Consider the following 55,881-nt stretch of genomic DNA (forward strand, 5'->3'; position numbering starts at 1 on the left):
CCGCTCGTGCGGCCGAGCGATTGCGCGCGCTTGTACGATTCGGCCGCGAGCCGCAGGTACAGATCGCCGAGGTTCTCGTACGCGAGCGAGTAGCCCGGGTTCGATTGCGTCGCGGTGACGAGCGCGGTGCGCGCTTCGTCGTAGCGGCCGTGCTTCGCGTAGAGCGCCGCGAGGTTGTTGTACGGCTCGGGCAGTTCGGGGTACGCCTGCGTGATCGCGACGAATTGCTGAATCGCGTCGTCGTCGCGGTTCAGGCGGGCCAGCACGGTGCCGCGCTTGAACTGCGCCTGCACGTCGTGCGGGTTCGACGCGATGCGTGCGTCGAGCTGCGCGAGCGCCTGCTTCCACTGCTTGCCGGCGATCGACGCGTCGATTTCGGGGGTGCCGTCGGCGACGGCCGGGGCCTTTTGCGCATGCGCCGCGGGAGCCGCGAAAAGCGTCAGCGCGACGCCCATGACGGTGGTCGCAACGAGGGTCGCAGCGCTCGGCGCGCGGCCGCGATGAGGTTTCATAGGCGTAAATCGGAATGTTATACTCCGAGCCATTCTAACAAAACGTCTGCGCGTTCCGGCGAGCGTCAGACAGTCTTTCTTAGCCTCTCGTGGCCGTCACCGCTGTGCTTGCAGCCTGACCGCCCCATGTGATATCGAGGACGCGCGGCCTGGCGCCGCGGCAGATGGTCCGTCCGTTTCGCATGCTGGGCGAGCTTCGCCAGGGCGGTTTCCTTCGGCTCACGGTTCATCTCTATGGAATCACTGCGCATCTACAACACGCTCGCGCGTGACAAGCAAGTTTTCGTGCCGCGCCAGTCCGGCGAAGTGCGGATGTACGTATGCGGGATCACCGTCTACGACTATTGTCACGTGGGCCACGCGCGCATGCTGGTCGTGTTCGACCTCGTCCAGCGCTGGTTGCGTGCGATCGGCTATCGGGTCACGTATGTGCGCAACATCACCGACATCGACGACAAGATCATCCGCCGCGCGGTCGAGAACGGCGAGACGATCAAGTCGCTGACCGACCGCTTCATCGGTGCGATGCACGAGGATGAAGCCGCGCTCGGCATCCAGCGGCCCGACATCGAGCCGCGCGCGACGCAGTTCATCCCGCAGATGCTCGGCATGATCGAGACGCTCGAGACGAACGGCTACGCGTACCAGGCGACCGACGGCGACGTCAATTACTCGGTGCGCAAGTTCACGAACTACGGGAAGCTGTCGGGCAAGTCGCTCGACGATCTGCGCGCGGGCGAGCGCGTCGCCGCGAACGACGCGAAGGAAGATCCGCTCGACTTCGTGCTGTGGAAGCGCGCGAAGCCGGAAGATCCGGAAGGCGCGTCGTGGGCGTCGAAGTACGGGATGGGTCGCCCGGGCTGGCACATCGAGTGCTCGGCGATGGGTTGCACGCTGCTCGGCAATCATTTCGACATCCACGGCGGCGGGCAGGATCTGCAATTCCCGCACCACGAGAACGAGATCGCGCAGAGCGAAGGCGCGACCGGCGAGACGTTCGTCAATTACTGGATGCACAACGGCTTCGTGCAGGTCGACAACGAGAAGATGTCGAAATCGCTCGGCAACTTCTTCACGATCCGCGAAGTGCTCGAGCGTTACGATGCGGAAGTCATGCGCTTCTTCATCGTGCGCACGCACTACCGTTCGCCGCTCAATTACAGCGACGTGCACCTCGACGATGCGCGCGCATCGCTCACGCGTCTGTACACCGCGCTGAAGGACGTCGACGCCGATACGCTCGCGCTCGACTGGAACGAGCCGCACGCGCAGCGTTTCGCGGCCGCGATGAACGACGATTTCAACACGCCGGTCGCGGTGGCGACGCTGTTCGAGCTGGCGGGTGAAGTCAACCGCACGCGCGATGCGTCGCTCGCGCGGCAACTGAAACAGTTGGCGGGCTTGCTCGGCCTGCTGGGCCGCGAACCGCGCGCGTTCCTGCAGCAGGCGTCGGGTGCCGCGCAGGCGGGCGGGCTCGCTGCCGACGAGATCGAAGCGAAGATCGCCGCGCGCGTCGCGGCGAAGCAAGCGAAGGACTATGCCGAAGCGGACCGGATCCGGGCGGAATTGCTCGAAGCCGGCATCGCACTTGAAGACAAACCGGGCGGATCGACCGAATGGCGTCGCGTATGAGCGCGGCGCGTTCCACTGACCGATCCGTCAGGTAGGAGGCAAGATGGCAACGGCCAGAAAAGCGCCGGTCAGGCGCGCGACCCCGGTCGCCGCGCGTCCGGCAGCCAAGCGCGTACCGGCGACGAAGGCGGACGCGACGCGCGCCGTGCCGAACGGCGCGCTGAACGGTCATGCGCAGCCCGCGGCCGCGCCGCCGGCCGCCGACACGGCCCGCAAGACACGTGCGTCCGAAGCGGACGGCGAGGAGGTCGTCGTGCGTCCTGCCTATTGGGACAAGGCGTGCGCGGACCTCGTCAAGCGCGACCGGATCCTGAAGAAGCTGATTCCGAAGTTCGGCCCCGCGCATCTCGTGAAGCGTGGCGACCCGTTCGTCACGCTCGCGCGCTCGGTCGTCGGCCAGCAGATTTCGGTGCCGTCCGCCCAGTCGCTGTGGGCGCGCATCGAGGACGCCTGTCCGAAACTCGCGCCGCAACCGGTGATCCGGCTCGGCGCGGACAAGCTGATCGCGTGCGGGTTGTCGAAGCGCAAGACGGAATACATCCTCGATCTCGCGCAGCATTTCGTGTCGGGGGCGCTGCACGTCGACAAATGGACGTCGATGGACGACGAGGACGTGATCGCGGAACTCACGCAGATCCGCGGCATCAGCCGCTGGACGGCCGAGATGTTCCTGATCTTCAACCTGTCGCGGCCGGACGTGCTGCCGCTCGACGACCCGGGCCTGATCCGTGCGATCAGCGTCAATTACTTCAGCGGGGAACCCGTCACGCGCAGCGAGGCGCGCGAGGTGGCAGCCAACTGGGAGCCGTGGCGCACCGTCGCGACCTGGTACATGTGGCGCAGCCTCGATGCGCCCGACGCCGACGCCTGAGCGTCGGCTATCGGGTTTTAAACATCAATAGTTGAGAGCCGGTTTTGAGCGTCGCCCGCGCGGGTAGAATACGCGCTGCCGCAAGACCCAAGGATTCGAACACATGAAGACCACGTTTCTGGATTTCGAACAGCCGATCGCCGAACTCGAGGCCAAGATCGAAGAGCTGCGATTCGTGCAGGACGACTCGGCTGTCGATATTTCGGAAGAAATCGAGCGGCTGTCGAAGAAAAGCCAGCAACTGACGAAAGACCTCTATGCGAACCTGTCGCCGTGGCAGGTTTCGCAGATCGCGCGGCACCCGCAGCGTCCGTACACGCTCGATTACGTTGCGGAGCTGTTTACCGATTTTCACGAGCTGCATGGCGACCGCGCGTTCGCGGACGATCTGTCGATCGTTGGCGGTCTCGCACGCTTCGGCGGCCATCCGTGCATGGTGATCGGTCACCAGAAGGGCCGCGACACGAAGGAGCGCGCCGCGCGCAACTTCGGGATGCCGCGCCCGGAAGGCTATCGCAAGGCCGAACGCCTGATGCGTCTGGCCGAGAAGTTCGGGCTGCCGATCTTCACGTTCGTCGACACGCCGGGCGCGTACCCGGGCATCGGCGCGGAAGAGCGCGGCCAGTCGGAGGCGATCGGCCGCAACCTGTACGTGATGGCCGAGCTGAAGACGCCGATCATCACGACGGTGATCGGCGAGGGCGGCTCGGGCGGCGCGCTCGCGATCGCGGTGGCCGACACCGTGATGATGCTGCAGTTCTCGACCTACTCGGTCATCTCGCCGGAAGGCTGCGCGTCGATCCTGTGGAAGAGCGCCGCGAAGGCGCCGGAAGCGGCGGAAGCGCTGGGTCTGACCGCGCACCGCCTGAAGGCGCTCGGCCTGATCGACAAGATCATCAACGAGCCGCTCGGCGGCGCGCATCGCGATCCGAAGGGCATGGCCGCGCTGCTGCGCCGTGCGCTGGCCGATTCGCTGCGCCAGTTCCAAGGCATGAGCATCGATGCGCTGCGCGAGCGCCGCTTCGAGCGCCTGATGGCCTACGGCAAGTTCAAGGAAACCACGCCCGGCGCATGACCGGCTGCGTATTCCATTCGCGCGCCGCTGCGCGCGCGTCCCGCTCGTGATCCCGCCCACCGAATTCTCCGCCGACCGTGTCGTACTCGACGCGGTCGGCGTTGCGCTTTCCGGCCTGCCGCCGGATGCGCGCATCGCGATTGCCTACAGCGGCGGCCTCGATTCGACGGTGCTGCTCGATGCGGCCGTGCGTGTCGCGGGTGCATCGCGCTGCGTCGCGCTGCACGTGCATCACGGCCTGAGCGCGAACGCCGATGCATGGGTCGCGCATGCCGAAGCGGAGGCGGCACGGCTCGGTGTCGCATTCGAATCGATGCGCGTCGACGTGCCGCGCGACAGCGGGCTCGGTATCGAGGCGACGGCGCGCGAGCGTCGCTACGCGGCGCTCGACGAGATGGGCGAGCGCCACGGCGTGGCGGCGCTGTGGCTCGCGCAACACGCGGACGACCAGGCCGAGACGGTGCTGCTGCAACTGTTGCGCGGGGCGGGAATCGCGGGGCTTGCCGCGATGGCGCCGCGATATCGCCCCGACGGCACGCGCATCGAGCGTGTGCGTCCATTGCTGCGACTGTTGCGCGCACAACTCGAGCGCTATGCGGAGCAGCACGCGCTCGCGTGGATCGACGACGAATCGAACGGCGATACGCGCTATGCGCGCAATGCGCTGCGCATCGACGTACTGCCGGCGCTGGCCGTGCATTTCCCGGGCTTTCGCGACGCGCTCGGTCGCGCCGCCCAGCATGCGGCGGCCGCTCAGCGGCTGCTCGACGATCTGGCCGAGCTGGATTTCGCCGTCGCCGCGCGCGATGACGGTCGGGCGCTGTCGCGCGATGCGCTGGTCGCGTTCGACGACACGCGAGGTGCGAACCTGCTGCGCTTCTGGATGCGTCGGCTCGGTTTGCCGGGCGCGTCGGCTGCCCGGCTTGCCAACATGATGCGGCAACTGCGCGCGGCACACGACGCGCATGCGCTGCGCGTCGATCACGCGGGGCAGTGCCTGCGGCTCTATCGCGACGTCGTCTACTGGGAAGCGGGCGACAGCAGCGAACCGGCCGACGATGGCGCGGGGACGTCGCAACCGGAGGCGGCGCTCGCATGGGACGGACAGGAAGTGTGGCGCCTGCCGGGATGGCGCGGCACGTTCGTGTTCGCGCCGGCCGACGCAGGCAGTGCCGACGCGGTGCCGGAAGGATTGCTGCGCAGCGCGCGATTGGCGGCGCGCGCCCGGGCCGGCGGCGAACGGATGCGTACGTCGCCGGGCGGGCCGGGCCGGACGCTGAAGAACCTGTTCCAGGAGCGCGGCGTGCCGGCGTGGCAGCGCGACGTGCCGCTGCTGTTCGCGGGCGACCGACTGATCTACGTGCCGCGGCTGGGCATCAATCGCGACATCGACGTGCCTGAGGACGCGGCGCCCGGCGCCCCCGCATGGCGCCGGATCGAATGGCGCCCTGACCTGTTGATCGCCTAGCGGCGGCGGGCTACCGGCGGCGCGATGGCGTGCCCTTTTTCACCATTCGGTAAACAGCACCGGAACGGCCGCCGACACGGCGCGCGGCTTGTCAAGCGGGCTTCTATCGGGTACGCTCGGTCGTTTGCTCGGCTCGATTTTTGAGCGTTTTGTGCAGGTTTTCCGCGTGACGTACCCGGTTTGCGCGGCCTGATCGGCCTTCCGGGCAAAATCCGTCACGCTTGCGTGTTGCGTCCCAGCCGTCCCCCTCGTCGTCCGTCCACAGCCACAAGCCGCGTGACCGAACGGCTCCGCGGCCTGCCCAGCGCGCCCGTGCGGTTTCTCCTCCAGTTCAGAACGACAATGGCACTCATCGTACACAAATACGGCGGCACTTCGATGGGCTCGGTCGAGCGCATCAAGAACGTCGCGAAACGCGTCGCAAAATGGCATCAAGCCGGGCACCAGATGGTGGTCGTGCCTTCGGCGATGTCCGGCGAAACCAACCGTCTGCTCGGTCTTGCGAAAGAGATTTCGAGCCAGCCGAGCCCGCGTGAGCTCGACATGATCGCGTCGACCGGCGAGCAGGTCAGCGTCGGCCTGCTGTCGATCGCGCTGCAGGAAATCGGCGTCGAGGCCGTGAGCTATGCCGGCTGGCAAGTGCCGATCAAGACCGACAGCGCATTTACGAAAGCACGCATTCACTCGATCGACGACGAGCGCGTGAAGGACGATCTGAACGCCGGCAAGGTCGTGATCATCACGGGTTTCCAGGGCGTCGACCCGGACGGTCACATCACGACGCTGGGCCGTGGCGGCTCGGATACGTCGGCGGTGGCGGTGGCGGCTGCGCTGGGTGCCGAAGAGTGCCTGATCTATACCGACGTCGACGGCGTCTACACGACCGATCCGCGTGTCGTCGAAGAGGCGCGCCGCCTCGATCGCGTCACGTTCGAGGAGATGCTGGAAATGGCGAGCCTCGGCTCGAAGGTCCTGCAGATCCGCTCGGTCGAATTCGCCGGCAAATACCAGGTGAAGACGCGTGTGCTGTCGAGCCTGACCGATCCGCTGATTGCGCTCGACGAAGAAATGCGCTCGGGCACCCTGATTACTTTTGAAGAAGACGAGACCATGGAAAAGGCAGTCATTTCCGGCATCGCGTTCCAGCGCGACGAAGCACGCATTGCGGTGATGGGCGTGCCCGACAAGCCGGGTATCGCATATCAGATCCTCGGCCCGGTGGCCGATGCGAACGTCGACGTCGACATGATCATTCAGAACCAGAGCGTCGAAGGCAAGACCGACTTCACGTTCACGGTCGGCCGCGGCGACTACCAGAAGGCGATGGACATCCTCACCAACCAGGTGCAGGGCCATGTGAGCGCCGAGCGCGTGCAGGGCGACCCGAAGGTGTCGAAGGTGTCGGTCGTCGGCGTCGGCATGCGTTCGCACGTGGGCGTCGCGAGCAAGATGTTCCGCACGCTGTCGGAAGAGGGCATCAACATCCAGATGATCTCGACGTCCGAAATCAAGATTTCGGTGCTGATCGACGAGAAATATATGGAGCTGGCCGTCCGCGCGCTGCACAAGGTATTCGAACTCGACCAGGCATCGTGAATTTTTCGTGATGCATTGAAGAAAATGCATCATGGAAATTGACGTACGGTTCGAAACCCTTTATTATCTCGTTCTCGTCGCACTGCCTCCCTGGTGCGAGCGAAAGTTTGGGAGACGTGGCCGAGAGGTCGAAGGCACTCCCCTGCTAAGGGAGCATCTGGGCCAAAACCTGGATCGAGGGTTCGAATCCCTCCGTCTCCGCCAAAAGCGGTGACAAAGCCCCGCAAGTTCTCGGACTTGCGGGGCTTTTTCTTTTTCAGCTTGAGGCTCGCCGAATTTCGCGAACCCGCCTCGACGCAGCGGACAGGTTGCCGCCGTCGATCGGCGCCTGCTAGTCCGGCACACGGATGTTGAACGGCTTGCCGGGTATCCAGGCCCACGTGGCAAGAACCTTCGCCCCTGCCGGCCCGGCAGTCGTCACGTGGACGACACCAGCCGGCATCCGATAACTCTCGCCCGCGTGAACGACCCGCGTGGGTTGACCGTCGACCTGCACCGTGACCTCGCCAGACAGCACGTATGCAACCTCGGGCCCAGTCGCCTTGTGCCGCGGCTTCGAGGCGTTCGGGGGAAACTCGGCAATGCCCATGCCCATCTCGTGATCCGATCCCGGGACGGGAACGCGTTGCAAGACGACGGTGTCCTTGGCCGCGGGTGCCCGATCGGCGGCTTCGGCGAGCCGAGTGCTCGCCAGGGTCAACAAGATGAGAGGAAGGCAGCGATAGATTTTCATGGGACAGTCTCTGGCTAGCATTCGCCGTTGGCGCGTGACGGGAGAATCCGGTATGCGGAGGTCGCTCACCGATCGACCGCGTGCTCGCCGGCAAGGACGATCCCGACCGCTGGCCGGGGAACGAAGGAACGCAGCGAACGTACCGAAGCCACCGGTCGAGCCGGCTTTGCTGCGATCTGCACGGCGAGCGAGGAACTATGCCCACCGTCCGGCCCGTCGACAATCGAGAACATCTTGTCCAAGCTGAAAGAAAATCTTTCAGGAGAATGGAGCAGGTGACGCGTAGGGATATGACGTGGGAATCGTCCGCGAACGACTTTGTCCGGCTAACCCGGGTCTATCGGCATGCAATGGTCGACGGCTCCCTCACCGCGCGATCACTATCGTGCGATGACCCTGCGCGTAGGGAATTGCGCGAGATATCGGCGTTAGCGGGGCGGGCCACGTGAAACCGGCAGGCGAGGGCAACGCTTTGCCTGGCTTGCGCTACGCGAAATAGATTGAAATAAAAATGAAAGTATCCATGTAAGACGGAGAAGGCGAAGCGACCGCTGCGCCGCGGAACGTCAGTCATGTCGTTCCAACCCTTTGAAATGATCGGTTGACGTCAAAAATGCGGCGCCGCGTCGATATGCGTCGCGTAGTGCATCGAGCAATACGGAAAATTACTCATAAAAATCAGAGAACTACGCCGGCACCAAAAAATAACGCTCTGCTGCGCTGCAGAAAATAATCAATCGTCTTATGCTGGTTAACCCGATCGCGTTTGAGTGACATCAAGTTTTCCAGTGATGCCGCTTTACATTTAGCCAACATTGGCGATTCACGAAATCTACCTGTCGATTTGATTTCGTTCCTTTCGTCGCGCCTGTCCCCGATGCAACGCGCGACCTCCTCAAGGCCTTGTTGACATGCATGATTTTCCCTTCCTGAGCCTGGCCATCTGGGTTCCGATACTGTTCGGCGCGGGATTGCTGCGCGCCGGTTCCGACCGGCATTCACACCGGATACGACTGATCGCGCTGGTCGGCGCGATTGCCGGGCTTGCGGCCGTCGTCCCGCTGATTGCCGGCTTCGACGCGCATTCGGCGACGATGCAGTTCGTCGAAAGACGCGACTGGCTGGCGGCGTTCAATGCCGGATGGCGGGTCGGCATCGACGGGGCATCGCTGTGGCTCGTCGTGCTGACTGCGTTCACGACGCTCGTGGTGGTGGTGGCGTCGTGGGAGTCGGTCACGGTGCGCGTCGCGCAGTACTACGCGTCGTTCCTGATCCTGTCGGGGCTGATGGTCGGCGTGTTCGTCGCGCAGGACGGGCTCCTGTTCTTCATCTTCTTCGAGGCGACGCTGATCCCGCTGTATCTGCTGATCGGCACGTGGGGGCGCGAGCGCCGCGTGTATGCGGCCGTGAAGTTCTTCTTCATCTCGTTCGCCGGCTCGCTGTTGCTGCTGATGGCGATGCTGTACCTGTATGCGCAGTCGCATACGTTCGACATGGCCGTGTGGCGCACGCTGCAGCTCGGCTTCGCGCCGCAGTTGCTGGTGTTCCTCGGTTTCTTCGCCGCGTTCGCGGTCAAGGTGCCGATGTGGCCGGTCCACACGTGGCTGAGCGACGTGTACACGGACGGTCCGACCGGCGCCGCGCTGATGCTCGCGATGCTCAAGCTCGGCGGTTACGGATTCCTGCGCTTCGCGCTGCCGATCACGCCCGACGCGAGCCACTTCTTCGCGCCGGCCGTGATCGCGCTGTCGCTGTTCGCGATCGTCTACGCGAGCCTGATCGCACTCGCGCAGACCGATCTCGGCAAGCTGCTCGCGTATTCGACGGTCGCGCACATGGGGATCGTCACGCTCGGGCTGTTCCTGTTCAACCGGATCGGCGTCGAAGGCGCGATCGTGCAGCTCGTGTCGTACGGCTTCGTGGCGGGCGCGATGCTGTTGTGCGTGAACGTGCTCGTGGATCGCACCCGGCAGCGTGAGATCGCGGCGTACGGCGGCGTGGCGGGCGTGATGCCGCGTTTCGCGACCTTCACGCTGCTGTTCGCGATGGCCAACGTCGGCCTGCCGGGCACGTCGGGGTTCGTCGGCGAGTTCATGGTGATCATGGGCGCGATCCGCTTCAACTTCTGGATCGGCGCGATCGCGGCGCTCACGCTGATCCTCAGCGCGTCGTACACGCTATGGATGCTCAAGCGCGTGGTTTTCGGCAAGGTATCGAGCCAGCGGATCGCGAAGCTCGCCGACTTGAATCGTCGCGAGATCGTGATGTTCGCGTCGCTCGCACTGATCGTGCTGGCAGTCGGCATCGATCCGAAGCCCTTCACCGATGCGATCGATCCGACCGTCGGCAAGCTGATCCAGGAAGCGAGCCGTTCGAAAGTGCCGGCAGGGGACGGCCCCGCGCAGGCGCTGCCGTCGTACATGGCATCGACGCACGACTGATCGCGGCGCACCGAGCCGCGCCGCTCGAGCGGGCCGCATCGCGCGGCGAGCATCGTTGCGCACGCATCGATCGAGGCCCGGCACGGGGGCGTGCCGGGCTCGCTCCCGGCTGCGTGAAATTGCCCCGCGACAATGTGACTCACGGCAGATTTTGCAATGATGATTTGCCGCATGCACCGGTTTTTCATCGCACCCGCGCGACGTATGATTCGGCCAATTTCGTGAATCGAATGCGCATCGGGCATACGCAAACGGATTCAATGACCCTCGGGCGGTGTGATGAAAAGAAGCGTTTCAAGGGGCTGGACGGCGCTGATGTCAAGCGGCGCGGCGTTGAGCCTGTCAGGTTGTAATTTAGATGTACTAAATCCGAAAGGAAGCGTCGGCGCCGCCGAAAAGGCGCTGATCGCCACCTCGACGTGGGCGATGCTGATCGTCGTGGTGCCGGTGATCCTGCTCACGCTGTGGTTCGCGTGGCGTTATCGCGCGTCCAATCGCAGTGCCACCTACGCGCCGAACTGGTCGCACTCGACCGCGATCGAGGTCGTGATCTGGACGGTGCCGACGCTGATCATCCTGTTCCTCGGCGTGCTCACGTGGAAGACCACGCACGAGCTCGATCCGTACAAGCCGCTCGAATCGGCGGTGAAGCCGATCGACGTCGAGGTGGTCGCGCTCGACTGGAAGTGGCTGTTCATCTATCCGGAACTCGGCATCGCGTCGGTGAACCAGCTCGCGATTCCGGTCGGCACGCCGGTGAACTTCCGCATCACGTCGGATTCGGTGATGAATTCGTTCTTCATCCCGCAGCTCGGCGGCCAGGTCTACGCGATGGCCGGCATGCAGACGCGCCTTCACCTGATCGCCGACGAGCCCGGCAACTACGCGGGCACGTCCGCCAACTTCAGCGGCCGCGGTTTTTCCGACATGAAGTTCCGCACGCTCGCCGAGCCGCGCGAGCAGTTCGATGCGTGGGTGCAGAAGGTGAAGGCGTCGCCGGACCGGCTCGACGCGACGATGTACGGCGGCGTCGCGCAGCCGAGCGAGAAGGCGCCGGTGCGCTATTTCTCGTCGGTCGACCCGCGGCTCTTCCACAACATCATCGCGAAATACAACGATGGCCACGTCCTCGACCTGAAGGACGCCGCCTGCGGCACGAAGGGGTAACGCATGTTCGGCAAACTCACACTTTCGGCGATCCCGTTCGATCAGCCCATCATCATGGGGGCCGGCGCCTTCATGGGGCTGGTCGTGCTGGGCATTCTCGCTGCGCTGACGATCACCGGCCGATGGAAATGGCTGTGGACGGAATGGCTGACCACGGTCGACCACAAGAGACTCGGCGTGATGTACATCATCGTCGCGCTGATCATGCTGCTGCGCGGCTTCGCCGACGCGATCATGATGCGCATGCAGCTCGCGCTCGCGTACAACGCGCCCGGCTACCTGCCGCCGCACCACTATGATCAGATCTTCACGGCACACGGCGTGATCATGATCTTCTTCATGGCGATGGTGTTCATGGTCGGCCTGATGAACCTGGTCGTGCCGCTGCAGATCGGTGCACGCGACGTCGCGTTCCCGTTCATCAACTCGCTGTCGTTCTGGATGACGGCGGTCAGCGCGATCCTGATCAACGTGTCGCTCGTGATCGGCGAGTTCGCGCAGACGGGCTGGCTCGCGTACCCGCCGCTGTCGGAGCTGCAGTTCAGTCCGGGGGTAGGGGTCGACTATTACCTGTGGGCGCTGCAGATCTCCGGCGTCGGCACGCTGCTGACCGGCGTGAATTTCTTCGTGACGATCATCAAGATGCGCGCGCCCGGCATGACGCTGATGAAGATGCCGGTGTTCACGTGGACGGCCCTCTGCACGAACGTGCTGATCATGGCGTCGTTCCCGATCCTGACCGCGACGCTCGCGCTGCTCGGCCTCGATCGTTACCTCGGCATGCACTTCTTCACGAACGACGCCGGCGGCAACGCGATGCTGTATCTGAACCTGATCTGGGCATGGGGTCATCCGGAGGTATACATCCTGATCCTGCCGGCGTTCGGGATCTTCTCGGAAGTCATCGCGACGTTCGCGAAGAAGCCGCTGTTCGGCTACAAGACGATGGTGTACGCGACCTGCGCGATCATGGTGCTGTCGTTCCTCGTGTGGCTGCATCACTTCTTCACGATGGGCTCGGGCGCGAACGTGAATGCGTTCTTCGGGATCATGACGATGATCATCGCGATTCCGACCGGCGTGAAGGTGTTCAACTGGCTGTTCACGATGTACCGCGGCCGGATCGAATTCACGACGCCCGTGCTGTGGACGATCGGCTTCATGGTCACGTTCACGCTCGGCGGCATGACCGGCGTGATGATGGCGATTCCCGGCGCGGACTTCGTGCTGCACAACAGCCTGTTCCTGATCGCGCACTTCCACAACGTGATCATCGGCGGTGTGTTGTTCGGCTATCTCGCGGGCTTCAACTACTGGTTCCCGAAGGCGTTCGGCTTCAAGCTGAACGAGAAGCTCGGCAAGGCCGCGTTCTGGTTCTGGCAGGTCGGCTTCTACGTCGCGTTCGTGCCGCTCTACGTACTCGGCTTCATGGGCATGACGCGCCGCCTGAACCACTACGACAATCCGGCGTGGCATCCGTGGCTGCTGGTTGCCGCGTTCGGCGCCGTGCTGATCGCGATCGGCATCGCGTGCCAGCTGCTGCAACTGGTGGTCAGCATCCGCAACCGCCATCTGCCCGAGTACCGCGACACGACGGGCGACCCGTGGGGCGGTCGTACGCTGGAGTGGGCGACCTCGTCGCCGCCGGCCGACTACAACTTCGCGGTGATCCCGCAGGTGCGCACGCTCGACGCGTATGCCGACATGAAGGCGCGCGGCGAAGGCCGGCCGAACCCGGCGGCGATTCGCGACATCCACATGCCGTCGAATACCTGTGCGGGCCTCGTGATCGCGATCTTCAGCCTGGTGCTCGGCTTCGCGCTGGTATGGCACATCTGGTGGATGGCGATCGGCGGGCTCGTCGGGATCGTCGCGACGCTCGTGATCTACAGCTCGCGCGATAACGACGGCTATTACATCCCTGCGTCGACGGTGCGCAAGACCGAAGACAAGCAGCCGACGAAGCGCCCGGCTGCGCGCGTCGACGACGTGGAACTGGAGGCCAACTGATGTTGCAGAAAACCTTGAGCGCAACCCTGCTCGAGCACGACGACCATCCGCCGTCGCATTCGGTGTTCGGTTTCTGGCTGTACCTGATGACCGACTGCGTGATCTTCGCGGCGCTGTTCGCGACGTTCGCGGTGCTCGGCCACCAGTACGCGGGCGGGCAGACCGCGAAAGAGCTGTTCGACATTCCGGGTGTGGCGGTCGAAACCGCCGCGCTGCTGCTGTCGAGCATCACGTACGGTTTCGCGATGCTGGCGGCGTACAAGCAGCGGCGCGGTGCGCTGCTCGCGTGGCTCGCGGTGACGTTCGTGCTCGGCGCGGCGTTTCTCGCGATGGAACTGCGCGAGTTCTCGCACCTGATCGCGGAGGGCGCCGGCCCGCAGCGCAGCGCGTTCCTATCGGCGTTCTTCACGCTGGTCGGCACGCACGGGCTGCACGTGACGGCCGGCCTCTTGTGGATGATCGTGCTGGCCGCGCAGATCGTATCGCGCGGCGGCGACCTGACCGATCGCGACCTGCGACGCCTGACGTGCCTGAGCCTGTTCTGGCACTTCCTCGACATCGTGTGGATCTGCGTGTTTTCCTTTGTCTATCTCGCGAGCGTGATCTAAATGGCCCATTCGCATTCGTCTCAACTCGAAGAAGGGCACGGCAGTGTCGGCGGCTACGTCGCCGGTTTCATCCTGTCGGTGCTGCTCACGGCCGCGTCGTTCGGCCTCGTGATGGGCGGCGTGCTGTCGCCGCATGCGTCGCTGGTCGGGCTGGCCGTGCTCGCGTTCGTGCAGATCGTCGTGCACCTCGTGTACTTCCTGCACATGAACGGCTCGTCGGGCCAGCGCTGGAATGTGATGGCGTTCAGCTATACGGTGCTGACCGCGGCGATCCTGATCGTCGGCACGCTTTGGGTGATGCACAACGTCAGCATGAACATGATGTCGCGTTGAGCGGCAGCGTGGCGCGGCGGATCCATATCCGTGCGGATTCGCGAAACAAAGGCGGCACGTACGTGCCGCCTTTTTGTTTTTCCGGCTGTTGCGTTGCGCCGGACGGTGCAGTCAGTGCCGCGCGCCCGCGTCGGCCGTCAGCGCATGCGTGCAGTCGGCGCGGTACTCGGCGGCGAGCCGATGCTTCGCGCCGTCGAGATCGTCGGGGTAGTACGGGCTCGCATGGGCGGGATCGTAGCCGACCTGTTCGAGCTCGGTCAGCTCACGCACGAGGTCCGCACGCGTGACGCCGCGACCCGTGTGCACGAACGGGTACGCGTTGCATTCCTGCGGAGTGAGGTGCGGCCCCGCGAACGCGGCGGTGCTGGCGCATGCGAGCAGCATGCAGGCGACGGTGGTCGACAGTTTCATCCGATGGCTCCTGGTTTCGCGGCCCGATGCCGCATGAGGTCAGCGTAGGCGGATCCGGTCGCAGGGCGGCCGACGCACGGATGAAACATGTTTCATGCGCGCGCGGTGCGATGCAGGATGAAGCTATTTTCATCTGACGTCGCACGGCGACCGCAGCGCTTACGATAGTGGCGGGGCGCATCGTGCGCGCCCGTCTTGAAATTGATGGCGAGGGCAACCATGCGAGTACTGACGGTCGAGGACGATGCGGTGACCGCGAACGAAATCGTCGGCGAACTGACCGCACGCGGGTTCGAGGTCGACTGGATCGACAACGGCCGCGAAGGGATGATGCGTGCGATGAGCGCGTCGTACGACGCGATCACGCTCGACCGGATGCTGCCGGGCGCGGACGGTCTCGCGATCGTGACCGCGATGCGCACGGTCGGCATCGATACGCCGGTGCTGATGCTGAGCGCGCTGGGCGACGTCGACGAGCGCATCCGCGGATTGCGCGCGGGCGGCGACGATTACCTGACGAAGCCGTTCGATTCCGGCGAACTGAGCGCGCGCATCGAAGTGCTGCTGCGTCGCCGGCAGGCATCGGGCGTGCCGCAGCAGACGCTGCTGAAGGTCGGCGCGCTCGAGCTCGACCTCATTTCGCGCTGCGCGCGCCGCGGCGCCGACGAGATTCCGCTGCTGCCGACCGAGTTCCGCGTGCTCGAATTCATGATGCGCAACGCGGGCCAGACGATCACGCGCACGATGCTGTTCGAGGCCGTGTGGGGCTATCACTTCGATCCCGGTACCAATCTGATCGACGTTCACATGGGCCGGTTGCGCAAGAAGATCGACCCGCCCGGCGCGGACCCGATGATTCAGACGGTGCGCGGGTCGGGCTACATGCTCGCTTGACGGAGGCGCGAATGGACGCAGCCCGCGCGGCGAACTTCACGCGCCGCTGGCATACGACGACGTTTCGCTGGCTGTGCGCGTACGCGGCGATCTTTTCGGTGTCGCTGCTGCTGCTCGCGGGCGTGATCAGCGTGGCCGCGACGCACACGATGACAAGCGATACCGACGAGGTGCTCGCGTGGCAACTGATCTATTTCGATTCGATTCCCGATGCCGCGCTGCCGCTTGCGATCCATCGGCGGCTCGAGCACGAGCACATGCATACGAATTTCTACGGGCTGTTCGATGCGAACGGGCGCCGCGTGGCCGGCGACATCGCGACGCCGCCCACGCTGCGCACGGATCGCCACGGCCGTACGCTGGACCGCACGCTCGCGCTGCTCGACGGCCAATCGGCGCCGATCGCGCGCGCGATGGCCGTGCGCCGCGACAACGGGATGACGTTGGTCGTTGCGCGCGACCTGTCGCACTTCATCCAGATCCGCGACGTCGCGATCCGCGGGCTCGTGGTCGGCGGCGTGATGATCCTGATTGCGGGCATCGCGGGCGGCAGCATGCTCGGCATGCGGCAGATGCGCCGTGTCGCCGCGATCCGGCGCGTCACGCGACAGATCGCCGAAGGCGATCTCGGCAAGCGGCTGCCGGTCGGCCGCTACGACGAACTCGATCTGCTCGCGCATCTCGTGAATCACATGCTCGACGAAGTCGAGCGGTTGATGGGCGAGGTGCGGCATACCTGCGACGGGATCGCGCACGACCTGCGCACGCCGCTCGCACGCGTGCATACGATGCTGGCGCGGCTCGCCGACCAGCCGTTCTGCGCACACGATCCCGCGTCGGCGGCGCTGCTGGCGTCGGCGCGCGACGAAACCGACCGCCTGCTCGAACGTTTTCGCGCGATGCTGCGCATCTCCGAGATCGGGACGCTGAGCCGGCGCGGTGGTTTTGCCGCGGTCGACGTCGCGGCGTTGCTGCGCGATGTGTGCGAACTTTACGAGCCGCTGGCCGAGGCCGTCGACGTGTCGTTCGAGCTCGATGCGGCCGCGGTCGACGGCATCCATGGCGATCGTGCGTTGCTGTTCGAGGCGTTCAGCAATCTCGCGGACAACGCGATCAAGTTCACGCCGCCGGGCGGCCGCGTGCGCGTCGTGCTCCAGACGACACCGCATGGCCCGCTCGTCCGGTTCGAGGACACCGGGCCGGGCATTGCGCCCGGCGAGCGCAGCGCGGTGCTCGAACGCTTCTATCGCGGCGAGCGCACGCGCCATGTGAACGGCTCGGGGCTCGGGTTGAGCATCGTGTCGGCGGTGATGCGCGTGCACGGTTTCGCGTTGCGGATCGGCGATGCCCAGCCGGCCGGTGCGGCGATCACGGTCGAATGCTGGCCGCGTTCGCTCGCGTGACGCGGGAGGGGGCCGATCCATGCGCATCCTGCTGATTGCGCCGCCGACGCCGGACGCGTTGCGGCTCGACAAGGCGTTTCGAGAGAGCATGCACGGCGTCGAGCGCATCGGCGACTGGCGCGACGGCTGTTTCGCGGCGACGCAGGAGCGGTTCGACGCGATCGTGATCGTTGCGACCGACGGTGCCGCCGTGCCGGCGATTCTCGACGGATTGCCGCCGCTCGCCGCGTCGGCCGGCAGCGCGACGATTGCCGCGATCGTCGCCGGCACGACGTCCGCCGAGCGTGCGCAGATCCTCAAGGCAGGCTGCGACGTATGCCTCGCCCATCCGTGCTCGTTCGTCGAATTGCACGAGCGGTTGCACGCGCTGTGGCGCCGCGCGGGCATCGTCGCGATGCGTGAATCGATCCGGCTCGACACGGCGACGCGCGCACTCGACGAGCGTGGCCGGCGGCTCGCGCTCAGCGCACGGGAATTTCGCGTGATCGAATGCCTGCTGCGCGAAGCAGGGCGGCCGGTCGGGCGCGACGCCGTGCTGCGTTACGCGTGGGGCGATGCCGACATCGAACCCGAAACGGTCAATGCGCTGGTCGTCCGGTTGCGGCGCAAGCTGGCCGCGCATGCGTTTTCCGCGCGGATCGAAACGGTTGCGCGATTCGGCTTCCGGTTCGACACGGGCGGATGACGGCTGCGGATATCGCCGCCGGGCTGGAAGAAGATCTTGACTACCCCGAAGCTGCGGAGCGAGCTCGACTCGATGCGCGCGGGCTCGGCGGCCAAATCGGCGTCGATTGTTACAAGACGTTAGCGCCGGCTTCCCGTTGCGATGCCGCGCATCAGTTCTTACAAACTTGAAATATGCGGGGACGGCGCTTGCCGTTATAGTCGAATCACACATGACACAACCAGAAGAGGAATCCATGAAGACTTTGCGTGTTGCCTCGCTCCTGACCGGTATGACGGCCTTGCTCGTGTCGGGCGCAGCAATGGCGGGAGTCAATGTCGGGATCAACGTCGGCGTGCCGGCACCGGTCTACGTCGCGCCCGCGCCCGTGTATGCGCCGCCGCCTCCGCCGGTCGTCTATCAGCCGGCGCCTGTCTATGCACCGGCGCCCGTGTACGCGCCGGCGCCGGCGATCGTGATCGGCTGGCACGGCGACCGCTACTGGGACGGCCGCCGCTACTGGGGCCGCGACGAGTGGTATCGCCACCATGGGCGCGGCTGGGGCGGCGATCGCGGCCACTGGGATCACGGCCGCCACAACGGCTGGCGCTGATCGACGACCGGTCGCGCATGCGTGCCGCGTGCGCGACAGTTGTTCGCGAGAAAACCGCCCGTGTGGCGGTTTTCTTTTGGCTCGACGGATTGAATGGGTAGAATCGCTCCACGTTACTACCCTCATTCGACGACAGGGCCTCTATGACGAAGGGTTCGCCCCGGACCGCCGCCGCGCGCGCCTGCGTCGGCGCGCTGCGGGCCGCCGGCCGCGCGGCCGCGGTGCTGGCGTTGCACGCGGCGCTCGCCGCGCCGTCCGCGCACGCGGCCTACGCCATTGCGCAGTACGGCGAGCCGAAGTATCCGCCGGGCTTCAAGCATTTCGACTACGTGAACCCCGACGCACCGAAGGGCGGCACGCTCGTGCTCGCGAATCCGAACCGGATGACGTCGTTCGACAAGTTCAATCCGTTCACGATGCGCGGCAACTCCGCACCTGGAATCGACATGCTGTTCGAGAGCCTCGCGACCGGCAGCTCCGACGAACCGGCGTCCGCATACGGGCTGCTGGCCGACGACATCGACGTCGCGCCGGACCGCCGCTCGGTCACGTTTCACCTGAATCCGCGCGCGCGCTTCTCGAACGGCGATCGCGTCACGGCCGACGACGTCAAGTTTTCGTTCGACACGCTGAAGAGCAAGCAGGCCGCACCGCAGTTCGGCGCGTATTTCGCGGAGATCGCGAAGGCCGTCGTCGTCGATCCGGCGACCGTGCGGTTCGAGTTCCGTAGCGCGAATCGCGAGTTGCCGCTGATCGCCGGCGGCGTGCCCGTGTTCTCGCGCAAGTGGGGATTGCGTGCGGACGGCTCGCGCGTCCCGTTCGACCAGCTCGCGTTCGAGCAGCCGATCGGCAGCGGCCCGTACCTGATCGAGCGCTACGACAACGGCCGCACGATCACCTACCGGCGCAATCCCGCGTACTGGGGCGCCGATCTGCCGGTACGGATCGGCACCAACAACTTCGAGCGGATCGTCTACAAGCTGTACGGCGACGGCGTAGCGCGGCTCGAGGCGTTCAAGGCCGGCGAATACGACGTGCTCGTCGAGTACGTCGCGCGCAACTGGACGCGGCGCGACGTCGGCAAGCGCTTCGACAGCGGCGAGCTCGTCAAGCGCGAATTCCGCCAACATAACGGCGCCGGCATGCAGGGCTTCTTCATGAACCTGCGCCGGCCGCTGTTCCGCGACGTGCGCGTGCGCCAGGCGCTCGATCTCGCGTTCGACTTCGAATGGCTGAACCGCCAGTTGTTCTACAGCGCATACACGCGCCTCGACAGCTATTTCGCCGACACCGACCTGCAGGCGACCGGTACGCCGGGCGCCGGCGAGCTGAAGCTGCTGGAGCCGCTGCGCGCGCAGCTCGATCCGGCCGTGTTCGGCCCGATGGTCACGCAGCCGGACACGAATCCGCCAGGCTCGCTGCGCGCGAACCTGCTGAAGGCACGCGCACTGCTCGAACAGGCCGGCTGGACCTACCGCGACGGCGCGCTGCGCAATGCGAAGGGCGAGCCGTTCGCGTTCGAGATCCTCGACGATGCGGGCGGCGCGATGGAAGGCGTCGTGACCGCCTACCGGCGCAACCTCGCGAAGCTCGGCATCGACGTGCGCTTTCGCACGGCCGATTACGCGCTGCTGCAAAAGCGCCTCGATGCGTTCGACTACGACATGACGACGATCCGACTGCCGGGCGTGCAGGTGCCGGGCGCCGAGCAATACTCGCGTTACGCGAGCAAGTTCGCCGACGAGCCGGGCTCCGACAACTTCATCGGGCTGAAATCGCCGGCCGTCGACGCATTGCTGCATGCGCTCGGCACCGCGCAGACGCGCGAGGAACTGCTCGACGCGACGCACGCGCTCGACCGTGTGCTGATGCACGGCTACTACGCGGTTCCGCAGTGGTACAGCACGACGCACCGCATCGCGTACAAGCGCACACTGGCCTATCCGCAGACGCTGCCGCTGTACTATTCGGCCGAGGGCTGGGTCGTGTCGACCTGGTGGGCGAAGCCCGATCACTGACCCGCGCCGGCCCTTCGTCCAACCCCGCCACCCGATCACGAGTCGACGCCCTATGTGGAGCTACATCCTCAAACGCCTGCTGCTGATGATCCCGACGCTCGTCGGCGTGCTGACGCTCACGTTCGCGGTGATCCAGTTCGTGCCGGGCGGCCCGGTCGAGCAGGCCGTGCAGGAGTTGCGCAAGGGCGCGACGGAACAGGGCGCGACGCCGTTCGGGATGCGCGCGCACACCGGCGTCGACGCGCAGCAGCTCGCGCAGCTCAAGGCGCTGTACGGTTTCGACAAGCCGCCGCTCGAACGCTACTGGCTGATGCTGAAGCGCTTCGCACGCTTCGATCTCGGCGACAGCTATTTTCGCCACCAGAGCGTGTGGTCGCTGGTCGTGCAGAAGCTGCCCGTGTCGATCAGCATCGGGCTGTGGACGTTCTTCCTCACGTACCTGATCTCGGTGCCGCTCGGCATCGCGAAGGCGGTGCGCAACGGTTCGCCGTTCGACGTCGCGACGAGCCTCGTCGTGCTCGTCGGCTATGCGATCCCGGGCTTCGTGCTCGGCGTGCTGCTGCTCGTGCTGTTCGGCGGCGGCTCGTTCTGGCAGCTCTTTCCGCTGCGCGGCCTCACGTCGGACAACTTCGCGCAGTTGTCGCTCGTCGGCAAGGTGCTCGACTACCTGTGGCACATCGCGCTGCCGATCACCGCGTCGGTCGTCGGCAGCTTCGCGGTCGTCACGATGCTCACGAAGAACGCGTTCCTCGACCAGATCCGCCGGCAATACGTGCTGACCGCGCGCGCGAAGGGGCTCTCCGAGCGCAGCGTGCTGTGGAAGCACGTGTTCCGCAATGCGATGCTGCCGCTGATCGTCGGCTTCCCGGCCGCGTTCATCGGTGCGTTCTTCACGGGCAGCCTGCTGATCGAGACGCTGTTCTCGCTCGACGGCCTCGGGCTGCTGTCGTACGAGTCGGTCGTGCGGCGCGACTACCCGGTCGTGCTCGGCACGCTGTACCTGTTCACGCTGATCGGGCTCGCGACCAAGCTGGTTTCCGATCTTTGCTATGTGTGGGTCGATCCGCGCATTCAATTCGACAACCTGGAGCGCTGACATGAAACGAGCCATTCGCATGCCCGGCGCCGGCGGGCGAGGTGCGCGATGAACCGGGCCGTCGCTTCTTCCCGCATCGACGCCGCGCGGGCGCGCGTGTCGCCGTCGCCCGCCCGTCGCGTGTGGCAGCGCTTCAGGCAGCAGCGCCTCGGCTACTGGAGCTTCGTGATCTTCGTCGTGGCCTTTGCCGCGAGCCTCGCGGCGCCGCTGTGGTCGAACGACAAGCCGCTCGTCGTGCGCTACGACGGCCAGACCTATTTCCCGATGTTCCATGCGTACCCGGAGACGACCTTCGGCGGCGATTTCCCGACGCCGGCCGACTATCTCGATCCGTATGTGCGCAAGCGGCTCGAGGCGCCCGGCAACTTCGTCGTCTACCCGCCGAATCGCTACTACTACGACACGCTGAACTACTTCTCGACCGTGCCGAACCCGGCGCCGCCGTCGCGCGAGAACTGGCTCGGCACCGATGCGCAGGGCCGCGATCTGCTCGCGCGGCTCGTGTACGGGTTCCGCGTGTCGGTCGAATTCGGGCTGATCCTGACCGTGATCGGCACGCTGCTCGGCATCGCCGCGGGCGCCGTGCAAGGCTTCTTCGGCGGGCGCATCGACATCGTCGGGCAGCGGCTGATCGAGATCTGGAGCTCGCTGCCCGAGCTGTACCTGCTGATCATCTTCGCGTCGATCTTCGAGCCGAGCTTCCTGCTGCTGATCGTGCTGCTGTCGCTGTTCGGCTGGATCGGCCTTGCCGACTACGTGCGCGCGGAATTCCTGCGCAACCGCACGCAGGACTACGTGCGCGCGGCCCGCGCGATGGGGCTCACGAACGGGCAGATTATCTGGCGCCACGTGCTGCCGAACAGTCTCACGCCGGTGATCACGTTCCTGCCGTTCCGGATGAGCGGCTCGATCCTCGCGCTGACGAGCCTCGACTTCCTCGGGCTCGGCGTGCCGCCGCCGACGCCGAGCCTCGGCGAGCTGCTCGCGCAGGGCAAGGGCAACCTCGACGCGTGGTGGATCTCGCTGTCGACGTTCGGCGTGCTGGTCGCGACGCTGCTGCTGCTGACCTTCATGGGCGATGCACTGCGCAACGCGCTCGACACGCGGATCGCCGATTCGATGCGCGCCGCGGGAGGCCAGCGATGAGCGATGCGGTCGTATCGAACGCGGACGAACCGCTGCTGTCGCTCGAGCATCTGCACGTGCGCTTCGGCGACACGGTGGCCGTCGACGACGTGACGCTCGCGATCGGGCGCGGCGAGCGGGTCGCGCTCGTCGGCGAGTCGGGGTCGGGCAAGAGCGTGACCGCGTTGTCGATCCTGCGGTTGCTGCGCGATGCCGAAGTCGGCGGTGCGATCCGCTTCGCGGGGCAGGATCTGGCAAGCAAGAGCGAGCGCGAGATGCGCGGGCTGCGCGGTTCGGACATCGCGATGATCTTCCAGGAGCCGATGACGGCGCTTAACCCGCTGTATACGATCGGCGTGCAGATCGGGGAAACGATCGTGCTGCACGACGGCGTATCGGCGGTGGAGGCCCGCAAGCGCGCGATCGCGTTGCTCGCGCGCACCGGCATCGCGGAGCCCGAGAAGCGCGTCGACAGCTACCCGCATCAGTTGTCGGGCGGCCAGCGGCAGCGCGCGATGATCGCGATGGCGCTCGCGTGCCGGCCGCGCCTGCTGCTGGCCGACGAGCCGACCACCGCGCTCGACGTGACGATCCGCGCGCAGATCGTCGACCTGCTGCTGGAGTTGCAGCGCGACGAAGCGGAAAAACGTGGGATGTCGATCCTGCTGATCACGCACGACCTGAATCTCGTGCGGCACTTCGCGCAGCGCGTCGCGGTGATGGAGCGCGGCCGGCTCGTCGAGAGCGGGCCCGTCGAGCGGATCTTCGCGGCGCCCGAGCATCCGTATACGCAGCGGCTGCTGAACAGTCGGCCGCAACGCGCGGTCACGCCGGTGATGCCGATCGCGCCCGTCGTGCTCGACGCGCGCCACGTGAGCGTACGGTTCGCGCGCAAGCGGCCGGGCTTCGCGGGCTGGTTCGGCACGGTGCCGGTGACGGCCGTCGCGGACGTGTCGGTGTCGGTGCGGCAGGGCGAAACGCTCGGCATCGTCGGCGAATCGGGATCGGGGAAATCGACGCTCGCGATGGCGCTGCTCGGGCTGCAGAAAACGGCCGGCGGCGAGATCGAATTCCAGGGGCGCGCGCTGTCGACCTATCGCGGCCGCGAACAGGCCGCGCTGCGCTCGAACATGCAGGTGGTCTTTCAGGATCCGTTCAGTTCGCTTTCGCCGCGTCACACGATCGAGCGGATCGTCGGCGAGGGGCTCGCGCTGCATCGTCCGGATATGACGCCCGACGCACGCCGCGCGAAGTCGCTCGCGGTGCTGCGCGAAGTCGGCCTCGACCGTACGGTGCTGCACCGTTATCCGCACGAATTCTCGGGCGGCCAGCGCCAGCGGATCGCGATCGCGCGCTCGCTCGTGCTGGAGCCGCGCATCCTGATCCTCGACGAGCCGACGTCGGCGCTCGACGTGTCGATCCAGCAGCAGGTGCTGAAGCTGCTCGCGAATTTGCAACAGAAATACAACCTCGGCTATGTGTTCATCAGCCACGACCTGGAGGTGATCGGCGCGATGGCGCACCGCGTCGCGGTGATGCAGGACGGCGCCGTCGTGGAGTCGGGGGAGGTGTCCGAGATCTTCACCAGACCGTCACATCCTTACACACAAAAGCTGTTGAAAGCGGTCTGGAAAGCGTGATAGGCGTCCAATGGTCTGACCATCTCGATTGTATTTATTAATTTGTTTTGACAAACGATTACGCGCTGGCTAGTATCGACCGAAATTTTCCGCCAATCAGCTGATTTTTAAGCATATTCCATCGACCAATGCAGCATCGATCCCTGACCCAGGCATGCGCGCGCACCATCGCCGGGCTATTCATCGGCGCCCTGTTCGCAGCAGCTCCCGGCGCGTTCGCCGACGAAGTCAGCAGTTTTAACCAGAATGCCACCAATTCGACTCAGTTCGGGTCGGGTGCCTCCCTCCAGCAGGCCAGCGCACAGCCGTCGAGCGGCGGCGCGAAGTCGTTCCTTGCCGGCATGGCGGGCAAGGCGGGCGACGTGGTGGTCGGCGCGCTGAACATGATCGGCGTGCGGTATCGCTGGGGCGGCAACTCGCCGGATTCGGGCCTCGACTGCAGCGGTTTCGTGCGCTACGTGTTCCAGGACACGCTCGGCATGTCGCTGCCGCGTCGCGCGGAAGAAATGAGCCGCGTCGGCGAGAAGGTGAGCATGAGCAACCTGAAGCCGGGCGATCTCGTGTTCTTCAACACGATGCGCCGCACGTTCTCGCACGTCGGCATCTATATCGGCGACAACAAGTTCGTGCATTCGCCGTCGACGGGCAGCACCGTCCGCGTCGACGATCTCGACAGCGGTTACTGGGAAAAGCGTTTCACCGGCGCGCGCCGGATCGAATCGGAATTCCCGATGAAGCCCGAAGACCTGCGTCAGCGCGTGCGCGCGACGATCGGCGACGATTCGGCGAACGGCAACAACTGACGTTTGCCGGGTAGTCGGGCCGGACAATAAAAACCCCTGTCACCGAAAGGCGGCAGGGGTTTTTTGTTTTTGGGGCCGGCGCGGACGTCGTGGCGCAAGTCGTTGCGCCGGCTATCGGGAAGCGGTGTGTGCCGCCGCTTCCCGCATGTTGCGGCTTACGCGGCGGCGGCCACGCCACGCGCTGCCGCGAGCTTGCGCTGCAGTTCCGGCATGATGCGCGCGACCGCTTCCTCGCCCGCGAGGATCGCCGCGTTGCGCTGGTTGAAGTCGCTGCCGCCCATCGCCGCGAGGTTCGGGCGAATCACGACGTCCGCATACTTGTCGAGCTCGTAGGTCTTGATCGTCTGGCCCATGATCGTGAAGGTCTGCAGCAGCATCTCGATCGGATTGTTGGTCGCCGCGCCGTCCGGCCGGGCCGAGATGTCGACCGCGATCACGAAGCTCGCCCCCATCTTGCGTGCGAACGACGCCGGCACCGGGCTCACCAGGCCGCCGTCCACATATTCGCGATTGCCGATCTTCACCGGCTCGAACACCGACGGCACGCTGCACGATGCGCGTACCGCGAGCCCGGTATTGCCTTGCTGGAACAGGATCGGCTGGCCGCTTTGCAGGTCCGTCGCGACGATGCCGAGCGGCTTCGCCATCTTCTCGATCGGCCGGTTGTTGAGCGTCTTGTTCAGGAAGTTCTGCAGCGCGACGCCTTGCAGCAGGCCGCGCGAGCGAAACGGCAGCGCCCAGTCGCTGATCGACGCCTGGTCCATGTCGAGCGCGATCTTGTTGATCTGCAGCGCGCTCATGCCGGACGCGTAGAGTGCGCCGACCACCGAGCCCGCGCTCGTCCCGGCGACGATTTCGACCGGAATGCCGCGCGCCTCGAGCGCCTTCAGCACGCCGATGTGCGAGAAGCCGCGCGCGGCGCCGCCGCCGAGCGCGATGCCGATCTTGACGGGCTTCTCCTGCGGCAGGGCCGTGCCGGGGCGGGACTTGTCGCCGAAGGACGTGCAGGCGGCGAGGCTGGCGGACGCGCACGCGATCGTGAAGTGGCGGCGCGACAGGCGAGGGGACGACATCGAATGGTTCTCCGGCGGCTTGGCGGCGGGTTACACGGCCCGCGGCGGCGATAGGTTGCGAGCGGCCGCGCAGCGGGTTCCGTGCGGCCGGCGCCGGGCCGGCTGGCGGCCGCGGCGCGCACATCATAAAGCAAGCGGTGCGCTTGGCGCGATGTCCGGCACGGGTATAATTCCGGCTTCTTTCCCGTTCCGGGCGTCGCCGGCTCCGTTGCTGTCGGGGCAGCCGTCGTCGTCCCGCGTCGAATCATTCATGCGCCCCAGGCGTTCGAGTTACCGTTTATGACCCGTCCTGTCCGTACCCGCTTCGCGCCGAGTCCCACCGGCTTCATCCACCTCGGCAACATCCGCTCCGCACTCTATCCGTGGGCGTTCGCCCGCAAGATGAAAGGCACGTTCGTGCTGCGCATCGAGGATACCGACGTCGAGCGTTCGTCGCAGGAAGCGGTCGATGCGATCCTCGAGGGGATGCAATGGCTCGGGCTGGATTTCGACGAAGGCCCGATCTACCAGATGCAGCGGATGGACCGCTATCGCGAAGTGCTCGCGCAGATGCTCGAGAAGGGCCTCGCGTACCCGTGCTACATGTCGGCCGAGGAACTCGACGCGCTGCGCGAACGCCAGCGCGAAGCCGGCCTGAAGCCGCGCTACGACGGCACGTGGCGTCCGGAGCCCGGCAAGGTGCTGCCGGAGCCGCCGGCCGGCGTGAAGCCGGTGCTGCGCTTTCGCAATCCGCTGACGGGCACGGTCGTGTGGGACGACGCTGTGAAGGGGCGTGTCGAGATCTCGAACGAGGAGCTCGACGACCTCGTGATCGCGCGCCCGGACGGCACGCCGATCTACAACTTCTGCGTGGTGGTGGACGACATGGACATGGGCATCACGCACGTGATCCGTGGCGACGACCACGTGAACAACACGCCGCGCCAGATCAACATCCTGAATGCGCTCGGCGGCGAGCCGCCCGTCTATGCGCACTTGCCGACCGTGCTGAACGAGCAGGGCGAGAAGATGAGCAAGCGGCATGGCGCGATGAGCGTGATGGCGTACCGCGACGCGGGCTTCCTGCCGGAGGCCGTCGTCAACTATCTCGCGCGGCTCGGCTGGTCGCACGGCGACGCCGAGATCTTCTCGCGCGAGCAGTTCGTCGAATGGTTCGATCTCGAGCATCTCGGCAAGTCGCCCGCGCAGTACGACCACAGCAAGCTGAGCTGGCTGAACGCGCATTACATCAAGGAAGCCGACAACGCACGCCTCGCCGAACTCGCGAAGCCGTTCCTCGACGCGCTCGGCATCGACGACGCGGCGATCGCGACGGGCCCCGCGCTCGACGCGGTGGTCGGCCTGATGAAGGATCGTGCGACGACGGTCAAGGAAATCGCGGAAGGCGCGACGATGTTCTACCGCGTGCCGGCGCCCGACGCCGATGCGCTCGCGCAGCACGTGATCGATGCGGTGCGGCCGGCGCTGGCCGATCTCGTCGCCGCGCTGAAGGCGGCCGACTGGACGAAGGAAGCGGTGTCCGCCGCGTTGAAGGCGACGCTCGCCACGCACAAGCTGAAGATGCCGCAGCTCGCGATGCCGGTGCGTCTGCTGGTGGCGGGCACGACGCACACGCCGTCGATCGACGCGGTGCTCGTGCTGTTCGGTCGCGACGTCGTGGTGTCGCGCATCGAGGCCGCGCTGGGCTGACGTTGGCGCGCGCGAAGCGGTCCGCGCATGAGCGAGCGGACCGCTTCGCAAAAAATTTCGCGCGAATCGTAAAAAGGGTATTTACAAGTTCGAAATCGGTCCATATAATCTCATTTCTGTTCTGCAAGGGGGTATAGCTCAGCTGGGAGAGCGCTTGCATGGCATGCAAGAGGTCAGCGGTTCGATCCCGCTTACCTCCACCAACAGAACAAGCTGGATTGATTTGCGAAGCGGCGGTAGTAATAAATGCTTCACAAAATGATTCAAAGCAGTTAGAATTTCGGCCTTCGCTGTTGAATGAAAGTAAATAGCGAAAGTCAGACGAATCTGAAAAGATTTTGTCCCCTTCGTCTAGAGGCCTAGGACATCACCCTTTCACGGTGAGTACAGGGGTTCGAATCCCCTAGGGGACGCCAAATTCAGCGGCGTTTCGTAGAAGTGTCGCAGGCTTGCAGGAACGTAACCGACGTCCTGCAGGTTGGGTAAGAAAGCTGGAGCGGTAGTTCAGTCGGTTAGAATACCGGCCTGTCACGCCGGGGGTCGCGGGTTCGAGTCCCGTCCGCTCCGCCAGAACGAAGCCCGTTCAAGACGTTTTTGAGCGGGCTTTTGTATTAAAGATGTAAGCAGTACGTAGTCCCCTTCGTCTAGAGGCCTAGGACATCACCCTTTCACGGTGAGTACAGGGGTTCGAATCCCCTAGGGGACGCCAGATTCAGCGGCGTTTCGTAGAAGTGTCGCAACGCGTGCAGGAACGTGACGAGATCCTGCGGGCGGTGGTGCAGAAAAGCTGGAGCGGTAGTTCAGTTGGTTAGAATACCGGCCTGTCACGCCGGGGGTCGCGGGTTCGAGCCCCGTCCGCTCCGCCAGAACGAAGCCCGTTCAAAAGCGTTTTGAACGGGCTTTCTCGTTAAGGATGTAAGCAGTACGTTGTCCCCTTCGTCTAGAGGCCTAGGACATCACCCTTTCACGGTGAGTACAGGGGTTCGAATCCCCTAGGGGACGCCAGATTTCGGCGTCGTTCGAACAAACGGCGCGCCGGCAGGAAGTAACCGACGCCTGCCAGGCAAGCAGCAAGACTGGAGCGGTAGTTCAGTCGGTTAGAATACCGGCCTGTCACGCCGGGGGTCGCGGGTTCGAGTCCCGTCCGCTCCGCCAGAAAATGAAGAAGCCCGCCTCGTGCGGGCTTTTTCATTGGTATCGCTCATCGTGCCCGCTTGCGGGCACGTGACTGCGGGGCGGAGGAAGCCGCCTGCGCGGCTTCCGGCGGGACTCGAAGGGCTGTGCTTGCAAGCGCAGCCGCGGCCTGCGGGACGTAGGCGAGTCCCGTCCGCTCCGCCAGAAAATGAAGAAGCCCGCCTCGCGCGGGCTTTTTCGTGTGCACTTCCGGGTGCGCGTGCCATCCATACCGCGTGCTGCATCGGATGTCGCGACCCTACGAGAAATTCGCGATTGCATCCGCATGCGACTGCGCTATCGTGGCGGGATGTGTTTCCGACTCCTGCGCGATGCTCGATCCGACCGACCTGCGACTCCTGTATCAGCTCCGGCCCGCGGAGCCCGGCGATTTTCCGTATGCCGAAGCGTTGACGCACGGCAACATGGGCGGCTACTACAAGCGCCATGGGCTCGTGTGGCGCAGCGATCTGTTCTATGCGAGCTGGCGCGAATCCGAGAACTTCATCCTCGAGGCCGACGGCGAGCGCATCGGCGTGCTGCGCGTGACCGAGGAGGGCGATTCGCTGCATATCCGCGACGTGCAGATCGCGGCCGGCCATCGCGGCCAGGGCGCCGGCACCTACCTGCTCGAGATGTCGCATCGTTGGGCGCGTGCGCGCGGGCTGCACGAACTGCAGTTGCGCGTGTTCGTCGACAATCCCGCCGCGCATTTGTACCTGCGCATGGGCTACCGGGTCACCGGGCCGCGGCTCGCGCAACTCGGCTCGATCCGCCACATGGTGCGGCCGGTCTGACGGTCCGGCGCGCCGGAGCGAGTGATCAGCGGGCCGTGTCGATCGCGTCGTCGTCTGGCGTTTCGCTGTCCGCGGCGGCACCGTCCGGGCCTCGATGCTCGTAGCCGCGCAGCATGAACGCGCGCGGGCTTTCACCGAACGCACGACGGAACATGGCCGAGAACGCGCTCTGGCTCTGGTAGCCGAGCTCACGCGCGATATGCGACAGCGGGCGCCCCTGGTTCAGCAGTGGGATCGCCCGCGCGAGCAGCGCCTGCTGGCGCCACTGCGAAAAGCTCACGCCCAGTTCCTGCTTGAAGAGCCGCGATATCGTGCGCGTGCTCGCGCCGACCTCGCTCGCCCAGTGCTCGAGCGACTCCGCGTGCGCGGGGTGCGCGAGTACCGATTCGCACAGCAGGCGCAGCCGTTTCTCGTCGGGCATCGGCACCGCGAGCGGCAACGGTTCGGCATGACTCAGCTCGTCGAGCACGAGCCCGCACAGCAGGCGCTCGCGCGCGGCGCTCAGGTCGCGCGCATCGAGTGCGACGATCAGCTCGCGCAGCAGCCCCGTCACCTCGACGACGCGGCATGCATCGAGCCCGCCCGGCACGATCGACTCGTCGATATACAGCGTGCGCAAATAGGCCTCTTCGACGATCACGACCTCGTGCGTCACGCGCGGCGGCACCCAGATCGCACGGGACGGCGGCACCATCCAGGTCGTGCCGGTCGTCGCGACGCGCAGCACGCCGCGCGACGCGTACGCGAGCTGCGCCCATGCATGCGTGTGCAGCGGAATGCGGCGGCCGGCATCGACCTGCCGTGCGCGTACCCGCATCGGATGGACGGCCGTCGGCGCGAATTCCGGCGGAATGTCGATGACGTCGTACGGGTTCGATACGTCGGCTTGGGCGGGCGGATTCATGAACGGTTCGGGCAGCGCGGCGGCGATGCCGTTATTTTAGAAGGCGCCGCATAAGCGCATGCGGCGGTTTTTCGGGCCATCATGCCGGGTTCAAATGAACTTTGTGTGGGCATCGGCGAATCCGGGGCGACCGCCCGCGGTCGCCCGCCCCCGGCGGTTCGAACCATCGGGGCGGTATCGCGGTCTATCGATGCGTGCGCAATTGCACGCCGATCGCACGCCGATCGCCCGCGAACACGGCAACATACGAATCGAAGAGGAGAACCACGATGCGCCACGTATTCGTCTATGGCACCTTGAGAGCCGGACAGGCCAACGACATCGGCGAGGCGGCCGCCCGTCACGGAATCGCCGCGCCGACGCTGCTGGGTGCGGCCGCGCTGCCGGGCGAGCTGTACGATTTCGGCACGTACCCGGGCATGCTCGCCGGGCCGGCCGGCAAGTCGCTGGTCTGGGGCGACGTCTACGAGATCGACGAGCGGCTCATCCCGGTACTCGACGAGATCGAGCGCGTCTATCCGGGCGTCGACTCGCTGTTCAAACCGGAAGAGGTGACCGTCGAACTCGGCGGCCGGCAGTACGCGTGCCTGTATTATCCGGTTGCCGCGCATGCGGCGGCGGGGCGCCCGCGCATCGCGTCCGGCGACTGGGTTCAGTACCGGCGCGAGCAGGAAACCGCCTGAGCTTGCTTGCGGACGGCGGCTGGAATCGCCGTAAAAAAGAAAGCGCCCCGCGGGGCGCTTTTTTCGTGCTGCCGTCGCATGCGACCGCCGGCATGGCGTGGCCGGCCGGCGACGCAACGGCGTCGTCGTCAGATTTCCTCGTACAGCGGCAGCGTCAGGAATTCGGTGAAGCCTTCCGACGTCGACATCTGCTCGAAGATCGCCGCTGCGCGTTCGTACGGCTGCGTGTTGCCGCCGACCGAGCGCTTCACGTTGTCGAGCTCGATTTTCGCGAATTCACGCACGAGTTCGGCCGTGACCTTGCGGCCGTCGTCGAGCACGCCCTTCGGCGAGCGGATCCATTGCCATACCTGCGAGCGGGAAATCTCGGCCGTGGCCGCGTCTTCCATCAGGTTGTGGATCGGCACGCAGCCGTTGCCGTCGAGCCACGCGCCGAGGTAGTGGATCCCGACGTTGATGTTGTTGCGCAGGCCGGCTTCGGTGATCGGCGCTTCCGGCTGGAAGTCGAGCAGGTTCCTGCCTTCGACCTGCACGTCGTCGCGCTGCTTCGCGATCTGGTTCGGCTTGTCGCCGAGCACCTTGACGAACTCTTCCATCGCGATCGGCACGAGGCCCGGGTGCGCGACCCAGCCGCCGTCGTAGCCGTCGGTCGCGTCGCGCTGCTTGTCCGAGCGCACGCCGCCCATCGCCTTGTCGTTCGCTTCCGGATCGTTCTTGATCGGGATCAGCGCACTCATCCCGCCGATCGCCGGCGCGTTGCGCTTGTGGCAGGTCTTCAGCAGCAGCAGCGCATACGCACGCATGAACGGCACCGTCATCGTGATCTTCGAACGGTCGGCCAGGCAGAAGTCGCGATCGTTCTTGAACTTCTTGATCGCCGAGAAGATGTAGTCCCAGCGGCCGGCGTTCAGGCCCGAGCTGTGTTCGCGCAGTTCGTACAGGATCTCGTCCATCTCGAACGCGGCGAGGATCGTCTCGATCAGCACCGTCGCGCGGATCGTGCCGCGCGGCACGCCGATCGCTTCCTGCGCGGCAACGAAGATGTCGTTCCAGAGGCGCGCCTCGAGATGGCTTTCCATCTTCGGCAGGTAGAAGTACGGGCCCGAGCCGCGCGCGATCAGTTCCTTCGCGTTGTGGAACAGGAACAGCGCGAAATCGAAGATGCCGCCGGACACGCGCTGGCCGTCGACCGTCACGTGTTTCTCGTCGAGGTGCCAGCCGCGCGGGCGCACGATCAGCGTCGCGACCTTGTCGTTCAGCTTGTACGACTTGCCGTTCTGCTCGAGCGAGATCGTGCGGCGCACCGCGTCCTTCAGGTTGATCTGGCCGTCGATCTGGTTCGTCCAGCTCGGCGCGTTCGAATCCTCGAAGTCCGTCATGTACGAATCGGCGCCCGAGTTCAGCGCGTTGATGATCATCTTGCGCTCGACGGGGCCCGTGATCTCGACCCGCCGGCATTGCAGGTCGGCCGGCAGCGGCGCGACCGTCCAGTCGCCTTCGCGAATCGCCTTCGTCTCGGCCAGGAAGTCCGGGCGCTCGCCCGCGTCGAGGCGTTTCGTGCGCTCGACGCGCGCCTGCAGCAGCGCCTGGCGGCGCGATTCGAACGTGCGGTGCAGCGCCGCGACGAGTGCCAGCGCGTCGGGCGTCAGGATGGCTTCGTAACCCGGCTTGATTTCGCCGGTGATCGTCATGCCTTGCGGCAGCGTGATCGGGGTGCTCATGAGTCTCATCTCCTTGGTCGGTCAGTTGCGGTTTCGGTGAAGGGGGAAGGCGGCAGCGGCGAACGTCATGCACCCGGGCCGGGGCGCGTGCGGTTTGCGGGTCTGCCGGACGGAGCCGGGGTGGCGAGGAAGGCGAGCAGGTCGGCCATGCCGGTGCCCGTGCCGTCGGGCGGCGCGCCGAGTTCCTCGGCGGGCGCGCCCGTGCGGTTGAGCCAGAACGTCGTATAGCCGAACCAGGTGGCGCCGGCGACGTCCCACGCGTTCGACGACACGAACACGATGTCGCGCGGGTTCGGCCCGAACGCGGCGGTGCCGAGCGCGTAGGCGGCCGGGCTCGGCTTGTACGCGCGTACGGTGTCGGCCGACAGCACGCGATCGAACAGTCCGGACATGCCGGCGCTCTTGATCGCGATGTCGAGCATTTGCGGGGTGCCGTTCGACAGGATCGCGAGCGGCGGGCGCGGGTCGAGCGCGCGCAGCTTGCGCAGCGCGGGCACCGTGTCGGGATAGGTGGACAGGCACGCGTATTCGTCCATCAGCCGCTTCTCGGCCGCGCTGTTCAGCGCGAGCCCGAGCCGGCGCGCGGCGAACCGCAGCGCATCGAGCGTGATGTCCCGGAACGGGCGATAGCGGGCGCCGGCCGGGTCGGCGAGCGTGCGCAACTGCGAGTATTCGATCTGCTTGCGGCGCCACAGCTGCGACAGCCGTTCCCCGTGACCGGGAAACATCTGCTCTGCCGCGGCCAGCACGGCGCGCACGTCGAACAACGTGCCGAATGCGTCGAAGAGGATGGCGTCGGGAGAGGAGAGTGTCGTTGTGGCCGACATAGCCTTGCGCTCCAGTTTCAGAGGTCGGATCGATTCTATTCGTGATCGAAGGTGCTAAAAAAGACGCTAATCATCACTTGATCTTTTACTTTCATATACCTAATCTTGGCGGCTCAAGCCATTTGAAGGGCGGCGACGCCGTTCTTGCGAGAGTCATGGACCGGTTCAAACAGATCGAAACGTTCGCCGCGGTCGCGGCGAAAGGCAGCCTGTCGGCGGCTGCGCACGCGGAAGGCGTCGCGCCGGCGATCATCGGCCGCCGCCTCGACGCGCTCGAGGAGCGGCTCGGCGTGAAGCTCCTGGTGCGCACGACGCGCAAGCTCACGCTGACGTTCGAGGGTTCGGCGTTCCTGGAGGACTGCCAGCGCATCATCAACGACATGCAGAACGCGGAGGCGAGCGTGTCCGCCGGCGGCGTCAAGGCCAGCGGCCACCTGCGGATTTCCGCGCCGGCCGGCTTCGGCCGGCGGCACGTCGCGCCGCTCGTGCCCGAATTCAGCGTCGGGCACCCGGACGTGTCGGTCACGCTCGACCTGTCCGACCGGATGGTCGACCTCGTCAACGAAGGGTTCGATTGCGCGGTGCGGCTCGGCGAGCTGCCCGATTCGTCGCTGGTGTCGCTCAAGCTCGGCGAGAACCGCCGCGTGTGCGTCGCGTCCCCTGCGTATCTCGCGCGGCGCGGCACGCCCGCCACGCTCGCGGAACTCGCTCGTCACAACTGCCTCGCGCTCGCGGCGAATGCGAACCAGCAGCGCGGCTGGTCGTTCCAGGAGGACGGCAAGGTCGTGTCGATCCGCGTGAACGGCACGATGGAATGCTCGGACGGCGCGGTGCTGCACGAGTGGTGCCTCGAAGGCCACGGGCTCGCGTGGCGCTCGTGGTGGGAAGTCGGCGAGGACATCGCGGCCGGCCGGCTCGTCAGCGTGCTCGACGCGTTCGCCGCGCCGCCGATCGGCATCCATGCGGTGTTTCCGCAGCGCCGGCATCTGCCGCTGCGGGTGCGCCTGTTTCTCGATTACCTGAAGCACACGTACGAGCGGCCCGGCTATTGGGGCGAGTAGGCGACACCCGCCCGCGTGTTTCCGATATGAGGGCGAACCCGCTGGCGAGCCGGTGAGCGCGATTTCGCACACTACAATCGTAAGAGGCATGCGCGCCGTGTCGCGGCCGGCTCGGCTGGAGTCGCGGCGTGCGTGCGATTGACGAAGGAGGGCGCGATGTTCCGGCACATCCTCGTTCCAACCGACGGTTCCGAACTGTCGAAGAAGGCGATCGACGGTGCGATCGACCTGGCTCGTGCGGTCGGCGCGCGCGTGACGGCCTACGCGTGCTTGCCGCAATACCCGTACTCGCCGTTTTCCGAAGTGATCATCGAGCCGCCCGCCGATTTCCGCGCACGCAGCGAGCGCGAGGCGCGTGCGCATCTCGACGAGGTGGAAGCGGCCGCGAAGGCGGCCGGGGTCGCGTGCGACACGTGGACGAGCGTGCATCCGTCGCCGTATCTCGGCATCATCGAGGCGGCCGAGCGCGGCGGCTGCGACGTGATCTTCATGGCATCCCACGGACGCCGCGGGCTCGGCAGCCTGCTGATCGGCAGCGAGACGCAGCGCGTGCTGACCCATACGAAAATTCCGGTGATCGTCTATCGTTAGGGCGGCGCCGGCCGTGGCAGGGCGGGCTGCGCCGTCGAAAAAGGGCGCGCCGGACGAAGCCGGCGCGCATCGTTGCTGGCGGCCCGCAGGCCGCGTGGTCGGTCGCGCAATGGGACTCGCGCGCCTGCCGTCTCCTCCCTGATTGTTGTCCGGTGGCCGATGCCGCGGCGTCGCGAGACGCGGCGGCATCGGCGTCACGCCCGCGCGTGTTACGCGACCTTCTTGCCGTCGAAGAACTGTTCGTCCTCGGTCGAGCCATGCAGCGCGGTCGTCGACGCTTCGCGTTCGACCGTCTGCGTCACCGCGTCGAAGTAGCCGGTGCCGACCTCGCGCTGGTGCTTGACGGCCGTGAAGCCCTTGTCGGCTGCCGCGAACTCCGCCTGCTGCAGTTCGACGAACGCGCTCATCTGCGTGCGTGCATAGCCGTGCGCGAGGTTGAACATCGAGTAGTTCAGCGCATGGAAGCCGGCCAGCGTAATGAACTGGAACTTGTAGCCCATCGCGCCGAGCTCCTTCTGGAACTTCGCGATCGTCGCGTCGTCGAGGTTCTTCTTCCAGTTGAACGACGGCGAGCAGTTGTACGACAGCAGCTTGCCCGGGAACTGCTTGTGGATCGCTTCCGCGAACTTCTTCGCGTACTCGAGATCGGGCTTGCCGGTTTCGCACCAGATCAGGTCCGCGTACGGCGCGTACGCGAGGCCGCGCGAGATGGCCTGTTCGAGGCCCGGCTTCGTGCGGAAGAAGCCTTCCACCGTGCGCTCGCCCGTCAGGAACGGCTTGTCGTTGTCGTCGATGTCGGACGTGATCAGATCGGCCGCTTCCGCGTCGGTGCGGGCTACCAGCACGGTCGGCGTGCCCATCACGTCGGCCGCGAGACGCGCGGCCGACAGCTTCGCGACGGCTTCGCGTGTCGGCACGAGCACCTTGCCGCCCATGTGCCCGCATTTCTTCACCGATGCGAGCTGATCTTCGAAGTGAACGCCCGATGCGCCGGCCTCGATCATCGCCTTCATCAGTTCGAATGCATTCAGCACGCCGCCGAAGCCGGCTTCCGCATCGGCGACGATCGGCGCGAAGAAATCGACGTAGCCTTCGTCGCCCGGGTTCTTGCCTTCCGACCACTGGATCTGGTCGGCGCGCGTCAGCGTGTTGTTGATGCGCTTCACGACGAGCGGCACCGAGTTGGCCGGGTACAGCGACTGGTCCGGGTACATTTCGCCCGCGACGTTCGCGTCGCCGGCCACTTGCCAGCCGGACAGGTAGATGGCCTTCAGGCCGGCCTTCACCTGCTGCATCGCCTGGTTGCCGGTCAGTGCGCCGAGTGCGTTGACGAACGGCTCGTTGTTGATGAGGCTCCACAGTTTTTCCGCGCCGCGCTTGGCCAGCGTGTGCTCGATCGGGATCGAGCCGCGCAGGCGGACCACGTCCTCAGCCAAGTAGTTGCGCTTGATGCCCTTCCAGCGCGGATCGGTTTCCCATTGCTGCTGCAGTTCCTGTGCCTGTTGCTGACGCGACATGATGAGCTCCTTGATGCGGTGTAGGCGTGACGGCCGAATCTGACGGTGGTGATGCCGTTCGCGAAGCGGGGAAGCGGTGCATTCCGTTTCGCGAAGTCTTGTATAAGAGTCTAGGCAAATCGGCGGGAGCGAAACAGGGGCTATTTCGGGAGGCGGCGAATTTTTTAGTTGTTTTGAATCAATGGTTTGCCGAATTAATTTCGAGATAAGAAATGCGTTTTCCTATCCCGCAATCGCCAGGCTTGTGCCTTGCAGCATGATTTTTTACGACGCAAAAAAATTTTCCGCATCGTGAAATTGGCGGCGAGGCAAAAAAAACCGGCGCGGATGCGCCGGTTGGCTGGATGGCCGGGGTGGCCGATCCGCAGGGCGGCTGCGGGCCGCCCGTGTGTGCTTACCTTACGATGCCGAATTGCCGCGGCGCGGGCCGCCGCTGCGCTGACCGTCGCGACGCGGGCCGCCGTCACGGCTGCCGCCGGGCTTGCCGCTCCAGCCGCCGCCATTGCCGCCGCCGTAGCTGCGGCCGGCGCCGTTGCCGTTGCCCGCATAACCGCCACCCGGCTTGCCGCCGAAACGACGACCGCCGTTACCGCCACCCGGGCGGCCGCGGCCGCCGTTGCCGCCGTTGCGCGGGGGAGCCTTGCGCGGCTCGAAACCTTCGATCACGTTGACCGGCAGCGGCGAGCGCACGAAGCGCTCGATGCGCTTGAGCGCGCCTTGCTCGGCATGATGCACGAGGCTCACCGCGATACCCGAACGGCCTGCGCGACCGGTACGGCCGATACGGTGCACGTAGTCTTCCGCGAACTTCGGCAGATCGTAGTTGAACACGTGCGTGATGCCCGGGATGTCGATGCCGCGGGCAGCGACGTCGGTGGCCACCAGCACGCGCACGCGGCGTTCGCGCAGCGCACGAATCGTGCGGTTACGCGCGCCTTGCGGCAGGTCGCCGTGCAGCGCGGCCGATTCGAAGCCTGCGTCGGCGAGACGGCCGGCGAGCTGATCGGCGTCGATCTTGGTCGCCGTGAAGATGATCGCCTGGTCGAGCGCGTCGTCGCGCAGCAGGTGATCGAGCAGGCGATCCTTGTGGTCGCGATCGTCGACGTAATGGACGGTCTGCGCGATATTTGCGCGCGACTCGAGGCGCTGCTGGATCTCGATGCGCTCCGGGTCCTTCAGCAGGCGGCTCGTCAACGAACCGATCTTGCCGTCGAGCGTGGCCGAGAACAGCATCGTCTGGCGCGATTCCGGCGTGGCGGCGACGATCGTTTCGATGTCTTCGATGAAGCCCATGTCGAGCATGCGGTCGGCTTCGTCGAGCACGAGCATCTTCAGTTCCGACAGGTCGATGCGGCCGCGCTCGAGGTGATCGAGCAGGCGGCCCGGCGTGGCGACCAGGATTTCCGGGTTCTTCGCGAGCAGCATCAGCTGCTGGCCGTAGGCGACGCCGCCGAGAATGCTGACCGTGCGCAGGCGCTTCAGATGCTTGCCGTACGTCGATGCGGCCGTCGTGACCTGCATCGCGAGTTCGCGGGTCGGCGTCAGCACGAGCAGGCCCGGGCGCGCGACGGGTTGCGGGCGGCGCACGCGGCGGTCGCCCTGGTTCGGTTCACGCGGCGCGCGCGGCTGCTGCGCCTGCGTCTTCTGGAGCTGCGCGAAACGTTCGATCGCGGGCAGCATGAATGCGGCCGTCTTGCCCGAACCGGTCGGGCTCGACACCAGCAGGTCGCGGCCGGCGATGCCGGCCGGAATCGCGCGCTGCTGGACCGGCGTCGGCTTCACGTAGCCGGCGGCCTGCAGCGCGGAGACGATCTCCGGCGACAACCCGAGCGACGCGAAGCTCGGCTCGTCCGACGCCGGTTCGACTGCGGCCGGTGCGGCGGCGGCGTCGAGACCGAGCGCCTGGTCGGCGATCGCGTTGAGCGGGCTGGAGTTGATGCTCGAAGTCATAACAATCCTTGAAACACAGTGGGTGAAACGTCGGCGCCAATCGCGCATACCCAAGTCGTCGGATTCAGCGAGCAAATCGGGAAACGGGTGCAATCCGCCGAACCGTCGGCGGATGAGGCATTAGAAGCTGTTTTGGGTGCGGCGCGCTTCAGGAGCGGGACCGCCAGCCTAGTTGACGACCGCGAGGGTCGAAGCAGGAGGGGACAGGTTCTAAACCGGATTGGAGCTTAACGCTACGAGGCGTCGGGCCGGAACGGCTTGCGAGCCGAGCGCGGGAGGTGACGCAGGCCGCATTATAGAGAAATTTGCTGCGCTGCGCCACTGATTTGATTGCCGATTGCGGCGAGGGCGATCCGGTCAGGACGCCGTGCCGTTTTTCAGCGATTCGACGAGTTCGATGTACTGCTGCTTCGCCGCATCCTGCGACGTGCCCTTCAGTGCGTCCCACGCATCGTACTTGTATTTGCCCACGATGTCGGTGAAGCCGGGCTTGTCGCCGTGCGCATCGCCGTCGGTCGCCTGCTTGAAGAGCGCGTACAGGCGCAGCAGGGTCAGGTTGCCCGGCCGCTCCGTCAGTTGCTTGACGTCGATCTGGGCCTGGTCGAATCGGGCGGTGAGGTCGCTCATCGGGTGTCTCCGTAAGGGTTTCAGATCGGCCGATCTTAACAAGCGAGCCGTCGCGCGGGGTCGAGCGATCCTTCCAAACCGCGGCCGGCGCCGCGCGTGCGCACAGATCGGACCCGATCGCCCGTGGGAGCGGGGCGGCGCATTACAATGTCGGCCATGACGCAAACAGTGCTCCTCGCCATCGATACGTCGACCGAATACTGCTCGGTCGCGCTGCTGCGCTCGGCCCAGGCCGATGACGCCGTTTCCACCCCGCAAACCTGGGTTCGTCACGAGCCGACGGGCGCCGTGTCGAGCACGCGCGTGCTGCCGGCGATCCAGGAACTCTTCGCCGAATCGGGGCTGACGCTCGCCGATTGCGACGCGATCGCGTTCGGCGCGGGCCCCGGCTCGTTCACGGGCCTGCGTACCGCGACGGGCATTACCCAGGGCCTCGCGTTCGGGGGCGGGCTGCCGGTCGTGCCGATCGGCACGCTGCTCGCATGCGCCGAGCACGCGCGGCTGCGCGCACCCGGCACGGCCCGTGTGCTCGCCGCGCTCGACGCGCGGATGGACGAAGCCTACTGGGCGGATTTCGCGTGGGACGACGGCGCCGGCGACTGGCGCACGGTGCATCCGGCGTCGCTCGACGCACCGGGTGCGGTCGGCGTACCCGACGCGCCGTTCACGCTCGCCGGCAATGCGGCCGCGGCATTCGGCGCGCAATTGCCGGCCGCCGCGCGGGCCGCCGCGATCGACGGCGACGCGCTGCCGCATGCGCTGGCGGTCGCGCATGCCGCGCTGCGCGCGTTCCGCGCGGGGCGTGCGGTGCCGGCCGACCGGGCCGCGCCCGAATACGTGCGTGACAAGGTCGCGCAGACCACGGCCGAGCGCATCGCGGCACGGGCCGCGCAGACGGGCGGAGCGAAGGGATGACGGGTGTCCTGCTGAGCGACCGCTATCTGGCGCCGATGACGGATGCCGATCTCGACGAGGTCGTCGCGATCGAGCAGGTCGCGTACGAATTCCCGTGGAGTCGCGGCAACTTCGAGGATTCGTTGCGCAACGGCTATCTGGGCGTGTGCCTGCGGCACGTGACCGGGTCGCTCGTCGGCTATTGCGTGCTGATGCCCGTGATCGACGAGATGCATTTGCTGAACCTGTGCGTCGCGCCGGCCGCGCAGCATGCGGGCGCGGGCCTCGCGCTGCTGCGCGAGGCGGTGCGCATTTCGCGCGCGGAGCGGCTCGACGGCGTGCTGCTCGAGGTGCGGCCGTCCAATCCGCGCGCGATTCGTCTGTACGAGCGCTTCGGCTTCGTGACGATCGGCCGGCGCAAGAACTACTATCCGGCGAAGCATCGCAGCCGGGAGGACGCGATCGTGATGCGTCTGACGCTGAACAAGGACGAGGGGGATGCGCATGGCGTGGGCTGAAGCGGCGCTCGAGGAACTGGGCCTCGCGCAGATCTGGGTACGGCGCGGGCAACGCGCGGGCGAGGGCGCGGCAGCCGACGCGCGTGCCGTCGCGCCAACCGCGGCGGCCGACGACGGTCCCGTCGTCGCGGCCGATCGGCCGACGCGTGCGGCGCGTGCACCGGGGCAGGACGACGCGCCAGCGGCCGTCGCGCGTGGCGCTGCCGGCGGCTTGCCGGCTCGCGAGTCGCGGGCGCCGGCGCCGGCGCACGGTGTCGTCGATGGCGATCGCCCGCCCGCGCAGGCCGTATCGTCCGCCTCGGCCGCATCGCCCGATACGATGCCGCCGAAGGCTGATGCGTCGCCCGCTGCGGACGACGATTTCGCATGGTTCGACGCGGCGCCGCAGGACGATTCCGTGCCGGCCGTCGAATCGCGTCCCGCCGGCACACCGGTCGCCGCGCTCGACTGGGATGCGCTGGCCGCGCGCGTGGCGGACTGCACGCTGTGCCGTCTGTGCGAGAAGCGGACCAACACCGTGTTCGGGGTAGGCGACCGCGAAGCGGACTGGATGCTGATCGGCGAAGCGCCGGGCGAGAACGAGGACAAGCAGGGCGAGCCGTTCGTCGGCCAGGCCGGCAAGCTGCTCGACAACATGCTGCAGGCGCTGTCGCTCAAGCGCGGCGACAACGTGTACATCGCGAACGTGATCAAGTGCCGTCCGCCCGGCAACCGCAACCCGGAGCCGGACGAGGTCGCGAGCTGCGAGCCTTATCTGCAGCGCCAGGTCGCGCTCGTGAAGCCGAAGCTGATCGTCGCGCTCGGCCGTTTTGCCGCGCAGACGCTGCTGAAGACGGACGCGAGCATCGCGTCGCTGCGCGGCCGCGTGCATGCGTACGAGGGCGTGCCGGTGATCGTCACTTACCACCCGGCCTACCTGCTGCGCAGCCTGCAGGACAAGTCGAAGGCGTGGGCCGACCTGTGCCTCGCGCGCGACACGTTCCGGCGTGCGGAAGGCGCCGACGCGAACGGCCCGACCGGGCAATGACGACTGGCGCGGCGTGCGCGTTCGTCGATACGCTGCATGACGTCGCGGTGCGCGACCTGGGCTGGCTACTGGCCAGCCCGAGCCTGCTCACCGCAGTGCCGGGCGCACCGCTCGCACGCCCCTGGCCGGACGCGGCCGGGCAAGCGGCCGGGCAAGCGTGGCTCGCCGCGCTCGATGCACGGCCGGAGCCGCTGCATCGCGCGCTCGACGGGTTTCGGCCCACCCGGCTCGGACGCTACGCCGAATGCCTGCTCGAGTATTTTCTGACGCACGGGCCGTCGCTGCGGCTCGTCGCGGCCAATCTGCCGCTGCGCAGCAACGGCCGCACGCTCGGCGAAGTCGATTTTCTCGTCGATGCGCCGGACGGCCGGCGCCTGCATTGGGAACTCGCGGTGAAGTGCTATCTGTGCGCGCCGGTCCGCGACGGCGCGTCGCTCGCCGACTTCGTCGGCCCCAATCTCGTCGACCGGTTCGATCGCAAGCGCAGCCGGCTGCTCGACCACCAGTTGCGGCTGGGCGAACACGACGGCTTTGCCCGGCTTGGCTACGGCGCGCCGTCCGACGCGCAGATGTTCATCAAGGGCTGGCTGTTCCATCCGTACGGCACACCGGTATCGCCGGTGTCCGCCGAAATCGCGCCGGACCACCCGCGCGGTTTCTGGTTGACGCACGCGCAGTGGCCGGCGTGGGCGGCCGCGCAGCGTGAAGGCGCGGCATGGAGCGTGTTGCCGAGGCTGGCGTGGCTGGCGCCGCGGCGAGCCGCCGCCGGCGCAGGTGTCGAGCCCGAGCCGCTGGCGAGCGCACCGGAACTGCCGCCCGTGCTGGCGACGCGCCAGGCGCCCGACCTGATCGGCATCCATGAAAAGGGCCGCGACGGCACGTGGCACGAGACGGCGCGCGGTTTCGTCGTGCCCGACGACTGGCCGGCGCGCGCGCAGGCGTTCGCGGCGCAGGATCGCTGACGCTGCGTCAGCCGGCGCTCACCACCAGCGATGAAAGTGATGGACCGGGCCGACGCCGTGGCCGACGTCGAGCTGGCCGCTCGCGGCGATCGCGCCGGTCAGGTAGGTCTTGGCGTCGCGTACCGCGCTTTCCAGGTCGGGCCGCTGCGGCAGCAGCGCGGCGATCGCCGACGACAGCGTGCAGCCGGTGCCGTGCGTGTTGCCGACCGGCAGGCGCGCGCCGTCGAGCCGCACGGTGCGTGTCGCGTCGACGAGCCAGTCGGGGCTCGCGGACACGTCGGGCAGGTGGCCGCCCTTCATCAACACGGCGCGCGCGCCCGTCTGCAGCAAGGTCTGGCCTTGCCGGACCATGTCGTCTTCGGTGGACGCGGGCGCATCGTTCAGCAAGGCGGCCGCTTCGGGCAGGTTCGGCGTGACGACCGTCGCGAGCGGCAGCAGCGTGTGGCGCAGCGCGTCGACGGCATCGGGCGCGAGCAGCGCGTGGGCGCTCTTCGAGATCATCACCGTGTCCAGCACGACGAAGCGCGGCGCGTGACGGCGCAGCGCGTCGGCGACCGCGTGCACGATCGCCGCGTTGGCGAGCATCCCGATCTTGACCGCATCGATGCGGATGTCGTCGAACACCGCGTCGAGTTGCGCGGTGACGAATGCGGCGTCCGGCGCATGCACGCCCGTCACGCCGCGCGTGTTCTGCGCGGTCAGCGCGGTGATCACGCTCGCGCCATACGCGCCGAGCGCGGAAAACGTCTTCAGGTCGGCCTGGATGCCTGCGCCGCCGCCCGAATCGGAGCCGGCGATCGTCAGGATGTTGGGTATCGGGTGCGTCATGAGGGCAACGTGCCGGTTCGACGACCGGCGCCGGCGGACGAAAACGGAAAGTGTAGCGTCAGTGCCGCGATTCGCCGATCAGCGCAACCGAGTCGAACTGACGCTGGTTCGCCTGGTGGCGGCGCATCACAAGCCACATCGTCAGGCAGACGAACGTGCCGAACAGCACGATCACGACGCCGACCGGCACGTCGAGCCACACGAGCACCGCATACAGGCACAGCATCACGAGCACCGACAGGTTCTCGTTGAAGTTCTGCACCGCGATCGAATGGCCGGCCGACAGCAGCACGTGGCCGCGATGCTGCAGCAGCGCGTTCATCGGCACGACGAAGTAGCCGGACAGCGCGCCGACGCCGATCAGGAAGATGTAGGCGACGATCAGGTAGAACGGCAGGCGCAGATGGCCGAAGTGCACGGCCCAGTGCGACGGGAACAGGTCGCGCGTGTAGAACGCCATCAGCATCACCGCGATGCCCATGACGATGCCGACGGGCAGCACGGTCAGCGACTTCTTCAGCGGAATCCGGGCGGCGGCGGCGATCGCGCCGGCCGCGACGCCGACCGCGACCACGGCCTGCAGGATCGCGCCTTCGGACAGCGACATGTTGAGCGATACCTCGGCCCATTTCAGCACGATGAACTGCAGCGTCGCGCCGGCCCCCCAGAACAGCGTGGTGACCGCGAGCGAAATCTGGCCGAGCTTGTCGCGCCAGAGCACCATGAAGCAGTCGGCGAAATCGGTGAGCAGCTTGACCGGGCCGCGTTCCTGCTTCGGATAGCGGGCGCCCGTGTCGGGAATGCGCAGGTTGAACAGCGCGGCGACCACGTAGATCGCCATGATGATCGCCATCGCGGCTTCGGCGGGCGTGCCGATCCAGGCGGGCGTGTGCGCGATCACGTGCGACGCGATGTGCGGGCTGATCAGCGCGCCGCCGAGCACGGTGCCGAGGATGATCGAGCTGACGGTCGTGCCTTCGATCCAGCCGTTCGCGGCGACCAGCCGGTCGGCCGGCAGCAGTTCGGTGAGAATCCCGTACTTGGCGGGCGAGTAGGCCGCCGCGCCGAAACCGACGATCCCGTATGCAATCAGCGGGTGGGCGCCGAACAGCATGATCATGCAGCCGACTACCTTGATCGAGTTGGTGATGAACATCACGCGGCCCTTCGGGCGCGAATCCGCGAACGCACCGACATACGCCGCCAACACCACATACGACAACACGAAGAACAGCTTCAGCAGCGGTGTCATCCAGTTGGGGGCGTGGAGGTCTTTCAGCAGGGCGATGGCGGCGATGAGAAGCGCATTGTCGGCCAGCGACGAGAAAAACTGCGCGGCCATGATGGTGTAAAAACCTTTTTTCATCTGATGCGATGCTTTCGTCGCTGCGGCAGGGCCGCGTAGGCCGCCTGGTATGCGATCGGCTTATTCCGTTCGAAATGGGTTGTGCGCACGGCTTTATAACACGAAAATACGGCAATTCGGACTAGCAAGATTCCCCGATCGTTCCGCCAATTGTCGGCTTCGGTGCTCAAAAGGCGCGGTAAGCTGATGATTCGCAAGCGTCTTTACGTAAATTTCCCATGCCGCGCCCGATCTCCGCCACCATCCACACCGCCGCTCTGGCGAACAATCTCTCCGTCGTCCGCCGCTATGCCGGCCCGTCCAAGGTCTGGGCGGTCGTCAAGGCGAACGCATACGGCCACGGGCTCGCGCGCGTGTTCCCCGGCCTGCGCGGTACCGACGGGTTCGGGCTGCTCGACCTCGACGAAGCCGTCAAGCTGCGCGAGCTCGGCTGGGCCGGCCCGATCCTGCTGCTCGAAGGCTTCTTCCGCTCGACCGACATCGACGTGATCGACCGCTACAGCCTGACGACGACCGTCCACAACGACGAGCAGATGCGGATGCTGGAGACGGCGCGGCTGTCGAAGCCCGTCAACGTGCAGCTCAAGATGAACAGCGGGATGAACCGGCTCGGTTACGTGCCGGAGAAGTACCGTGCCGCGTGGGAGCGCGCCCGCGCGTGCCCGGGCATCGGCCAGATCACGTTGATGACCCATTTTTCGGATGCGGACAACGAGCGCGGCGTCGCCGAGCAGCTCGCGACGTTCGAGCGCGGCGCGGAAAACATCGCCGGCGCGCGCAGTCTCGCGAATTCGGCGGCCGTGCTGTGGCATCCGGACACGCACTTCGACTGGGTGCGGCCGGGGATCGTGCTGTACGGCGCGTCGCCGTCCGGGCTGTCGTCCGATATCGCCGACACGGGGTTGAAGCCCGCGATGACGCTCGCGTCCGAGCTGATCGCGGTGCAGACGATCGAGAAGGGCCAGGCGATCGGCTATGGCTCGACGTTCTCCGCGCAGGCGCGGATGCGGATCGGCGTCGTCGCGTGCGGCTACGCGGACGGCTATCCGCGCGTCGCGCCGGAAGGCACGCCGGTGATCGTCGACGGCATCCGCACGCGGATCGTCGGTCGCGTGTCGATGGACATGATCACCGTCGACCTGACGCCGTGCCCGCAGGCCGGCGTCGGCGCGCGCGTCGAGCTGTGGGGCAACGCGCTGCCGATCGACGACGTCGCGCGCCATTGCGGCACGATCGGCTACGAGCTGATGTGCGCGGTCGCCGCGCGCGTGCCGGTGCGAGCGGAATAAGGGCGTCGCGCGTGGCCAAACAGAAAACCGTTTACGTCTGCAGCGAGTGCGGCGGACAGATCCCCAAGTGGCAGGGCCAGTGCCCGTCGTGCCAGGCCTGGAACACCCTCGTCGAATCGGTCGCCGAATCGCCGGCGGCCCATCGTTTCCAGTCGCTCGCGAAGCGGGCGCCGGTGCAGCGTCTCGTCGACATCGAGGCCGCCGACGTACCGCGCTTCTCGACCGGCATCGGCGAATTCGACCGCGTGCTGGGCGGCGGGCTGGTCCCCGGCGGCGTCGTGCTGATCGGCGGCGATCCGGGCATCGGCAAGTCGACGCTGCTGCTGCAGTCGCTCGCGGATATCGCGAGCGAGCGGCGCGCGCTCTATATAAGCGGCGAGGAATCGGCCGCGCAGATCGCGTTGCGTGCGCAACGGCTCGCGCTGCTGGGCGGCGGCGCGCCGGCGGCCGAACTGAAGCTGCTCGCCGAGATCCAGCTCGAGAAGATCCAGGCCGCGATCGATGCGGAGCGGCCGGACGTGGCCGTCATCGACTCGATCCAGACCGTCTATTCGGACGCGCTCACGTCGGCGCCCGGCTCGGTCGCGCAGGTGCGCGAATGCGCGGCGCAGCTCACGCGCATCGCGAAACAGTCGGGCACCGCGATCATCATGGTCGGGCACGTGACGAAAGAAGGCAACCTGGCCGGGCCGCGCGTGCTCGAGCACATCGTCGACACGGTGCTGTATTTCGAGGGCGACACGCATTCGTCGTTCCGGCTCGTGCGTGCGTTCAAGAACCGCTTCGGCGCAGTCAACGAGCTCGGCGTGTTCGCGATGACCGAGCGCGGGCTGCGCGGCGTAGCCAACCCGTCCGCGTTGTTCCTGTCGCAACACGAGCAGGTCGTGCCCGGTTCGTGCGTGCTCGTCACGCAGGAAGGCACGCGGCCGCTGCTCGTCGAAATCCAGGCGCTCGTCGATACGGCGCACGTGCCGAACCCGCGCCGGCTCGCGGTCGGCCTCGAGCAAAACCGGCTCGCGATGCTGCTCGCGGTGCTGCACCGGCACGCGGGCATCGCGTGCTTCGACCAGGACGTGTTCCTGAATGCGGTGGGCGGCGTGAAGATCACCGAACCGGCCGCCGACCTCGCGGTGCTGCTCGCGATTCACTCGTCGATGCGCAACAAGGCGCTGCCGAAAGGGCTGATCGTGTTCGGCGAGGTGGGGTTGGCAGGCGAGATCCGGCCGTCTCCGCGCGGGCAGGAACGACTGCGCGAAGCGGCGAAGCTCGGCTTCACGTCCGCGCTGATTCCGAAGGCGAATGCGCCGAAACAGGCGATCGAAGGGCTGAACGTGATGGCCGTCGAGCGGCTCGAGCAGGCGATCGACCGCGTGCGCGATCTCGAATGAGCGAGCCGGCGCGTGCGGGCCGGGCGTCGCCGGACGATCTGTCGCGTAATTCACTGTAAAGAATATGTAGGCTGCTGTAACCCGCCGGACATCGCTTTTCCCTATCCTTTGCCGGATTGTCGAACCGCGCAATGCGAAGGGAACCTATGTTGAAATCGTATGGGGAAGCGCCTGGCGGACGCCTTTACAACCTGCGCGGCTGCCGCGTGTCGGAGCCGATTCGCCAGCCGTGGGGCGGCGGATGCCGGATCGTCGAATGGATCGACGAAGAAGGGCGCCTGGCGCGCAAGGTCGTGTCCGAGGATGTGACGGAAGCGGAAGTCGTCGCGGCGATTCGCCGGCCGACCAAAGGGCGCCGATACCTGATGGGCGACGACGAGCAGATGCCGCGCGACACGCTGCCGCGTCGCTGAGCGGATCGCGCGGCGGGCCGACGCAGCAGTGACCGACGAGGCCGGGCCAGGTGCCCGGCTTCGTCGTTTTCGCGGCCGGGCCGTTTCGTCGGGCATGGACGCTCCGACGCACCGCGCCGCCGATGACGCGATCGTCGGCTGACGGCCCGGCGGCCGCGGTCAGCCGATCTGCTCGAGTTCTTCCTGCGCGGCGAGCCAGTCGGCCTCGACCGTCTCGAGCCGCGTGTTGACCTCGCCTAGCTTGCGGATCGCGTCGGTCAGTTCCGTCTTGCGCGCGGCCTCGTAGCTCGCCGGATCGGCGACGAACGCATCGAGGCGAGCCTTCTCCGCGTGTAGCGCTTCCATTTCCTTTTCGAGCTTCGTGATGCGGTTCTGCAGCGGCTTCTTCAACTGCGACAGCCGCTGGCGTTCCTCGGCCGCCTGGCGCTTCTGATCCTTGCGGTTGACGCCCGGATCGGCGCCCGCGGCGGCCGCGCTGTCGGCCTTTGCGGCCGCGCGCTGCTCGGCCGCATGCTGCAGCAGCCAGTCGCGGTAGTCGTCGAGGTCGCCGTCGAACGGCTGCAGCCGGTGCTTCGCGACCAGCATGAACTGGTCGGTCGTCGCGCGCAGCAGGTGACGGTCGTGCGACACGAGGATCAGCGTGCCTTCGAACTGCGCGAGCGCCATCGTCAGCGCGTGGCGCGTCTCGAGGTCGAGGTGGTTTGTCGGTTCGTCGAGCAGCAGCAGGTTCGGCTTCTGCCAGATGATCAGGGCCAGTGCGAGGCGCGCTTTTTCGCCGCCCGAGAACGGCCCGACCGGGCTGGTCGCCATGTCGCCCGAGAAATTGAAGCCGCCGAGGAAGTCGCGCAATTCCTGCTCGCGCGTGTCGGGCGCGAGCCGCGCCAGGTGCGCGAGCGGCGAATCGTCTTCGCGCAGCGTTTCGAGCTGGTGCTGCGCGAAATAGCCGATCGTCAGCCCCTTGCCGTCGCGCACGTGCCCAGATAGCGGCGCGAGCGTGCCGGCCAGTGTCTTGATCAGCGTCGACTTGCCCTGACCGTTCGCGCCCAACAGGCCGATGCGCTGGCCATTCTGGATCGACAGTGCGACGCGCTCGACGATCGGGATGTCCGCTCCGTCGTCGGCGTGGTAGCCGCAACGGACGTCCTCCATCACCATCATCGGGTTCGGTGCGGCATCGGGCGTGCGGAATTCGAACGTGAACGGCGACGCGATGTGCGCGGGCGCGATCAGTTCCATCTTCTCGAGCGCCTTCATTCGGCTTTGCGCCTGCTTGGCCTTCGTCGCCTTGGCCTTGAAGCGGTCGACGAAGCTCTGCAGGTGCTCGATCGTCTTCTGCTGCTTTTCGTATGCGCTTTGCTGCAGCGCCAGTTGCTGCGCGCGCAGCACTTCGAACTGCGAGTAGTTGCCGCCGTAGCGCTTCACCTGGCGGTTTTCCAGATGCAGCGTGACGTTGCAGATCGAATCGAGGAATTCGCGGTCGTGCGAGATCACGACGAGCGTGCCGGGGTAGCGGTGCAACCAGTCTTCGAGCCACACGATCGCATCGAGGTCGAGGTGGTTCGTCGGTTCGTCGAGCAGCAGCAGGTCGGAGCGGCACATCAGCGCCTGCGCGAGGTTCAGCCGCATGCGCCAGCCGCCGGAGAAGCTCGCGACGGATTCGCGGGTTTGCGCGAGCGTGAAGCCGAGGCCGAGCAGCAGCGCTTCGGCGCGGGCCGGCGCGGTGTATCCGTCGGCATCGGCGAACGCCGCGTGCGCGTCGGCTTCGGCGGCGCCGTCATGCGCGGCCGAAGCGGCGGCGATGCGGGCCTCGATCTCGCGCAGCGCGACATCGCCGTCGAGCGTGTAGTCGAGCGCCGAGCGGTCGACTGCGGGCGTTTCCTGCGACACGTGGGCGATCCGCCACGACGGCGGCATCGAGAAATCGCCTCCGTCGGAATGCAGCTCGCCGCGCAGGACGGAAAACAGCGTCGACTTGCCGGCGCCGTTCGCGCCGATCAGGCCGGCTTTCTCGCCGGGATTGAGCACGAACGAGGTCGACTCGAACAGCGGCTTGGTGCCGCGCGCAAGGCTGAACTGATTGAAACGGATCACGGCGGAAATGACTGGCCAAAACCGCTATTCTAGACCGCGCACCGGTCGTGCCGGGCATCGGCCGCTCGGCCGATGCCGCAACGGCGCAATTTCGCCTAGACTCCACGTCGATCCGGTTTCGTATAAGGAGTACCCGATGTCCACCCTGTATTCGTTCAGCGCAGAGACGCTCGCCGGTGCGCCGGTATCGCTCGATGCGTATCGCGGCAAGGTGCTGCTGATCGTCAATACGGCGAGCGAGTGCGGTTTCACGCCGCAGTACGCGGGTCTGCAGAAGCTGTACGACCAGTACGCGGCGCGCGGCTTCTTCGTGCTCGGCTTCCCGTGCAACCAGTTCGGCAAGCAGGAGCCGGGCGACGCCGCGCAGATCGGTGCGTTCTGCGAGCGCAACTACGGCGTCACGTTCCCGATGTTCGCGAAAATCGACGTGAAGGGCGACCATGCGCATCCGCTGTATCGCTACCTGACCGACGAGGCGCCCGGCATTCTCGGCCTCAAGGCGATCAAGTGGAATTTCACGAAATTCCTGATCGACCGCGAAGGGCGCATCGTCAAGCGCTACGCGCCGTCCACCAAGCCCGACGAAATCGCCGCGGACATCGACAAGCTGCTGTGACGGCGCAGCGCGGCGTGCGCCGCGCCGGTGCAGCGGGCGCGGCGCTCGTCAGGGCCGCTACAGGATCGGCGCGAACAGCCGCGCGACGTGCATCGCGATGCGCCGCCACGCGGGCGACTGCCGGTATTCGTCAGCATCGACCTGGTACGCCAGCGCGAAGTCGGCATCGAGCATCGTCTCGACCTCGTCGGCGAACGCCGGGTCGACGGTCAGCACCATGACCTCGAAATTGAGGCGGAACGAGCGGTTGTCGAGATTCGCGCTGCCGATCGCCGCCGCGATGCGGTCGATCAGCACGACCTTCTGGTGCAGGAAGCCAGGCCGGTAGCGGAACACCTTCACGCCCGCATCGACGAGGTCGCGCGCGTAAAGCTTCGACGCTTCGAACACGACGTAGTGGTCGCGCCGGCTCGGGATCAGGATGCGTACGTCGACGCCGCGCATCACGGCGAGCTTCAGCGCGCACAGCACGGCTTCGTCGGGAACCAGGTACGGCGTGGTGATCCAGACCCGCTCGCGCGCGGCATTGATCGATTCGACGAAGAACAGCGAGCCGGTTTCCTGCTTGTCGGCCGGCCCCATCGGCACCGCGAGGCAATGCATGGCGTCGCCGGGCTGCGCGGGCGGCGGCAGCGCGATGGGCGGCAGCTTCTGCGTCGCCCAGTGCCAGTCTTCGGCGAACACATACTGGATGCTCGCCACCACGGGGCCGCGTATCTCGATGTGGGTGTCGCGCCATGGCGACAGGCGTGGCTTCGCGCCGAGATATTCGACGCCGACGTTGTGGCCGCCGACGAACGCGCGATTGCCGTCGACGACGACGATCTTGCGATGGTTGCGGAAGTTCAGCTGGAAGCGGTTGACGAATTTCCGGTTGGTCGCGAACGGATGGACCTCGACGCCGCCCCGGCGCAATGCGTCGACGTAGCCGTGCGGCAGGTCGAAGCTGCCGATGCTGTCGTACAGCAGGCAGCAGCGTACGCCGGCGGCCGCGCGCGCGAGCAGCGAGTCGCGCAGCATCCGGCCGAGCGCATCGTCGCGCACGATGAAGAACTGGACGAGCACGTAGTCGCGCGCGGCGTCGATCGCCGACAGGATGGCCGAGAACGTCGCGTCGCCGTTCACGAGCGTGCGCACCGAATTGCCGCCGAGGAACGGCATGCCGCCGAGCCGCGTGAGCGCGAGCACGGCGGCCTGGCCCAGCGCGTCGGCGGCCGGCCCGTCCGTTGCGTCGGCGGTGCGCCACGGCGCGCGCGGTGTGTGCGTGCGCAACATGTCCAGCTCGTGGCGCCGGGCGTCGACGTAGCCGGAGAATTTGCTGCGGCCGAGGAACAGGTACGGAACGAGCGTCAGGTACGGCATGGCCGTGAGCGAGACGGCCCATGCGATCGCGCCTTGCGACGTGCGCGTGTTCATGATTGCGTGGCACGCCGCGACGATCCCGAGCACGTGGATGGTCAGGATCAGGGTGCCGAGATGTAGCCAGTCGAGGGTCATGGGCGCGTCAAGGACTCCCGAAGGGGACTCCGGAGGAGATTCCGGAGGTCGTGCGGCTGGGTGGCCGCCTCCGCGCATCTTACCCAACCGGGCGGCGCAACGGTGCGCCGCACGGCGGGCGGTCCGGAAACGCTCAGGCCTTGCGCGGCAGGTCCGACGCCTGGATCAGGAACACGGCGTCGTCGCCCGCGCTGGTGGGCAGCCACGTGAGCTCGAGGCCGCCGAACGCCGCTTCGACGTGCTCGCGCTCATTGCCGATCTCGACGACGAGCACGCCGTCGTCATGCAGCCAGCGGTGCGCTTCGGCGACGATGCGCCGCACGATGTCCATCCCGTCGTCGCCGCCGGCGAGCGCCATCTCCGGCTCGTGCCGGTATTCGGGCGGTAGCGCGGCCATCGACGCAGCGTTCACGTACGGCGGATTCGTCAGGATCACGTCGTAGCGCGAGTCGGGATCGGTTCGGAACGCGGGCAGCGGGGCGTAGAGGTCGCCGCGGTGCAGCCCGATGCGGTCTTCCAGACCGTAGTCGCGCACGTTGATCTCCGCGACTTCGAGCGCCTTGTCCGACAGGTCGACCGCGTCGATCTCGGCGTTCGGGAACGCGCTCGCCGCGAGGATCGCGAGGCAGCCGGAGCCGGTGCACAGTTCGAGCACCGCGCCGACCTGCTCGGGATCGGCGACATACGGCTGCAGCCCGTCGTCGAGCAGCTCGCCGATGAACGAGCGCGGCACGATCACGCGTTCGTCGACGTAGAAACGGTGGCCGTGCATCCACGCTTCATGCGTGAGATAGGCGGCCGGCACGCGGTCGGTCGCGCGTCGTTCGATCACCGCGAGCACGGCCGCGATTTCGTCGGGCAGCAGGCGCGCGTCGAGGAACGGCTCGAGCGTGTCGAGCGGCAGGTCGAGCGTATGCAGCACGAGGTAGGCCGCTTCGTCGTACGCGTTGTCGGAGCCGTGGCCGAACGCGAGCTTCGCTTTCGAGAAGCGCGTGACCGCGTAGCGCAGCAGGTCGCGGATTGTGGCGAAAGGTGTCGTCATGCGAGGCTCCGTCAGGCGATCAGTTGTTCGAGCACGCGTCGGTACACGTTCTTCAGCGGGTCGACGAAGCGCACCTCGATGTGCTCGTCGATCTTGTGGATGCTGCCGTTCGGCGGGCCGAACTCGATCACCTGCGGGCAGATGCGCGCGATGAAGCGGCCGTCCGACGTGCCGCCCGTCGTCGACAGCTCGGTCGTGATGCCGGTCTCGGCGCGGATCGCGTTTTCCAGCGCGCCCGACAGTTCGCCGCGCGGCGTGAGGAACGGCAGGCCGCTCACCGACCACTTCAGCGTGTATTCGAGGCCGTGCTTGTCGAGGATCGCGTGCACGCGGGCCTGCAGGCCCTCGACCGTGCTCGCGGTCGAGAAGCGGAAGTTGAACAGCAGGTCGGCGTGGCCGGGGATCACGTTGGTCGCGCCGGTGCCGGCATGCAGGTTCGACACCTGCCAGGTGGTCGGCGGGAAGTATTCGTTGCCTTCGTCCCACTGTTCGGCCGCGAGCTCGGCGAGCGCCGGCGCGAGCAGGTGGATCGGGTTCTTCGCGAGGTGCGGATATGCGATGTGGCCTTGCACGCCCTTGACGACGAGTTCGCCGGACATCGATCCGCGGCGGCCGTTCTTGACGACGTCGCCGAGCTCGGCGCTCGACGTCGGCTCGCCGACGATGCAGTAGTCGAGCCGCTCGCCGCGTGCCTGCAGCAGTTCGACGACCTTCACGGTGCCGTCGGTGGCCGGCCCTTCCTCGTCGCTCGTGATCAGGAACGCGATCGCGCCGCGGTGGCCGGGATGGGCCGCGACGAATTCCTCGGATGCGACGACGAACGCCGCGAGCGACGTCTTCATGTCGGCCGCGCCGCGGCCGTACAGCTTGCCGTCGCGATGGGCGGGGATGAACGGCGGCGAGGTCCACTGTTCGAGCGGGCCGGTCGGCACGACGTCGGTGTGGCCCGCGAATGCGAGCAGCTTGCCGTCGCGGCCGTCGGTGCCGCGCTTGACGGCCCACAGGTTGGTCACGCCGTGCGACGCGATGGTCTCGCATTCGAAGCCGAGCGCGGCGAGGCGCTCGATCATGATCTGCTGGCAATGCTGGTCGTCGGGCGTCACGGACGCGCGGGCGATCAGTTGTTCGGTAAGGGCTAGGGTGGCGGACATGGTTCGGACCACTTTCGATAAAAAATGCCGGCGCGGTGGCCGGCAGCGACAGGGCGTCGGGCGGCGCCTGCAGGCGCCGCGCGGGCGGCCTTATGCGGCAAACAGCGCCGCGTATTGATCGGCCACGAAGCCGAGCGATTTCACGCGACCGTTGATGACGAGCACGGGGCGTTTGATGACCGACGGCTTGTGGATCATCAGCGCGACCGCGCCGGTCTTCGTTTCGGCGGCAGCCTTCATCGCGTCGTCCAGGCCGCGCCACGTGGTGCCGCGCTTGTTCACGAGCGCGTCGAGCGACACGTCCTTCAGCCAGTCTTCGATCAGCGGCGCACTGACGCCGAGCTTCTTGAAATCGTGGAACTCGAATTCGACGCCGTGATCGTCGAGCCACACACGGGCCTTCTTCACGGTGTCGCAGTTCGGGATGCCGTAGACGACCACGGTGTGCGGCTTCGCCATCAGTCGCCTCGCAGCAGCTCGTTCAGGCCGACCTTCGCACGCGTCTTCGCGTCGACCTTCTTCACGATCACCGCGCAGTACAGGCTGTGCGAGCCGTCCTTCGACGGCAGGTTGCCTGCGACGACGACCGAGCCGGCCGGGATGCGGCCGTAGCTCACTTCGCCCGTCTCGCGGTCGTAGATCTTCGTGCTCTGGCCGAGGTACACGCCCATCGAGATCACCGAGTTTTCCTCGACGATCACACCTTCGACGACTTCCGAGCGCGCGCCGATGAAGCAGTTGTCTTCGATGATGACCGGGTTCGCCTGCAGCGGCTCGAGCACGCCGCCGATGCCGACGCCGCCCGACAGGTGCACGTTCTTGCCGATCTGCGCGCACGAACCGACCGTCGCCCACGTGTCGACCATCGTGCCTTCGTCGACGTATGCGCCGATGTTGGTGTACGACGGCATTAGCACGACGTTCTTCGCGATGAACGAGCCGCGGCGCGCGATGGCCGGCGGGACGACGCGGAAGCCGCCCGCGGCGAAGTCTTCGGCCGTGTAGTTCGCGAACTTCGACGGCACCTTGTCGTAGAACTGCGAATAGCCGCCGGCCGGCATCGGCGCGTTGTC

General features: G+C 66.5%; 50 protein-coding genes, 8 tRNA genes and 1 pseudogene (2 of these 59 running past the window's edge). 40 read left to right on the forward strand and 19 right to left on the reverse strand.

Annotated features, from left to right (window positions below; translation table 11 throughout):
- Positions 1–512 carry the 5' portion of a tetratricopeptide repeat protein gene (locus WS89_RS08810; RefSeq protein WP_059790519.1) on the reverse strand. 211 nt of this gene lie to the left of the window's left edge, so only the first 512 of its 723 coding nucleotides appear in the window; it begins with the start codon at positions 510–512; its stop codon lies off the left edge, out of view.
- Between the two features lie 234 nt (positions 513–746).
- On the opposite strand from WS89_RS08810, the gene cysS reads away from it, so the two are divergent.
- The 4 genes from cysS to tilS all read left to right on the forward strand — a co-directional run bounded on the left by cysS (position 747) and on the right by tilS (position 5,558).
- Complete coding sequence (gene cysS / locus WS89_RS08815) at positions 747–2,144, forward strand: cysteine--tRNA ligase (RefSeq protein ID WP_059505818.1); 1,398 nt, start codon at positions 747–749, stop codon at positions 2,142–2,144.
- A gap of 43 nt (positions 2,145–2,187) precedes the next feature.
- A complete protein-coding gene (locus tag WS89_RS08820; RefSeq protein WP_059790521.1) occupies positions 2,188–3,015 on the forward strand; it encodes a DNA-3-methyladenine glycosylase family protein in 828 nt (275 codons plus the stop codon).
- A 103-nt stretch (positions 3,016–3,118) separates the two neighbouring features.
- On the forward strand, positions 3,119–4,090 hold the full coding sequence (locus tag WS89_RS08825) for an acetyl-CoA carboxylase carboxyltransferase subunit alpha (protein WP_006478433.1): 972 nt from the start codon (positions 3,119–3,121) through the stop codon (positions 4,088–4,090).
- A gap of 46 nt (positions 4,091–4,136) precedes the next feature.
- Complete coding sequence (gene tilS / locus WS89_RS08830; protein ID WP_059790523.1) at positions 4,137–5,558, forward strand: tRNA lysidine(34) synthetase TilS; 1,422 nt, start codon at positions 4,137–4,139, stop codon at positions 5,556–5,558.
- A gap of 122 nt (positions 5,559–5,680) precedes the next feature.
- Here the strand turns inward: tilS and WS89_RS34985 are convergent.
- Positions 5,681–5,918, reverse strand: a pseudogene (locus WS89_RS34985) (hypothetical protein); the annotation flags it as partial.
- Between WS89_RS34985 and WS89_RS08835 the strand changes: the two are divergent.
- Both WS89_RS08835 and WS89_RS08840 read left to right on the forward strand, forming a co-directional pair.
- Positions 5,901–7,154 carry an aspartate kinase gene (locus WS89_RS08835; RefSeq protein WP_011549493.1) on the forward strand — a complete coding sequence of 418 codons (1,254 nt, stop codon included), beginning with the start codon at positions 5,901–5,903 and terminating at the stop codon, positions 7,152–7,154. The pseudogene WS89_RS34985 and the gene WS89_RS08835 sit on opposite strands and share 18 nt — an antisense overlap.
- 110 nt (positions 7,155–7,264) lie before the next feature.
- Positions 7,265–7,358: transfer RNA gene (locus WS89_RS08840), tRNA-Ser, on the forward strand.
- A gap of 127 nt (positions 7,359–7,485) precedes the next feature.
- On the opposite strand, the gene WS89_RS08845 is transcribed toward WS89_RS08840, so the two are convergent.
- Positions 7,486–7,887 carry a cupin domain-containing protein gene (locus WS89_RS08845; protein ID WP_059506093.1) on the reverse strand — a complete coding sequence of 134 codons (402 nt, stop codon included), beginning with the start codon at positions 7,885–7,887 and terminating at the stop codon, positions 7,486–7,488.
- Between the two features lie 911 nt (positions 7,888–8,798).
- On the opposite strand from WS89_RS08845, the gene WS89_RS08850 reads away from it, so the two are divergent.
- The 5 genes from WS89_RS08850 to cyoD all read left to right on the forward strand — a co-directional run bounded on the left by WS89_RS08850 (position 8,799) and on the right by cyoD (position 14,446).
- Entirely contained in the window at positions 8,799–10,328 is a 1,530-nt protein-coding gene (locus tag WS89_RS08850; protein ID WP_059505824.1) for a complex I subunit 4 family protein, read from the forward strand.
- Positions 10,329–10,607: 279 nt separating this feature from the next.
- On the forward strand, positions 10,608–11,495 hold the full coding sequence (gene cyoA / locus WS89_RS08860; RefSeq protein ID WP_034207708.1) for a ubiquinol oxidase subunit II: 888 nt from the start codon (positions 10,608–10,610) through the stop codon (positions 11,493–11,495).
- 3 nt (positions 11,496–11,498) lie between these two features.
- Positions 11,499–13,505, forward strand: a complete 2,007-nt coding sequence (gene cyoB / locus WS89_RS08865; protein ID WP_034207707.1) for a cytochrome o ubiquinol oxidase subunit I — start codon at positions 11,499–11,501, stop codon at positions 13,503–13,505.
- Positions 13,505–14,113, forward strand: coding sequence for a cytochrome o ubiquinol oxidase subunit III (cyoC, locus tag WS89_RS08870; RefSeq protein WP_059505830.1), 609 nt, complete (start codon positions 13,505–13,507; stop codon positions 14,111–14,113). The genes cyoB and cyoC overlap by 1 nt, the downstream gene beginning before the upstream one ends.
- Positions 14,114–14,446 (forward strand): cytochrome o ubiquinol oxidase subunit IV, encoded by a 333-nt coding sequence (cyoD, locus tag WS89_RS08875; RefSeq protein WP_034207706.1) that lies wholly within the window; start codon positions 14,114–14,116, stop codon positions 14,444–14,446.
- A 111-nt stretch (positions 14,447–14,557) separates the two neighbouring features.
- Here cyoD and WS89_RS08880 read toward each other — a convergent pair whose 3' ends face one another.
- Positions 14,558–14,857 carry a DUF4148 domain-containing protein gene (locus tag WS89_RS08880; RefSeq protein WP_059790524.1) on the reverse strand — a complete coding sequence of 100 codons (300 nt, stop codon included), beginning with the start codon at positions 14,855–14,857 and terminating at the stop codon, positions 14,558–14,560.
- A 219-nt stretch (positions 14,858–15,076) separates the two neighbouring features.
- On the opposite strand from WS89_RS08880, the gene WS89_RS08885 reads away from it, so the two are divergent.
- The 9 genes from WS89_RS08885 (at position 15,077) to WS89_RS08925 (ending at position 25,113) form a co-directional block, all read left to right on the forward strand.
- Complete coding sequence (locus WS89_RS08885) at positions 15,077–15,751, forward strand: response regulator transcription factor (RefSeq protein ID WP_059505831.1); 675 nt, start codon at positions 15,077–15,079, stop codon at positions 15,749–15,751.
- Between the two features lie 11 nt (positions 15,752–15,762).
- On the forward strand, positions 15,763–17,154 hold the full coding sequence (locus WS89_RS08890) for a sensor histidine kinase (protein WP_059790526.1): 1,392 nt from the start codon (positions 15,763–15,765) through the stop codon (positions 17,152–17,154).
- A gap of 19 nt (positions 17,155–17,173) precedes the next feature.
- Positions 17,174–17,839 carry a response regulator transcription factor gene (locus WS89_RS08895; protein ID WP_059790529.1) on the forward strand — a complete coding sequence of 222 codons (666 nt, stop codon included), beginning with the start codon at positions 17,174–17,176 and terminating at the stop codon, positions 17,837–17,839.
- Between the two features lie 235 nt (positions 17,840–18,074).
- On the forward strand, positions 18,075–18,431 hold the full coding sequence (locus WS89_RS08900) for a hypothetical protein (RefSeq protein WP_027808916.1): 357 nt from the start codon (positions 18,075–18,077) through the stop codon (positions 18,429–18,431).
- A 143-nt stretch (positions 18,432–18,574) separates the two neighbouring features.
- Positions 18,575–20,449 (forward strand): extracellular solute-binding protein, encoded by a 1,875-nt coding sequence (locus WS89_RS08905; protein ID WP_059505837.1) that lies wholly within the window; start codon positions 18,575–18,577, stop codon positions 20,447–20,449.
- 52 nt (positions 20,450–20,501) lie between these two features.
- Entirely contained in the window at positions 20,502–21,545 is a 1,044-nt protein-coding gene (locus WS89_RS08910) for a microcin C ABC transporter permease YejB (RefSeq protein WP_034207700.1), read from the forward strand.
- Between the two features lie 48 nt (positions 21,546–21,593).
- Positions 21,594–22,691, forward strand: coding sequence for an ABC transporter permease (locus tag WS89_RS08915; RefSeq protein ID WP_059505839.1), 1,098 nt, complete (start codon positions 21,594–21,596; stop codon positions 22,689–22,691).
- On the forward strand, positions 22,688–24,310 hold the full coding sequence (locus tag WS89_RS08920) for an ABC transporter ATP-binding protein (RefSeq protein WP_059790531.1): 1,623 nt from the start codon (positions 22,688–22,690) through the stop codon (positions 24,308–24,310). The genes WS89_RS08915 and WS89_RS08920 overlap by 4 nt, the downstream gene beginning before the upstream one ends.
- 128 nt (positions 24,311–24,438) lie before the next feature.
- Positions 24,439–25,113, forward strand: coding sequence for a C40 family peptidase (locus WS89_RS08925; RefSeq protein WP_059790537.1), 675 nt, complete (start codon positions 24,439–24,441; stop codon positions 25,111–25,113).
- Positions 25,114–25,268: 155 nt separating this feature from the next.
- Here WS89_RS08925 and WS89_RS08930 read toward each other — a convergent pair whose 3' ends face one another.
- On the reverse strand, positions 25,269–26,186 hold the full coding sequence (locus WS89_RS08930) for a patatin-like phospholipase family protein (RefSeq protein ID WP_059790538.1): 918 nt from the start codon (positions 26,184–26,186) through the stop codon (positions 25,269–25,271).
- Between the two features lie 279 nt (positions 26,187–26,465).
- Between WS89_RS08930 and gltX the strand changes: the two genes are divergently transcribed.
- From gltX to WS89_RS08975, 9 genes are all read left to right on the forward strand, one after another.
- Positions 26,466–27,875 (forward strand): glutamate--tRNA ligase, encoded by a 1,410-nt coding sequence (gene gltX, locus WS89_RS08935; protein ID WP_059790540.1) that lies wholly within the window; start codon positions 26,466–26,468, stop codon positions 27,873–27,875.
- Between the two features lie 127 nt (positions 27,876–28,002).
- A tRNA-Ala gene (locus WS89_RS08940) sits at positions 28,003–28,078 on the forward strand.
- A gap of 137 nt (positions 28,079–28,215) precedes the next feature.
- Positions 28,216–28,291 (forward strand) — tRNA-Glu (locus tag WS89_RS08945).
- Between the two features lie 77 nt (positions 28,292–28,368).
- A tRNA-Asp gene (locus tag WS89_RS08950) sits at positions 28,369–28,445 on the forward strand.
- A 63-nt stretch (positions 28,446–28,508) separates the two neighbouring features.
- A tRNA-Glu gene (locus WS89_RS08955) sits at positions 28,509–28,584 on the forward strand.
- 80 nt (positions 28,585–28,664) lie between these two features.
- Positions 28,665–28,741: transfer RNA gene (locus WS89_RS08960), tRNA-Asp, on the forward strand.
- Between the two features lie 63 nt (positions 28,742–28,804).
- Positions 28,805–28,880 (forward strand) — tRNA-Glu (locus tag WS89_RS08965).
- 73 nt (positions 28,881–28,953) lie between these two features.
- Positions 28,954–29,030 (forward strand) — tRNA-Asp (locus tag WS89_RS08970).
- 350 nt (positions 29,031–29,380) lie between these two features.
- Entirely contained in the window at positions 29,381–29,845 is a 465-nt protein-coding gene (locus WS89_RS08975) for a GNAT family N-acetyltransferase (RefSeq protein WP_034207694.1), read from the forward strand.
- A 25-nt stretch (positions 29,846–29,870) separates the two neighbouring features.
- Here WS89_RS08975 and WS89_RS08980 read toward each other — a convergent pair whose 3' ends face one another.
- Positions 29,871–30,749, reverse strand: a complete 879-nt coding sequence (locus WS89_RS08980; RefSeq protein WP_059505850.1) for an AraC family transcriptional regulator — start codon at positions 30,747–30,749, stop codon at positions 29,871–29,873.
- Positions 30,750–31,018: 269 nt separating this feature from the next.
- Here WS89_RS08980 and WS89_RS08985 point away from each other — a divergent pair, with 269 nt between their 5' ends.
- Entirely contained in the window at positions 31,019–31,432 is a 414-nt protein-coding gene (locus WS89_RS08985; RefSeq protein ID WP_059790542.1) for a gamma-glutamylcyclotransferase family protein, read from the forward strand.
- Positions 31,433–31,560: 128 nt separating this feature from the next.
- Here the strand turns inward: WS89_RS08985 and aceB are convergent, their stop codons facing one another.
- A complete protein-coding gene (aceB, locus tag WS89_RS08990; RefSeq protein WP_034207691.1) occupies positions 31,561–33,153 on the reverse strand; it encodes a malate synthase A in 1,593 nt (530 codons plus the stop codon).
- A gap of 65 nt (positions 33,154–33,218) precedes the next feature.
- Entirely contained in the window at positions 33,219–33,980 is a 762-nt protein-coding gene (locus WS89_RS08995; protein ID WP_059790544.1) for a haloacid dehalogenase type II, read from the reverse strand.
- 155 nt (positions 33,981–34,135) lie between these two features.
- Between WS89_RS08995 and WS89_RS09000 the strand changes: the two genes are divergently transcribed.
- Both WS89_RS09000 and WS89_RS09005 read left to right on the forward strand, forming a co-directional pair.
- Positions 34,136–35,041: a LysR family transcriptional regulator gene (locus tag WS89_RS09000; protein WP_059790546.1), complete on the forward strand. Its 906-nt coding sequence runs from the start codon at positions 34,136–34,138 to the stop codon at positions 35,039–35,041.
- Positions 35,042–35,197: 156 nt separating this feature from the next.
- Positions 35,198–35,632 (forward strand): universal stress protein, encoded by a 435-nt coding sequence (locus WS89_RS09005; RefSeq protein ID WP_059506097.1) that lies wholly within the window; start codon positions 35,198–35,200, stop codon positions 35,630–35,632.
- A gap of 209 nt (positions 35,633–35,841) precedes the next feature.
- Here WS89_RS09005 and aceA read toward each other — a convergent pair whose 3' ends face one another.
- From aceA to WS89_RS09020, 3 genes are all read right to left on the reverse strand, one after another.
- Positions 35,842–37,149 carry an isocitrate lyase gene (gene aceA / locus WS89_RS09010; RefSeq protein ID WP_059505858.1) on the reverse strand — a complete coding sequence of 436 codons (1,308 nt, stop codon included), beginning with the start codon at positions 37,147–37,149 and terminating at the stop codon, positions 35,842–35,844.
- Between the two features lie 399 nt (positions 37,150–37,548).
- Positions 37,549–39,099, reverse strand: coding sequence for a DEAD/DEAH box helicase (locus WS89_RS09015; RefSeq protein ID WP_059505860.1), 1,551 nt, complete (start codon positions 39,097–39,099; stop codon positions 37,549–37,551).
- Positions 39,100–39,456: 357 nt separating this feature from the next.
- On the reverse strand, positions 39,457–39,726 hold the full coding sequence (locus tag WS89_RS09020; RefSeq protein ID WP_059505862.1) for an acyl-CoA-binding protein: 270 nt from the start codon (positions 39,724–39,726) through the stop codon (positions 39,457–39,459).
- A gap of 147 nt (positions 39,727–39,873) precedes the next feature.
- Between WS89_RS09020 and tsaB the strand changes: the two genes are divergently transcribed.
- The 4 genes from tsaB to WS89_RS09040 are packed head-to-tail and all read left to right on the forward strand — an operon-like array spanning position 39,874 to position 43,127.
- Entirely contained in the window at positions 39,874–40,641 is a 768-nt protein-coding gene (gene tsaB / locus WS89_RS09025) for a tRNA (adenosine(37)-N6)-threonylcarbamoyltransferase complex dimerization subunit type 1 TsaB (protein WP_059790548.1), read from the forward strand.
- A complete protein-coding gene (gene rimI / locus WS89_RS09030) occupies positions 40,638–41,138 on the forward strand; it encodes a ribosomal protein S18-alanine N-acetyltransferase (protein ID WP_059790550.1) in 501 nt (166 codons plus the stop codon). Before tsaB ends, rimI begins: the two co-directional genes overlap by 4 nt.
- Complete coding sequence (locus WS89_RS09035) at positions 41,125–42,165, forward strand: uracil-DNA glycosylase (RefSeq protein WP_059790788.1); 1,041 nt, start codon at positions 41,125–41,127, stop codon at positions 42,163–42,165. The genes rimI and WS89_RS09035 overlap by 14 nt, the downstream gene beginning before the upstream one ends.
- Positions 42,162–43,127, forward strand: a complete 966-nt coding sequence (locus WS89_RS09040) for a DUF1853 family protein (RefSeq protein ID WP_059790551.1) — start codon at positions 42,162–42,164, stop codon at positions 43,125–43,127. The genes WS89_RS09035 and WS89_RS09040 overlap by 4 nt, the downstream gene beginning before the upstream one ends.
- An 18-nt stretch (positions 43,128–43,145) precedes the next feature.
- On the opposite strand, the gene thiD is transcribed toward WS89_RS09040, so the two are convergent.
- Together thiD and lplT are read right to left on the reverse strand one after the other, a co-directional pair.
- Entirely contained in the window at positions 43,146–43,955 is an 810-nt protein-coding gene (gene thiD, locus WS89_RS09045; protein ID WP_059790553.1) for a bifunctional hydroxymethylpyrimidine kinase/phosphomethylpyrimidine kinase, read from the reverse strand.
- A 58-nt stretch (positions 43,956–44,013) separates the two neighbouring features.
- The gene (lplT, locus tag WS89_RS09050) at positions 44,014–45,321 is read right to left on the reverse strand and encodes a lysophospholipid transporter LplT (protein ID WP_059505873.1); all 1,308 of its coding nucleotides are present in this window, start codon (positions 45,319–45,321) and stop codon (positions 44,014–44,016) included.
- Positions 45,322–45,539: 218 nt separating this feature from the next.
- On the opposite strand from lplT, the gene alr reads away from it, so the two are divergent.
- From alr to WS89_RS09065, 3 genes are all read left to right on the forward strand, one after another.
- Positions 45,540–46,610: an alanine racemase gene (gene alr, locus WS89_RS09055; protein ID WP_059505874.1), complete on the forward strand. Its 1,071-nt coding sequence runs from the start codon at positions 45,540–45,542 to the stop codon at positions 46,608–46,610.
- An 11-nt stretch (positions 46,611–46,621) separates the two neighbouring features.
- A complete protein-coding gene (gene radA / locus WS89_RS09060) occupies positions 46,622–47,998 on the forward strand; it encodes a DNA repair protein RadA (protein ID WP_059790555.1) in 1,377 nt (458 codons plus the stop codon).
- Positions 47,999–48,144: 146 nt separating this feature from the next.
- The gene (locus WS89_RS09065) at positions 48,145–48,411 is read left to right on the forward strand and encodes a DUF2866 domain-containing protein (RefSeq protein ID WP_059505876.1); all 267 of its coding nucleotides are present in this window, start codon (positions 48,145–48,147) and stop codon (positions 48,409–48,411) included.
- A 159-nt stretch (positions 48,412–48,570) separates the two neighbouring features.
- Here the strand turns inward: WS89_RS09065 and WS89_RS09070 are convergent, their stop codons facing one another.
- On the reverse strand, positions 48,571–50,502 hold the full coding sequence (locus WS89_RS09070) for an ATP-binding cassette domain-containing protein (protein ID WP_059790557.1): 1,932 nt from the start codon (positions 50,500–50,502) through the stop codon (positions 48,571–48,573).
- A gap of 136 nt (positions 50,503–50,638) precedes the next feature.
- On the opposite strand from WS89_RS09070, the gene WS89_RS09075 reads away from it, so the two are divergent.
- Positions 50,639–51,118 (forward strand): glutathione peroxidase, encoded by a 480-nt coding sequence (locus tag WS89_RS09075; RefSeq protein WP_011549528.1) that lies wholly within the window; start codon positions 50,639–50,641, stop codon positions 51,116–51,118.
- A 57-nt stretch (positions 51,119–51,175) separates the two neighbouring features.
- On the opposite strand, the gene cls is transcribed toward WS89_RS09075, so the two are convergent.
- The 5 genes from cls to dapD form a co-directional block, all read right to left on the reverse strand.
- Positions 51,176–52,615 (reverse strand): cardiolipin synthase, encoded by a 1,440-nt coding sequence (cls, locus tag WS89_RS09080; RefSeq protein WP_059505880.1) that lies wholly within the window; start codon positions 52,613–52,615, stop codon positions 51,176–51,178.
- Positions 52,616–52,748: 133 nt separating this feature from the next.
- The gene (gene prmB / locus WS89_RS09085; protein ID WP_059780841.1) at positions 52,749–53,657 is read right to left on the reverse strand and encodes a 50S ribosomal protein L3 N(5)-glutamine methyltransferase; all 909 of its coding nucleotides are present in this window, start codon (positions 53,655–53,657) and stop codon (positions 52,749–52,751) included.
- Between the two features lie 11 nt (positions 53,658–53,668).
- Positions 53,669–54,808 (reverse strand): succinyl-diaminopimelate desuccinylase, encoded by a 1,140-nt coding sequence (gene dapE, locus WS89_RS09090; protein ID WP_059790559.1) that lies wholly within the window; start codon positions 54,806–54,808, stop codon positions 53,669–53,671.
- A gap of 90 nt (positions 54,809–54,898) precedes the next feature.
- Positions 54,899–55,267, reverse strand: a complete 369-nt coding sequence (locus tag WS89_RS09095) for an ArsC family reductase (RefSeq protein WP_059585829.1) — start codon at positions 55,265–55,267, stop codon at positions 54,899–54,901.
- On the reverse strand, positions 55,267–55,881 hold the 3' portion of the coding sequence (gene dapD / locus WS89_RS09100; protein WP_006759623.1) for a 2,3,4,5-tetrahydropyridine-2,6-dicarboxylate N-succinyltransferase. The gene runs 213 nt beyond the window's last position; only the last 615 of its 828 coding nucleotides appear in the window; its start codon lies off the right edge, out of view; the stop codon is at positions 55,267–55,269. Before dapD ends, WS89_RS09095 begins: the two co-directional genes overlap by 1 nt.

The organism is Burkholderia sp. MSMB1072, from assembly GCF_001524725.1.
Taxonomy (GTDB): domain Bacteria; phylum Pseudomonadota; class Gammaproteobacteria; order Burkholderiales; family Burkholderiaceae; genus Burkholderia.

What these genes read in the sequence shown, in the direction of transcription:
- WS89_RS09015 (WP_059505860.1), bottom strand. Translation starts at nt 39,099, where the DNA reads ATGACTTCGAGCATCAACTCCAGCCCGCTCAACGCGATCGCCGACCAG.
- WS89_RS08995 (WP_059790544.1), bottom strand. Translation starts at nt 33,980, where the DNA reads ATGTCGGCCACAACGACACTCTCCTCTCCCGACGCCATCCTCTTCGAC.
- WS89_RS09035 (WP_059790788.1), top strand. Translation starts at nt 41,125, where the DNA reads ATGGCGTGGGCTGAAGCGGCGCTCGAGGAACTGGGCCTCGCGCAGATC.
- WS89_RS08980 (WP_059505850.1), bottom strand. Translation starts at nt 30,749, where the DNA reads ATGAATCCGCCCGCCCAAGCCGACGTATCGAACCCGTACGACGTCATC.
- thiD (WP_059790553.1), bottom strand. Translation starts at nt 43,955, where the DNA reads ATGACGCACCCGATACCCAACATCCTGACGATCGCCGGCTCCGATTCG.
- WS89_RS08985 (WP_059790542.1), top strand. Translation starts at nt 31,019, where the DNA reads ATGCGCCACGTATTCGTCTATGGCACCTTGAGAGCCGGACAGGCCAAC.
- aceB (WP_034207691.1), bottom strand. Translation starts at nt 33,153, where the DNA reads ATGAGCACCCCGATCACGCTGCCGCAAGGCATGACGATCACCGGCGAA.
- WS89_RS08885 (WP_059505831.1), top strand. Translation starts at nt 15,077, where the DNA reads ATGCGAGTACTGACGGTCGAGGACGATGCGGTGACCGCGAACGAAATC.
- WS89_RS08975 (WP_034207694.1), top strand. Translation starts at nt 29,381, where the DNA reads ATGCTCGATCCGACCGACCTGCGACTCCTGTATCAGCTCCGGCCCGCG.
- rimI (WP_059790550.1), top strand. Translation starts at nt 40,638, where the DNA reads ATGACGGGTGTCCTGCTGAGCGACCGCTATCTGGCGCCGATGACGGAT.
- lplT (WP_059505873.1), bottom strand. Translation starts at nt 45,321, where the DNA reads ATGAAAAAAGGTTTTTACACCATCATGGCCGCGCAGTTTTTCTCGTCG.
- WS89_RS09040 (WP_059790551.1), top strand. Translation starts at nt 42,162, where the DNA reads ATGACGACTGGCGCGGCGTGCGCGTTCGTCGATACGCTGCATGACGTC.
- cyoB (WP_034207707.1), top strand. Translation starts at nt 11,499, where the DNA reads ATGTTCGGCAAACTCACACTTTCGGCGATCCCGTTCGATCAGCCCATC.
- WS89_RS08930 (WP_059790538.1), bottom strand. Translation starts at nt 26,186, where the DNA reads ATGTCGTCCCCTCGCCTGTCGCGCCGCCACTTCACGATCGCGTGCGCG.
- WS89_RS09005 (WP_059506097.1), top strand. Translation starts at nt 35,198, where the DNA reads ATGTTCCGGCACATCCTCGTTCCAACCGACGGTTCCGAACTGTCGAAG.
- WS89_RS08900 (WP_027808916.1), top strand. Translation starts at nt 18,075, where the DNA reads ATGAAGACTTTGCGTGTTGCCTCGCTCCTGACCGGTATGACGGCCTTG.
- WS89_RS08835 (WP_011549493.1), top strand. Translation starts at nt 5,901, where the DNA reads ATGGCACTCATCGTACACAAATACGGCGGCACTTCGATGGGCTCGGTC.
- aceA (WP_059505858.1), bottom strand. Translation starts at nt 37,149, where the DNA reads ATGTCGCGTCAGCAACAGGCACAGGAACTGCAGCAGCAATGGGAAACC.
- dapE (WP_059790559.1), bottom strand. Translation starts at nt 54,808, where the DNA reads ATGTCCGCCACCCTAGCCCTTACCGAACAACTGATCGCCCGCGCGTCC.
- WS89_RS08905 (WP_059505837.1), top strand. Translation starts at nt 18,575, where the DNA reads ATGACGAAGGGTTCGCCCCGGACCGCCGCCGCGCGCGCCTGCGTCGGC.
- WS89_RS09075 (WP_011549528.1), top strand. Translation starts at nt 50,639, where the DNA reads ATGTCCACCCTGTATTCGTTCAGCGCAGAGACGCTCGCCGGTGCGCCG.
- WS89_RS08880 (WP_059790524.1), bottom strand. Translation starts at nt 14,857, where the DNA reads ATGAAACTGTCGACCACCGTCGCCTGCATGCTGCTCGCATGCGCCAGC.
- WS89_RS08925 (WP_059790537.1), top strand. Translation starts at nt 24,439, where the DNA reads ATGCAGCATCGATCCCTGACCCAGGCATGCGCGCGCACCATCGCCGGG.
- alr (WP_059505874.1), top strand. Translation starts at nt 45,540, where the DNA reads ATGCCGCGCCCGATCTCCGCCACCATCCACACCGCCGCTCTGGCGAAC.
- WS89_RS09000 (WP_059790546.1), top strand. Translation starts at nt 34,136, where the DNA reads ATGGACCGGTTCAAACAGATCGAAACGTTCGCCGCGGTCGCGGCGAAA.
- WS89_RS08895 (WP_059790529.1), top strand. Translation starts at nt 17,174, where the DNA reads ATGCGCATCCTGCTGATTGCGCCGCCGACGCCGGACGCGTTGCGGCTC.
- WS89_RS08850 (WP_059505824.1), top strand. Translation starts at nt 8,799, where the DNA reads ATGCATGATTTTCCCTTCCTGAGCCTGGCCATCTGGGTTCCGATACTG.
- WS89_RS08825 (WP_006478433.1), top strand. Translation starts at nt 3,119, where the DNA reads ATGAAGACCACGTTTCTGGATTTCGAACAGCCGATCGCCGAACTCGAG.
- cls (WP_059505880.1), bottom strand. Translation starts at nt 52,615, where the DNA reads ATGACCCTCGACTGGCTACATCTCGGCACCCTGATCCTGACCATCCAC.
- WS89_RS08890 (WP_059790526.1), top strand. Translation starts at nt 15,763, where the DNA reads ATGGACGCAGCCCGCGCGGCGAACTTCACGCGCCGCTGGCATACGACG.
- gltX (WP_059790540.1), top strand. Translation starts at nt 26,466, where the DNA reads ATGACCCGTCCTGTCCGTACCCGCTTCGCGCCGAGTCCCACCGGCTTC.
- WS89_RS08920 (WP_059790531.1), top strand. Translation starts at nt 22,688, where the DNA reads ATGAGCGATGCGGTCGTATCGAACGCGGACGAACCGCTGCTGTCGCTC.
- WS89_RS09095 (WP_059585829.1), bottom strand. Translation starts at nt 55,267, where the DNA reads ATGGCGAAGCCGCACACCGTGGTCGTCTACGGCATCCCGAACTGCGAC.
- cyoA (WP_034207708.1), top strand. Translation starts at nt 10,608, where the DNA reads ATGAAAAGAAGCGTTTCAAGGGGCTGGACGGCGCTGATGTCAAGCGGC.
- WS89_RS08820 (WP_059790521.1), top strand. Translation starts at nt 2,188, where the DNA reads ATGGCAACGGCCAGAAAAGCGCCGGTCAGGCGCGCGACCCCGGTCGCC.
- cysS (WP_059505818.1), top strand. Translation starts at nt 747, where the DNA reads ATGGAATCACTGCGCATCTACAACACGCTCGCGCGTGACAAGCAAGTT.
- WS89_RS09020 (WP_059505862.1), bottom strand. Translation starts at nt 39,726, where the DNA reads ATGAGCGACCTCACCGCCCGATTCGACCAGGCCCAGATCGACGTCAAG.
- cyoD (WP_034207706.1), top strand. Translation starts at nt 14,114, where the DNA reads ATGGCCCATTCGCATTCGTCTCAACTCGAAGAAGGGCACGGCAGTGTC.
- WS89_RS08915 (WP_059505839.1), top strand. Translation starts at nt 21,594, where the DNA reads ATGAACCGGGCCGTCGCTTCTTCCCGCATCGACGCCGCGCGGGCGCGC.
- cyoC (WP_059505830.1), top strand. Translation starts at nt 13,505, where the DNA reads ATGTTGCAGAAAACCTTGAGCGCAACCCTGCTCGAGCACGACGACCAT.
- tsaB (WP_059790548.1), top strand. Translation starts at nt 39,874, where the DNA reads ATGTCGGCCATGACGCAAACAGTGCTCCTCGCCATCGATACGTCGACC.
- prmB (WP_059780841.1), bottom strand. Translation starts at nt 53,657, where the DNA reads ATGACGACACCTTTCGCCACAATCCGCGACCTGCTGCGCTACGCGGTC.
- WS89_RS08845 (WP_059506093.1), bottom strand. Translation starts at nt 7,887, where the DNA reads ATGAAAATCTATCGCTGCCTTCCTCTCATCTTGTTGACCCTGGCGAGC.
- WS89_RS08910 (WP_034207700.1), top strand. Translation starts at nt 20,502, where the DNA reads ATGTGGAGCTACATCCTCAAACGCCTGCTGCTGATGATCCCGACGCTC.
- WS89_RS09065 (WP_059505876.1), top strand. Translation starts at nt 48,145, where the DNA reads ATGTTGAAATCGTATGGGGAAGCGCCTGGCGGACGCCTTTACAACCTG.